This window comes from Acinetobacter sp. CS-2, assembly GCF_016599715.1.
Taxonomy (GTDB): domain Bacteria; phylum Pseudomonadota; class Gammaproteobacteria; order Pseudomonadales; family Moraxellaceae; genus Acinetobacter.
In genome coordinates this window covers 172720-230390 of sequence record NZ_CP067021.1, presented here as the reverse complement: position 1 = coordinate 230390, position 57671 = coordinate 172720, and the positions used below count along the sequence as shown (strand labels likewise).

Here is a 57671-nt window from a genome sequence, read left to right as displayed (position 1 = left end):
CGACAACACGGCCTGGAAGATTTTCAATTAAATTCATGGAATGCGGTAATACCGTGATGGTACTGACAACCGCTGGTGGCATTTCTGTTGGGGACTGTTCAGCATCTTTGGCTTGTGTACAGCCGATTAAAAGTACAGTTGTAATAAGTATTGAACCTATTAAATGATAATGTGTTGACATGCTTTTTCAGAGGGGGGGTTTTAGATACTACTATTTTGAAATAGCAGTGTTTATGAATTGCTGATGTTGTGTGGAGATTGTGTGGAGATTGTGTGGAGAGATTAAAAGATTTATTTTTTAATGACACGCTTAAGCAGCGTGGCTTGTAAATTAGTATAAATAATTTTGTTGTTCTACAATTTTGATCGTATCTTAGTTTTTTCTCATAGTTCATGAACTTTAAAATTCTAAACCAAGACTAATATTTATATAAGCAATTGAAAATACAATACATAGTTTCTTTATACACTTATGAAGTGAACTTTAGGTGAACATAAGTTAAATAGAAATTTTTAATTAGTTCAGCACAAACGTACAATCTTTAAGGCCTATAACTCGATACCGTTCTCTCTTTGATGTTTATTGCTATCTAATTGAGTGAACTCTGTGGAAATATTTCTTTATACATTAAGCGTTATGTATAGCCCAGGCCCTGTAAATTTTATGGGGCTAAATTCTGGCCTTACAGGTCAATTAAAAAAGACTATAGGATTTTACCTAGGCATTGGTTTCGCCATGTTGATCTTATTCGTATTGTTTGGCTATATAGGTGAAGCTGTTATTCCACATGGATTGATTCATTATATTGCTTTAGCGGGTGCAATTTATACATTCTACTTGGCTATAAAAATGATTAGGGCGAATGTAGAAACAACTCAACAGCAAGAAAGCCATCTAACATTCTTAAATGGCTTATTTATTCAGTTATTAAATCCAAAAGCCATTCTCGTCATTCTACCTGTTACGACAATTATGTACCCTGCAGCCAAAATCACAGGAATCATGATCTTGATAGTTTCTTTACTGATTTCACTTGGTGCTGTTGGCGCACCATTCACCTATGCTCTGGTTGGAAAAGTATTAGGCAACAAAATTGCTAATCCTATCTGGTTTAATCGGCTAAATAAGCTGATGGGTATACTCTTGATTTTATCAGGGCTTTTTATGTTCAAAGATTTTCTTAATGGAATAAATCTGCTGTAGGACAAATTAGCCGTTCAAATCGAACGGCTATCTTTTAATATTTATCATTTTCCATTGAGTGGGAGTTAAACCAAATGTTTTTATAAAATGTCTGGTCATATGACTCTGATCAAAAAAGCCTGCATTTAAAGCAGCATTAACAATAGACTCCCCTTGAGCAAGGTAGAACTTAACTGTTTCTAAGCGACGCATGATCATATAACGGTGTGGGCTAGTTCCAAATAATAATCGGAAATCACGAGAAAGGCTCCAGCGGTCACGATCAGCATGTTTCTCTAAATCTGACAAACTTAAGTTTTCATGTGGATACGCCAAAATACACTCACGCGCTCTCTCTGCTGCCTTGTAGTCAAATTTTTTGTTTTGGTTAGATGAAGTATCTGAAATTTCACACAGTGTAGTTGCCAAATCAAATAGAGCATCTTCCTCTTCTAGGGTATCCATATAATTATTTATATTATTTAGAAAGCTATCCATTGCCCTAAACAGGCGAATATCATTACTTAAGCCATGTCTGATAAAAGGCAAAGGTTTACCCTTTAAAATGGTTTGGATCATCGCTGGTTCGATGTAAATCATTCTATAGCGATAGCCATCTAATGTTCCTGATTCACCATCATGCTTTTCATCCGGGTGTAGAACCATAGTCATGCCTGGCAAGCTATGTTGCAATGTACCTTTGTAATGAAAGTTTTGAACTCCGGAAAGAGTCCTGCCAATAGCATAAGTATCATGTCGGTGAGGTTTATAAGCATAATTGGAAAGAAATGCTTCAATTCTTTCTAATTTATGATTTTGAGTGGGGGATCTCACAATCCAATTATTTCCACTGGAGAAATCAGGCATAATTGATGGCCAATTTTTCGTAGATTCTATTGTAGATTATTTTTCACTTTTCCTAAAATTAACATAATACACGTTATACGTAATGCTTGATATTTCTCTTTAAATATCATTATATTAAAGCAAGCCGTTCTGAAATATAGGGCACCAGCAGAGCGGCTTTTTATTGATTATTCATGTTCCACGCTTAAAATTCGAACAGTGTTTCATGATTTTTATAAGTTAAACTAAATTTAGTTGCTAATCCCAATAAGCTATTCACTAACTTGTAAATATCGGTATACCGCCTGACGACTAATCCCAAAAGCTTTCCCTAATGCCATTTTCGATGGATACTTCCCCTCCTTCCATGCTTGTCGTAAAGCTTCAGCTTGGTCAGGCTTTAGTTTATGCACCCGACCTTTGTACTTCCCCTGAGCAGAGGCGAGTTTTATTCCTTCCTTTTGCCGCTCTAAAATGATCTCACGTTCGAACTGTGCAAAAGCACCCATCATTTGAAGCATCAAATTATCCATCGGGGTGGATTCGGCTGTAAAAGTAATATTTTCTTTTACAAACTGGATGGCGATCCCTCGTTTGACCAGTTTATCTACTTCAGTGACCAAATCTTTTAGGCTTCGCGCAAAACGATCCATTGAATGTACAATCACCCTGTCCCCTTCCCGGACATAGTTCAACATTTCCTGAAATTTAGGTCGGTCAGTATTTTTACCTGAAGCACGGTCAACAAAAATCCGGTCGACCTCAATTCCTTCAAGTTGACGTCCAGTGTTTTGCTCGACAGAACTTACCCGGACATACCCTACTTTTTGGGGCACTGTTGCAAATAGGCTGACATGATAAGCTAAATATCTTATTTATTTCGAGATACAGCAGATGAATCCCTTCCATGGTCGGCACTTTCAAGGTGAAATCATTCTTTGGGCTGTTCGTTGGTATTGTAAATATGGCATCAGCTATCGTGAACTTCAAGAAATGCTCGCTGAACGGGGTGTGAATGTTGACCACACCACAATTTATCGTTGGGTTCAGCGTTATGCTCCAGAAATGGAAAAACGCTTACGCTGGTATTGGCGTAATCCTACAGATTTACATTCATGGCATATGGATGAGACTTATATCAAAGTGAAGGGGCGATGGACTTACCTGTATCGTGCAGTTGATCAACGTGGTCATACGATTGACTTTTACCTTTCCGCTAGACGGAACAGTAAATCAGCCTATTGTTTTTTAGGAAAAATCTTCAATACGGTGAAAAAATGGCAAATTCCACGGGTCATCAATACAGATAAAGCAGCGACCTATGGCCATGCTTTATCACGGTTAAAGCGAGAAGGAAAATGTCCAGTAGATATTGAGCACAGGCAGATTAAGTATAAAAATAATGTCATTGAATGTGATCATGGTAAGTTAAAGCGGATCATCAGGGCCACATTAGGATTCAAATCTATGAAGACGGCTTATGCCACAATTAAAGGTATTGAAGTCATGCGTGCACTACGTAAAGGACAAGCATCGTCATTTTATTATGGTCAGCCTCAAGGTGAAGTGTGTCTAATCAACAGGGTTTTCGGTCTCTAAGCACTTTTAAAAAGGAACTTCATCGACTCAAATCTCTATTTGCAACAGTGCCCTCAAATCTCTATTTGCAACAGTGCCCGCTATTCCACGATAAACGATTGCGAGCATCAGGATATTAATATTTCGTTTTCCCCATTTCCAATTGGTTCTATCTAAAGTCAGTTGCACTTGGTCGAATGAAAACATATTGAAAATCAACTGAGAAATTTGACGATAATCAAAATACTGACCTGCAAAGAAGCGCTGCATACGTCGATAAAATGATTGTGGTAAACACTTGATGGGCAAGGCTTTAGATGCAGAAGAAAGATTACATGTTTGCTTTAAAATAATCACAAGCATGATGAGCGCAAAGCACTTTAAATGTGACTTGTTCCATTTTAGAGATTTGTTTAAGATAAGATATAACTCATTGAGATGTGTCATAGTATTCGTCGTTAGAAAACAATTATTGTGACATTATTTCAATGAGTTATCTATTTTTGTCGTGTACAGAGATTATTATAGAAGCCCCCATGAATAAATCGCTCATCATTTTCGGCATCGTCAACATAACCTCGGACAGTTTCTCCGATGGAGGCCGGTATCTGGCGCCAGACGCAGCCATTGCGCAGGCGCGTAAGCTGATGGCCGAGGGGGCAGATGTGATCGACCTCGGTCCGGCATCCAGCAATCCCGACGCCGCGCCTGTTTCGTCCGACACAGAAATCGCGCGTATCGCGCCGGTGCTGGACGCGCTCAAGGCAGATGGCATTCCCGTCTCGCTCGACAGTTATCAACCCGCGACGCAAGCCTATGCCTTGTCGCGTGGTGTGGCCTATCTCAATGATATTCGCGGTTTTCCAGACGCTGCGTTCTATCCGCAATTGGCGAAATCATCTGCCAAACTCGTCGTTATGCATTCGGTGCAAGACGGGCAGGCAGATCGGCGCGAGGCACCCGCTGGCGACATCATGGATCACATTGCGGCGTTCTTTGACGCGCGCATCGCGGCGCTGACGGGTGCCGGTATCAAACGCAACCGCCTTGTCCTTGATCCCGGCATGGGGTTTTTTCTGGGGGCTGCTCCCGAAACCTCGCTCTCGGTGCTGGCGCGGTTCGATGAATTGCGGCTGCGCTTCGATTTGCCGGTGCTTCTGTCTGTTTCGCGCAAATCCTTTCTGCGCGCGCTCACAGGCCGTGGTCCGGGGGATGTCGGGGCCGCGACACTCGCTGCAGAGCTTGCCGCCGCCGCAGGTGGAGCTGACTTCATCCGCACACACGAGCCGCGCCCCTTGCGCGACGGGCTGGCGGTATTGGCGGCGCTGAAAGAAACCGCAAGAATTCGTTAACTGCACATTCGGGATATTTCTCTATATTCGCGGTTCAGCAGGCATGTCCCCTTTGAGGGCGACCCGACGACAGGATAATCGACCTTATGGTGCGCAAATATTTCGGCACAGACGGTATTCGTGGCAAAGCCAACGAAGGCGCGATGACGGCGGAAACCGCCTTGCGCGTCGGCATGGCGGCTGGCCGTGTCTTTCGTCGCGGTGACCACCGCCATCGTGTCGTGATCGGCAAGGATACGCGCCTGTCGGGCTATATGCTTGAACCCGCGCTCACAGCCGGTTTCACCTCGATGGGCATGGACGTATTCCTTTTTGGCCCGCTGCCGACAACGTATAGGAAGAATAAACGCCCTTTTCACCCAAGTCCAACAGCTTTGGACCGCAGTTGACTCTTTCGACACCCCTGCGATGCAACCCAATCCGGCTGACGGGGAGCCAGCAACGCTGAAAATTTACCCTCCTCTTTCCCACTAGCGGCTCCTTTTCCGACAACCAGCACGGCGGATCCCTGCCGCGGCGCTGTGAACGCAGCATTTTGATTGGTATCGTTGGCCTTCAGGCTCGTCAGTCAAACAGACCCAGGAGCAGCTCAGCCGGTGGCGCCCGGCTTTCGGGTAACGCCCTGGTCCCGCTGGTTTCGGCTTTGTGCTTCAGGTGATCAAGGATCTGCTTGATCACTATAGGGTCTTCAATGCAGGCGATGACTTTCATGGCGCCGCCGCAGCCGCTGCAGGTCTCGATGTCGATATTGAAAACACGCTTGAGCCGTTGCGCCCATGTCATCGACGCTCGCCGTTGTGCTGGTGTTGCCGGTTCATCAGCCACCCTGACCTTGTTGCCCCTGCCCCGTTTTGCCGGCGTGACCAACGCCCGGTGCCGACTGTTGGGTGCGAACACCCCGTGGAAGCGGGTTAGGTTGACTCTGGGCTTCGGTACCAGGGCGGCCAGCCTTGCAATGAAATCCAATGGTTCGAAAATGACGTGCGTGGTGCCGTCCCGGTACGGCGTCTTGAGCTGGTAGCGCACGTTGCCGCCTCGTGTTAACGACAGCCGCTTCTCGGATACCGCCGGGCGGCTGATGTACCGGCACAGCCGTTCGAGCTTCTTGCGTTCATCGGCCCTGGCCGCCACGCCGGCGTGCAGGCTGGACCCGGCTACCTTGCCAATCCCGTCACCGAACGGATCACCACTGGTCGGCAGAGTTTGCAAAGTGAACACCTTTCGCCCCGCCTGTGAACCGACAGCGATACGGTAAGTGATCGAGTGCCCCAGCAGGGGTGTCATCGGGTCGTCATCCACCGCATCCGAGGCCAGATAGCTGTTTTCGACATCCCGTTCCAGCAGGCCTTGCCGTTCCAGATAGCGACCCACCCGGTGGGCGATGGTGTGCGTCAGCGGCACTGTTGCAAATAACCACGAATGGTAAGCTGAAGACTGTTTTAGCTAAAGGTGCAGCATATGAATCCTTTCCATGGTCGGCATTTTCAGGGCGAAATCATTCTTTGGGCTGTGCGCTGGTATTGTAAATATGGCATTAGCTATCGTGAACTGCAGGAAATGCTGGCCGAACGGGGTGTGAATGTTGATCACACGACTATTTACCGTTGGGTTCAACGTTATGCTCCTGAAATAGAAAAACGTTTACGCTGGTATTGGCGTAATCCTACAGATCTGAGCTCGTGGCATATTGATGAAACCTATGTAAAAGTGAATGGACGATGGTCTTATCTGTATCGTGCAGTCGATCAACGTGGCGATACCATTGATTTTTATCTTTCTTCTAGACGTAATACCAAATCAGCATATTGTTTTCTTGGAAAAATTTTAAATAATGTGAAGAAGTGGCAAATTCCACAAGTGATCAACACGGATAAAGCACCCACATATGGACGTGCTTTATCACGGTTAAAACGGGAAGGTAAATGTCCACCAGACCTTGAGCACAGGCAGATTAAGTTTAAAAATAACGTGATTGAATGTGATCATGGCAAGCTAAAGCGGATCATCAGGGCCACATTAGGATTCAAATCTATGAAGACGGCTTATGCCACAATTAAAGGTATTGAAGTCATGCGTGCACTACGTAAAGGACAAGCATCGTCATTTTATTATGGTCAGCCTCAGGGTGAAGTGTGTCTAATCAACAGGGTTTTCGGTCTCTAAGTACTTTTTAAAGGGAACATCATCGACTCAAATCTCTATTTGCAACAGTGCCAATTATAACGCATTACGTATAAGGTGTATTATGTTAATTTTAGAAAATCTTTCTAATCAGAAATTTAGTTTTCTATTAAGTTCTATAGTGCGGATCTAAGCGTAATACTGTATTCACATCATATTCAGCATCAAAAAAATCACAAATTTTTGATACCTTACCTTTAATTAATAATTTCTTATCTAGATAGATGATCAATTTATTTTTATTTTTATCGAATATTACTCTTCCCCGAGGTACATCGTCATATTCAATTTCCCTTAGCTCAGAAAATTTATTTCGTAATTCATCCCAATAAGATACATGGTTGTAGGCACTATCAATTGATATACGCTGAATTATCAGGAGACTTTCCCTTGGGAGATTCTAGGCAGCCAACTTATAAAAGTCTTCGGCCATTTGATTTGGTGTCTTAAAACCCAAACCCTTTTGAATTCTTCGATGATTATAAAATAATTCAATGTATTTTATAATATCTGCTTTGGCTTCTTCTCTGGTTTGATAGTTGTAATGATGCACTAACTCATTTTTCAGTATTCCCCAAAAGCTTTCAATCGGTGCATTATCGTAACAGTCTCCGCGCTTGCTCATTGAACCTTGAAAACCATATTGCTCAAGTATATTTCGATATTCATGGCTGCAATATTGACTTCCTCTGTCTGAATGCACAATCAGTTCTTTGGTTGGTTTTTGATTGTGAATAGCCATATTTAGCGCATTACAAACAAGCTGTGCTGTCATGCGCACATTTAAGCTATAGCCAACCACTTGTTTCGTGTAAAGGTCTTTTACCGCTGCTAAGTACAGCCATCCTTCAACAGTCCATATGTACGTAATATCACTTGACCATGCTTGATTTGGTCTAGTCATTGAGAATTGTTGCTCCAGCAGGTTTTCATAGATCGCTCGATTATGGTCACTATTCGTAGTCCTTTTAAAACGCTTGTGTCGCTTACAATACAGGTGGTTCAGCGCTTTTATCTGACGTACAGCGTACATACTCATTTTTATGCCCTGAGCTTGTAAGTATTTGGTTAATCGAATATAACCATAGCTCTGCCTTGTCTCCTCATGGGCTATTTTCACCAATATCGTCTGTTGATTTCGTTGAATCGTTCTTTTGCTCACGCCTCTCTTGAGCCAATCATAAAAACATGAAACTGAAACATGAAGTAATCGAGCCATTAAGGTAATTGGAAAAGAATATCTTTTTTGTTTCATATAGGCGTACCTTACTGACTTTCTTTGGCAAAGTACGCTGCTGCCTTTTTTAAAAATTCACGTTCCATTTCAGCTATTTTGAGCTGTTGTTTGAGTTTTTTATTTTCTTCGAGTAGAGCGTTTAGATCAGGTGAATACTGTTTTGTACCTGCTAAAGTTCCAGCCTTTGCTTTGGTATTCCAATTTGAAAGAGTTTGCATTGAAATGCTAAGTTGTCTAGCTGTTTCCGAGACATTGCCTTGATTGGCTTCAATTAATTTGATGGCTTCAGCTTTAAATTCTGTGGTGTAAGTCTTGTGTTTCTTGCTCATGGTAAACTCCTGATGAGTGTGTTTAGTTTACCAAGTTAAAACCTCCTGTTTTTTCAGCACACATCAAATCATACCTAAAGAATCTGAGCTATTAATATCAAACTCATGAGAAATACCAAGAACTTGATTTTTATAAAACCAAAATATACCTATTTTCAATGTTATTCTCCTAAGTTTTCATATATAACTTAAAAAAAATTAAGCAAGTAAACATACTATGATTGAATACTCAGAAAATTTAAATAAATTAAAAAATAACCTTATTACACATAAGGATTATCACCCTCTTTTACAAAAAATCAGCTTACCTTTCATTCCAGATTTTTTAGATAGTTCTTTTGACCAATCCAAAAATAAAGTAGTAATTGTTGGCCAAGAAACTTCTGGATGGGGGAAATTGAAATTAGATAGCTTTATATTAGGAAATTTAAGTACAAATGAATTAATTTCTGAAAGTAAAATTAGATACCGTAATCTTTATGAAAAGCCACCTGTGAGATCACAATTCTTAAAATTCTTAGGTAAAGTCAAAGAAAAAAATAATAACGAGTATATACAATGGTTAAACTTCTACTTCTTTGATTATAATAAAAAATCTTTTAACTTATTGAATTCAAAAAATAAAAGTATAGATTTGTATGAGCATCTTAAAGATATATCAATAGAAAACTTAGTAAATCAACTTGATAGATTAGAACCTAAAAATATTTTTTTCTTAGGTGCATATCATGGAAATTGGGAACAGTTGAAACTCAATTATGTTAATGACGAAGATATTCTTAACTTCAAAGAATCTATAGAAGGATTTAGCGTAAGATTCTGGAATAAAAAGACTTTAGTAATTCGACTCCCTCATCCTGCTTCTCGTGTTCCAAATAAAGGAAAAATTCAACAACAAGCTTTAACTTACTTTGATATTTTTAATAATCAAGCGGAGCAAAATCCTGAAAAATTTAAAGAATTGATAAGAGATAAATTACTTAACTAAAATATATTTAACATAATGGGCGTTATACGAAATGCACAAATTGAAAAATATAAAAATCAAAAACTTATGATATAAATTATTTGCTCGATGATGTTCAAAAGCCGACTTGGAAACAAGTCGGCTTTTTTATGAGCAGTTTTGATAGTTCTTGCCAATAAATTTGACTAAAAATTACGCTTCTCAACTTGAGTTATACAATTTTGTGATACATTATTGTATATACAAATTTGAATGTTTTTTATGGAACAGTATTTTGAATGGGATGAGGCTAAGAATCGAAAGAATCAGAAAAAGCATGATATCTCTTTCGAAACTGCAAGCCTTGTTTTTGAAGATCCATTACGGATCTCAATCCAAGACAGACATACCGATGGTGAAGAACGTTGGCAAACCATTGGACGAGTTAAAGGCGTACTAATGTTATTGGTGGCTCACACCATTTTTGATGAAGATGACTGTGAAATCATACGAATCATTAGTGCAAGGCAAGTGACTAAAGCGGAGCGAAACAAATATGAGCATGGTTAGATACTCACGCAAAGAGCTGAATGAGAAATTTGGTGAGAAGCAAGATGCTGAAATTCAACGCTTGCTTGCTAAAGGCACGGTTCCTGATGATCAGCTAGATCTATCAGATATTCCTGAAATTACCGATTGGAGCAGTGCTGTACGCCAAAATCAATTTTACCGCCCAGTGAAGCAACAAACTTCAATTCGGTTAGATGCTGATGTACTTGCTTGGTTCAAAGCACAAGGCAAAGGTTATCAAACACGAATGAATGAAATTTTACGGGATGCTATGCTGAAAGAATTAAAAAATCATCAATAAAAATGGGAGCTTAAGCTCCCATTTTTGACTTCGCATAACGCCCATTATGTTAATTTTAGTTTTCCTTAATACGACAAAAATATCTACTTCATTTCACGAGAATTTCTTTTGCTAAAAGTTCTTCTTTCGTTACACCGAAATATCTTATTTCTAATTTAGGCCTGCCTAACATCTTTAAAAGATTGTTTTCATCATTTATATTTTTTATAGCTTTGCTTACACAATCAATTACGTCATTAGTTTTAGAAATAGCTTCTTTTTCAGATACTTGATCGCTTACTTTTCGAGATATTAAGTCATCAAAATATATCCTATATTCTTCACAAACTAGATAAAAATAAGGGTCTAATCTATCTAAATCATATTCAGATTCAAAGGGTTTACGATCTAATAAATCTTTTTCAGGATAAATAATCAATTGTCCTGCATCGAACCAAAACTCCACAGAAAAATTATCAAACTCAATTCCATTTAAATCATTACTAAAATTTTGAAAATACTGTAATAAAAGATTTTCTATATCCTCTAAAAACTCTTTATTCTTAATATCAAATATTAAAGATTCATTAGAAATAGCTTTGATACAATCTTCTTGAATATCTAACCCCTTTAAAGTCATTTTTACTCCATTTAAATTTTTAGGTTTTGGTGCATTAAGAATTTTGATTAACTTAACATAATGGCGGTTATACGAAATTCACCGTTTCGAGCCCCAAATATCAAGTTTATTTCTTGCATAAATGTATCCTATAGGATACATTCTACTTATGTACTCAATATATACCACTGAAGTCTTTGATGACTGGTTCACCAAGTTAAAAGACCAGCAGGCAAAAAGACGCATACAAGTCCGAATTGATCGGGTTGAAGATGGAAACTTTGGAGATACTGAGCCGGTCGGTGAAGGTGTTTCTGAATTACGTTTCTTCTTTGGGCCAGGCTATAGGATTTATTACTGCAAGCAAGGGCAAAGGGTTGTTATTCTCTTAGCAGGCGGAGATAAGTCTACGCAAAGTAAAGATATAAAACTTGCCCTGCAATTGGCACAAGATTTAGAGGAGGAGCTATAAATGGCTATTAAACTTCGCAAATGGGACAGTGCTGAGCATCTTAAAACAGAGGATGATATGCAGGCTTACTTACAAGCATGTATTGAAGAATCTAATGGCGATGCCGCATTCATTGCAAAGGCTTTAGGTAACATTGCAAAAGCTAAAGGAATGGCTCAATTATCACGAGATACAGGCTTAGGCCGAGAAAGTCTTTACAAAGCACTTTCTGGTGATGTTAACCCTAGTTTTGATACTGTGATTAAAGTTGTAAAAGCACTGAATTTACGCTTAGCAATTTAAAAAAAGTTATTAAAAAATGGAGCTTTAGGCTCCATTTTTTAATTTCGTATAAGGTGTATTATGTTAATTTTAGAAATTCTTAATTTCCATCTATCCAAACTTGCTTGATCCAATCTGCTAAATCTTCCCACTGCTCATCGCTATATCCATCTGCTGTCCAATATCTAATTTTATGATTAGGAGATAGGCAATAATAACTACCATTATCTTCACAAATAGGTAGCCAATCTTCTGGCAGACCTTGCTCCCTAGCATCATTTAATATCTGAGATAGCCCTCGATAGCATTCTTTCTCATCTGTAAGAGACGCTAATTCAATTGTTCCATAAAAGATATTGCTAATCTCTTTCAAAACTTTTTTATAATCTTTTGGAAAAATAAAACCTATTTTTCGTTCATAAGCAGATATGAAAATATCATCAGGTAGTTCTATGTTTAGACGACTATTCCCAGATAGTTCTTTTAATTCTTGAATAATGTTATCAAGCTTATTTTGCATATACATTCTGCTCTATCGCATTAAAGTTCTTACTACAATTTAACATAATGGCTGTTATGCGAAACGAGATGTTAGAACCCATTTAAAGTGTCTATATTCTCACCAATAAAAATGTCTAGTTTATGATGGCTTAAACATCATGGACTGGATATGAAATATAGATGCTGATCACTATGTCTGACAAAGAAATTCAACGTCTTGCTGTTCTGCAAGACGTTCGAGATCATCGTATTACACAAGTCCGTGCTGCTGAAATCCTTAATCTTTCAACCCGTCAAATTACCCGGTTATTACAGAAGCTCAATCAAGATGGTGTTTCAGGTATGGCGCATGCCAGTCGTGGTCAACCTGGCCATCGTCGCCATGATGATTTATTAAAATCAAAATGTCTTTCCATTATTTCTGAACATCTGCTGGGATTTGGACCTACCTTGGCCCATGAGAAGCTCAGCAGCATGTTTGACCTGAATATCCCGGTAGAAACGCTTCGGCGCTGGATGACTGCAAATGACCTCTGGATTCCACGATCCAAGCGCCTTAAACGTCCATATCAGCCACGTTATAACCGGGATTGCTTCGGTGAGCTAATCCAGATTGATGGCTCATATCATGACTGGTTCGAAGGACGCGCTGCTAAGTGCTGCTTGCTGGTTTATATCGATGATGCCACTGGAAAGCTGTTGCATCTGCGCTTCTGTGAGGCGGAAACGACCTTCGACTATATGCTTTCAACCCGAGCCTACATTGAACAATACGGTAAGCCTCTGGCCTTTTATAGCGATAAACATTCGGTCTTCCGAGTGAACCAGAAATCGAGCCAGGACAGCCAGATCACGCAATTTGGGCGGATTCTGAATGAGTTAAATATTGATATTATCTTCGCCAACTCACCCCAGGCCAAAGGCCGTGTGGAACGTGCCAATAGAACACTCCAGGATCGCCTGATCAAGGAAATGCGCCTAGAAGGTATCTGTTCAATTGCCGAGGCAAATGCCTGGCTGCCCTGCTTTATTGAGCATTTCAATCAGAAGTTTGCCAAGTGTGCGCGAAACTCAAAGAATTTACATCGGCCATTAACCGAATCTCATCTTGAACTGGATGATATTTTTACCTGGCAGGAACCGCGTAAGGTCACCAAGAATCTGACCCTGACCTATGACAAATGTATTTATCTGCTTGAACCGACAGAGCTGAATCATAAGCTTGTTGGGCAATATATTTCATTTCTGGAGTACCCAGATGGCACTGTGGCCCTCATGCACGAGGGACGAAAGCTCAACTACAGCATTTTCAATAAATTAGCTGGGCTACAGCAGAATGAGATCGTTGAGAATAAACGGTTAGGTACAGTTCTGGCACATATTCAGCAACAGCATGAAGAGTTGGAAAAACAGAATAAACGTTCCCGTCTCAAGAAAAGTATGCCGAGTCGTAAAGCTCAGAAAGCTGTTATTGAACAAAGAAAGTTAAATCCTGTGCTTGACTCTTGTGGTTAAAAACAGGACATTTTAAATGGTTTATCGCATAGACATTTTAATTGGTGAATAACAGAGATCTACCAGCTCTCGTTTTTTGTTATGGAAACTGCTAAAATTCAAATACGCCATTGACGTATAAAGAGTCCATGTTATTTATTGAAACCAGCATCTTTACCAAGCAAATTAAAGACCTTGTATCTGATGAGGAATATCGTCAACTTCAGCAAGATCTTTTGGTACAGCCTGATAGAGGTGATCTAATCAAGAATGGCGGTGGTATTCGCAAAGTACGTTGTGCTCAAGGTAACAAAGGGAAAAGTGGTGGGATACGGGTGATTTATTATTGGGTCACCGAGGATGATCAGATCTTTTTCTTAGTGGCTTATCCAAAATCAGTAAAAGATAATTTAACAGATAAGGAAACTGCCATTCTGCGCCAACTCGTGAAGGAGCAATTTCATGGATAACAACTTATTTGATGACTTGGTTGCTTCAATCAAAGAAGCTGGAGCTATCAAACGTAAAGAAGTTAAAGCAAGCCGAGTTACAGAACTCGAATTGCCTGATATTAAAGAAGTACGTGAAAAAACTGGCTTGAGCCAAAATGAATTTGCTGCACGTCTACATATTAGCCCCCGTACCCTGCAAAATTGGGAACAGGGACGACGCTATCCAACTGGACCAGCAGCTACATTGATTCGAATTTTAGATGCTCACCCAAGCCTTATTTGAAAAAATTACTTAAAAAATGGGAGCTTAAGGCTCCCATTTTTATATTCGTATAAGGTGTATTATGTTAATTTTAGAAAATCTTCACTACTATTATTTTAAAATAAGCCTTATATCCAAGCATAAAACAAGGTTGTCTAGACTTCTTTTAACAGTAAAGTTATCATAAAACTGAATTTTATTTTTTAGGTAAGTTTATGCATTCTATCCGCATTCGTTAAGACACAACTATTTGCATAGTGACACTATTTTATAATGGTGGGCTTTTGTTGTGTCTTTAAGAATATATGCGGATATATAAAGTAAAAGTATGCTTAATTTATAAGTATGCTTTTAGTGCATAGTTTCCAGTTATAACTTAATTGACTAGCTATTTGTCCACCCTGTGGATGAATAGCTTTTTTTTTGGGAGGACACTGTGATGCTAGCTTTTGTTTTCACCTAAATCCTGTTTGCTGCATAAAAAATTTCAAGAGCTAAACAGGAGTAAATAAAAATGAGTTTAATTATTAAAGCGAGAAACATACGCTTGGATTATGCTGGGCGTGATGTTTTGGATATTGATGAATTGGAAATTCACTCTTATGACCGTATTGGTCTTGTGGGTGATAACGGAGCAGGAAAGAGTAGTTTACTCAAAGTACTTAATGGCGAAATTGTTTTAGCCGAAGCGACATTACAGCGTTTTGGTGATTTTGCACATATCAGCCAACTGGGCGGAATCGAAATAGAAACGGTCGAAGACCGGGCAATGTTATCTCGCCTTGGTGTTTCCAATGTACAAAACGACACAATGAGTGGCGGAGAGGAAACTCGTGCAAAAATTGCTGCCGCATTTTCCCAACAAGTACATGGCATTCTAGCGGATGAACCAACTAGCCACCTTGATCTCAATGGAATAGATCTACTTATTGGTCAACTTAAAGCATTTGATGGAGCATTACTTGTTATCAGTCATGACCGATATTTTCTTGATATGGTTGTAGACAAGATATGGGAGTTAAAAGACGGTAAAATTACGGAATATTGGGGTGGTTACTCGGATTACTTGCGTCAAAAAGAAGAAGAGCGACAACACCAAGCCGTAGAATATGAGCTGATGATGAAGGAACGGGAGCGATTAGAATCTGCTGTGCAAGAAAAACGCCAGCAAGCTAATCGATTAGACAATAAGAAAAAAGGAGAAAAATCCAAAAACTCTACCGAAAGTGCTGGACGACTTGGGCATGCAAAAATGACTGGCACCAAGCAAAGAAAACTGTATCAGGCAGCTAAGAGTATGGAAAAGCGTTTGGCTGCATTAGAAGATATTCAAGCACCAGAGCATTTGCGTTCTATTCGTTTTCGTCAAAGTTCAGCCCTAGAACTGCACAATAAGTTCCCGATTACGGCAGATGGTCTGAGCTTAAAATTTGGTAGCCGTACTATCTTTGATGACGCTAACTTTATAATACCGCTTGGCGCTAAAGTCGCTATAACTGGATCGAATGGAACAGGGAAAACGTCCTTGTTAAAAATGATATCAGAACGTGCTGATGGATTAACCATATCTCCAAAAGCTGAAATTGGCTACTTTACACAAACAGGATATAAATTTAACACGCATAAATCTGTGCTCTCCTTTATGCAGGAAGAGTGCGAGTACACAGTTGCGGAAATTCGTGCAGTATTGGCTTCAATGGGGATCGGAGCGAATGATATTCAAAAAAACTTATCCGACTTATCGGGAGGTGAAATCATCAAACTGCTTTTATCCAAAATGCTTTTAGGAAAATATAATATTTTGCTTATGGATGAACCAGGAAACTATCTTGACCTAAAAAGTATTGCCGCATTAGAAACAATGATGAAGTCCTATGCAGGAACTATTATCTTCGTATCTCATGACAAGCAATTGGTCGATAATATTGCTGACATTATCTACGAGATCAAAGACCACAAAATCATCAAGACTTTTGAGAGAGATTGTTAATGATAGCCAATCTAATCCGAACATTAATTATTGAACTCTTTAAAGGAAATTAAAAATGACAATTCAAGATATTCAATCACTTGCTGAAGCACACGGCTTGTTGCTTACGGACAAAATGAATTTCAATGAAATGGGCATTGATTTTAAGGTCGTTTTTGCTCTTGATACAAAGGGGCAACAATGGTTGCTGCGTATTCCTCGTCGTGATGGCATGAGGGAACAAATCAAGAAAGAAAAACGCATTTTAGAATTGGTAAAAAAACATCTTTCTGTAGAGGTTCCTGATTGGAGAATTTCATCTACAGAATTAGTGGCTTATCCCATACTTAAAGATAATCCTGTTTTAAATTTGGATGCTGAAACCTATGAAATAATTTGGAATATGGACAAAGATAGCCCGAAATACATAACATCTTTGGCAAAAACCTTATTTGAAATCCATAGTATTCCTGAAAAAGAAGTTCGGGAAAATGATTTGAAAATTATGAAACCTTCAGATTTAAGACCTGAAATAGCAAACAATTTGCAGTTAGTAAAATCTGAAATTGGTATAAGTGAGCAATTGGAAACCCGCTACAGAAAATGGTTGGATAATGATGTTCTATGGGCAGATTTCACCCAATTTATACATGGCGATTTATATGCTGGGCATGTACTAGCTTCAAAGGATGGAGCTGTTTCAGGCGTTATTGATTGGTCAACAGCCCATATAGATGACCCAGCGATTGATTTTGCTGGGCATGTAACTTTGTTTGGAGAAGAAAGCCTCAAAACTCTAATCATCGAGTATGAAAAACTAGGGGGTAAAGTTTGGAATAAACTATATGAACAGACTTTAGAAAGAGCAGCGGCCTCTCCTTTGATGTATGGTTTATTTGCCTTAGAAACTCAAAATGAAAGCCTTATCGTTGGAGCAAAAGCTCAGTTGGGAGTTATATAATTTAAAAATATGATTGCTGAGAACTGCCTTGTTTTGAAACTTGGTTGGCTTTAATTAGTTTTTAGTATTCTTTATAGAAAATGCCTCGATCAAGGGGCATTTCTAACAATCATTTAACATAAAATTTCTGGCACTGTTGCAAATAGAGATTTGAGTCGATGATGTTCCCTTTAAAAAGTACTTAGAGACCGAAAACCCTGTTGATTAGACACACTTCACCCTGAGGCTGACCATAATAAAATGACGATGCTTGTCCTTTACGTAGTGCACGCATGACTTCAATACCTTTAATTGTGGCATAAGCCGTCTTCATAGATTTGAATCCTAATGTGGCCCTGATGATCCGCTTTAGCTTGCCATGATCACATTCAATCACGTTATTTTTAAACTTAATCTGCCTGTGCTCAAGGTCTGGTGGACATTTACCTTCCCGTTTTAACCGTGATAAAGCACGTCCATATGTGGGTGCTTTATCCGTGTTGATCACTTGTGGAATTTGCCACTTCTTCACATTATTTAAAATTTTTCCAAGAAAACAATATGCTGATTTGGTATTACGTCTAGAAGAAAGATAAAAATCAATGGTATCGCCACGTTGATCGACTGCACGATACAGATAAGACCATCGTCCATTCACTTTTACATAGGTTTCATCAATATGCCACGAGCTCAGATCTGTAGGATTACGCCAATACCAGCGTAAACGTTTTTCTATTTCAGGAGCATAACGTTGAACCCAACGGTAAATAGTCGTGTGATCAACATTCACACCCCGTTCGGCCAGCATTTCCTGCAGTTCACGATAGCTAATGCCATATTTACAATACCAGCGCACAGCCCAAAGAATGATTTCGCCCTGAAAATGCCGACCATGGAAAGGATTCATATGCTGCACCTTTAGCTAAAACAGTCTTCAGCTTACCATTCGTGGTTATTTGCAACAGTGCCGATAGCAGCGTGTCGCGCCCCACATCAAAGCGCCGGATCGACGGTGCGGGCCAACGCCCGGCAAGGCGCAGCACGATATGGTCATGGACCTGCGGGCCGGTGCCACCATAGCGAACAATGAAAGTCTCGCCGACCAGATCGGACCAAGTGATTGCGGACTGCCCGGCGAGGCGATGCCCATCCGATAGCACGGCCACCAGCGGTTCGGTCCAGATCGGTCGGGTATGGCAGTCGGGCATCTCGGGCTTGCCCGCGACGAACACCACGTCGAGCTGGTCAGCACGAAGCTGCATCACCGCATCGCGGGCTGTGCCTTCGGTGATCTCAACCTCAATGCCCGTATGTTCTTCCCGATAATGACGGATCAGCTCCGTGAGAAAGCTGCGTGGGATTAAGGCATGGATGCCGATGCGAAGCCGGCCGTATTCTCCTTGAGCTGTCATGCCTGCGGTCTTCACTGCGTGATCGAGTTGATCGACACCCGCCGTGACACGCTCCATGAAGTGCCTGCCTGCGTCTGTTAGCCGAACGCCCCGCGCATGGCGCTCAAATAGCAGGACACCAAGGTTATCCTCCAGCGCTTTCACACGCGCGCTGACGCTCGACTGGCTGATACCAAGTGCCTTGGCCGCATGCCGAAAATTCAGATGCTCGGCGACGGCGATGAACTGAACAAGGGAAATGAGCGGTATCCTGCCAGACAGGATACCGACATTCACGAGGTTTCGATGGTTAGTGCGCCGCATCGGAGCGGGCCTGCTACCAGTCGTCGGTTAGACGACTGGCGACTTCTCGGTGGCAGCCCCACGGAGCCGAAGGAGCACCAGCCCCAACGAAACCAGTACCGCCATCGCCGTGGCGTAACAGATCACGGGCCACGCTGTGTCACCGTTTAAAAGTGCCACCGCCAATGTCCCGACAATGCTGACTATCAGGCTTTGAACGCAGAAGTAGAACGCGACCGCTGATCCCGCGATGTCGTCGAACTCTGCCAAAGCGCCGTTCGCGGTAACGGACACCGTGAAGACAATACCGACCGCGACAACCCACATCGGTAGGATGAAGGTGAGGAATGACGGCGAGCCGTAAAGTTCGCCGATCCCCAACAGGACCGCTCCGCAAACAAGCAACGCCATCCCACGCGCCACGCATCCTGCGATGCCCCATCTGGCGACAAAGGACTTCGCGAAACGGGTTGTCACGATCATTACAAGCGCGACAGTGGCGAAGGCAAAGCTGAATCCGATCTCGGAATATTCCGCTTGGCCTATGAGCACACGGGGAGCCGTCGAGAAGAAGACGAAGAAGGTGCCCATACCGGCGCTAAAGCCGACAGTGTAAACCCAAAAAGCCGGACTCGCGAAGATCGGCAAGACAGATCGGCGCGTCTTGACTTGATCCAGAGGGCGGGTTTCGTGCCACCTGAAACCCGCATTTAGGAGTGCGAGCATCGCCAGTATAGCCAAAGTAATGAATATCGCCTGCCATCCCAAGAACTCGCCGATCAATGCTCCGGCGATAGGGCCGAGCGCAGGCACGAACGCCAGCATCGAACTGAAAAGGCCGTAGATGACGACACCCTCAGGACGGTTGGCATAAACGTCGCGAACCGTCGCGAACGTCGCCACCAGCATGGCCGACGCGCCCACTGCTTGAAGTAGACGGAAAGCGACAAAGGCCGGTGCAGTTGAAGACCAAGCTGCTCCCAGAGACGCAATGACGAAAGCCGTTGCGCCCGCAAGTAGAATTGGCCGTCGCCCGATTCTGTCTGAGAGCGGACCAAAAATCACCTGGCCCACGCCGAGCATCACCATATAGAGGCTCAACGTGAGTTGGATCATAGCGGGCGTCGTGTTCAGGATGCCGGGCATCGCTGGAACGACAGGGAGATAAATATCCATCGCCAGTGAAGCGAGGATGTCGAAAGGAGCCATCAGCAGCAGTGCTGCCGGCAGCGTATAGGCCCACGCGGGGCGTGTGGTGGTCATGACGAATCAACCCTCGATTAAGGAATACCGGGCGACGTCTGCTCGTCAGCAATCAGATGAGACTAGCCTTACAGAGCGCCGCAACAACAATACTGGTTGTTGCGGCTTACTTGTCTGCTGACTTGGAATTTCCCATCTGATTACTCCACGCTTACGAATATGAATTGCTACATTTTATCCGATTATCTTTTGCTTCGCAATGCGGCATGGGCGCACTCAGCGTTCCAGCCCCCTCTGCCGCCCTAACTGCCACGACACCGACCCGCCCTGCACGATGCCCATAACCTCGCGGCCGAGTTGGCGGTCGATGATCGGCCGCCACGGGACAAGGGTGAACTCATGGGATTTCTCGACCACGGCGAACTTGCCGCTCGATAGATGCACGGTTCCGGTAAACTTGCCGCTGACGCTCTCGCCGTCCGTGGCGGCGCGGAACGGCAGGCCCTTACTCAAAGCCATATCCGATCCGACGCCGGCTACCTCGCGCTCCCGCAGGATGGCGAGAAGGTTGCGCCGGTAGAAGACGCGGCTGTCCCGGCTGCGGGTGGCGTCGCCCTGTTCGATATGGTGCTCGCGGCGCTGGTCCATGGCTTCGCGGACTTGTTGCCCGAAGCCGGTTGGCGCAAGGTCGGCCGTCTCGCCGTGGATCAGCCGCCGGTCCAGCCAGGTCGCGCCGTCCGATCCGATCTGTTTGTTCAGATCGACCGGGGAAAGGACGCGAACGCTGGCCTGACTGTCTCGGCCGGCGTCATGGGCGGCGGCACGGCTGACCAGATCATCGGGGATGCGCCATTGGTCGGCGTCGATCCGCTCGACGATACCGGCCCGGCGTAGCGCCTCCAGCCGGCGCACATGGGCATCGACATAGCCCTCATAGTCGCCGCCTGGAACGCGGCCCTCGAACTTGGCCTGCTCCAGATGGCGGCTCGGCCGATAGATGCCGTCCTTTGCAATGGCGGTAATGGTGCGGTCGGACGGCCGGGCTGCCGCCTCGGCGGGGCCGAGCTGGACGACGCTGCCGATGCGGGCGTCCTCGAGCCGCTCGAGCGCGATGCCGGCGATGTGGTGCGTGCGGCCGTCGATGCCGTCCACCACAACGGTCAGGTTCTCCCCCAGTTCGTCGGACAGGTGCTTGTCCACGACGCGGCCGACGATGGGCGTCTCGGGCGCTCCGTCATGGATTTGGAAGCTCATGGGATCGCGTTCGCCGCCCTGCGGGCCGAGCGCCTTCTGCATGGTGCGGATAATGTCGCCCCGCTCTCCAAGCTCGCGCAGGGCCGGTTCCATGTCCTTGCTCAATTCCCAAACGCCGGGCGCGTGCTCGGTCGCCAGTCCCATCTTCTCCAGCTTGGTAAGACGATGCAGGCGTAGGGTGCGCTCGAACTGCCGCCTCGGCGCTGCCGGTTCATGGCGAAGGTCGAGGAAACGGGCATCGGCTTCCTCGGCCATGGCGCGGTCGATCCGGGTGAAACGATCTTGGTCTATTTCGGCCGACAGCTTGCGCGTCTGCTCGATCTCGGTCACGGGGCCGAGTTCGAGACTGGCAAGTTCGCTGGCACTGTTGCAAATAACCACGAATGGTAAGCTGAAGACTGTTTTAGCTAAAGGTGCAGCATATGAATCCTTTCCATGGTCGGCATTTTCAGGGCGAAATCATTCTTTGGGCTGTGCGCTGGTATTGTAAATATGGCATTAGCTATCGTGAACTGCAGGAAATGCTGGCCGAACGGGGTGTGAATGTTGATCACACGACTATTTACCGTTGGGTTCAACGTTATGCTCCTGAAATAGAAAAACGTTTACGCTGGTATTGGCGTAATCCTACAGATCTGAGCTCGTGGCATATTGATGAAACCTATGTAAAAGTGAATGGACGATGGTCTTATCTGTATCGTGCAGTCGATCAACGTGGCGATACCATTGATTTTTGGTGGTGTTTTAAAAAGTATGCTGACATTAAATGAAGCCATTATTGATGTAAAAGAAGGTTAAGTCGAAGGCTTTAAAATGGTTTTCAAGCTTTTTGGAGAAATTACAACTTCTTCTAAAACCACGCCTTATTCGATGCCTTATTTTGCAATTATTACCTTCAATTCCTACAGTAAAAAACTTACCAATACTTTGCTTGCAGTTTTTAAAAGCAGTGATGAAACTGTCCCAATGATCACTTGCAATTCGGGTGTAGTGAATACCTAATTGTTTAAGCTTTGTCTTCAACCTTTGGACTGTAGCTAAATCTCTCTTACCCCAAACATAAGCAACAATCTCACCTGTTTCTCGATGGTAAGCGTAAATAAGCCATTGTTTATTATTTTTATTTCCAACAAAAGTCCAGAATTCATCTACTTCGAGAGATTCATAATGACTTTGTTTAGGCTGAATTTGATAGGCCGATTCAGTTAAAGTCCGTAAGACTTTACCGATACTAATGCGCTCAACTTCAGCGATATCTCGTATACCGCTGCCTCTGACCATTAACTGTAATATTTTACGAGTAATGCCAGAATTACATCCTAGATAGCTCAGAGCATGGTCACCAATAAACTGACGTTTGCAGTCTTTGCATTGGTAGTTCTGTTTCCCATCTACTTTGATGCCATTTTTCTTTATATTGTCACTGAGGCAGGTTGGACATTTGATTTCTAGAGTTATTTGCATTTCTCTATTTTATCAAAACTCAACCTGCTTTTTTTTAGCATACTTTTTGATACACCACCTGATTTTTATCTTTCTTCTAGACGTAATACCAAATCAGCATATTGTTTTCTTGGAAAAATTTTAAATAATGTGAAGAAGTGGCAAATTCCACAAGTGATCAACACGGATAAAGCACCCACATATGGACGTGCTTTATCACGGTTAAAACGGGAAGGTAAATGTCCACCAGACCTTGAGCACAGGCAGATTAAGTTTAAAAATAACGTGATTGAATGTGATCATGGCAAGCTAAAGCGGATCATCAGGGCCACATTAGGATTCAAATCTATGAAGACGGCTTATGCCACAATTAAAGGTATTGAAGTCATGCGTGCACTACGTAAAGGACAAGCATCGTCATTTTATTATGGTCAGCCTCAGGGTGAAGTGTGTCTAATCAACAGGGTTTTCGGTCTCTAAGTACTTTTTAAAGGGAACATCATCGACTCAAATCTCTATTTGCAACAGTGCCGAACTTCTTAGGTTTCATACATGAGGATTTTGATAGGCTCACTGACTATTTTAAATTGTGTGCCTTAACTCTCTGTTCTAAAAGGCTATTCAGAATTTTTAGACTGTTTATTTTGAACATTCTTTTTACTCTGTGGTGGCGATGCCGTAATTGGACCTTGCAAGATGCATGGTCGTGTATGGGCGATGTCCAGAAAGAATTTGACTCAAAACTATTTTAGTTGGGAAGGAATGCTAAAAATTGGAGATTGATACATCTCATCGTTTGTTTAAATATTTTTTGATTAAATTTTCCCTTTAAAAATTCTATTTTTTTTAATGTCTTAACTTGTATTTAATATAGGAGATCCCCATAACAACAAAAGCACTACAGGAATACAACAATATGGCGAATCCACAAAAACACTATGCTAAGTTCCACACAAATATTCGATTAGGTCGTTATGACGAAGAAAGTACATTACGTGAAAAACGTGACCTTTTGATTAGCACCTTAAAAGATGAACTCAAAAAGGATCCAAATGGTCCTCAATTTGTTGAATACTTTAATCAAGGTAGTTATGCCTTGGGCACAGGGATTAAGCCTAAGAATGGAGATTATGATATTGATGTAGGAGTTTTATTAGATTGTGACAAAGAGGAATATGGCTCAGTAGAAATTAAAAAAATTGTTAGAGATGCTTTAACTCATTCAAATAGAACTGTAACGATCAAACGACCTTGCGTAACTGTCACTTATCTCAAAAATGGTAGTCCCGATTATCATGTAGATCTGCCCATCTACGCTGAAGACGACAAAGGCAATATGTATCTAGCTCGAGGTAAGGAATTCTCCTCTGAAGACCTTAAGACTTGGGATATTTCAAATCCTACTGAACTTACCGATACAATTTTGGGAAAATTTGAAGATGATTCAGATTTACGTCATCAGTTTAGACGATGTACTCGCTACTTGAAACAATGGCGAAATGAGAAAGGTCTAGATTTTTTTAAGAGTATTGCTATCACTACAGCTGTATATGAGCATATAACAGCTGAAGATTATGAGAATGATAATAAGGTATTACTTTCTATAGTAAATAATGTATTAGATCAATTCACTACCTTTAGCATTGATCCAGAAAATAACGAGTATTACTTCAGACTCGTAATTAATTTACCTGCACATCAAGGTGTAGACTTACTCGAAAAATTGACCCGAAAACAAATGGAGCACTTAAAATCAAAACTTGAAGATTTAAAATCATCTTTAGAAGCTGTAAATGAGGAAACTGATACAGTAGAAGCTTGCAAAATTTTAAATAAAACTTTTGGAAGACAATTCCCTATCCCTGAAATACAAGAAGTGTCCGAACCAGTAGTACAAACTTATTACACTCAAGAAGGAAAATCTGCTTAGGAAAACTCAATGTTTTTTGATAACCCAAAGTTAGACAATATTGAAAAGCTATTAAGTGAACATGGAGCTCAAAATATCCATGTCACTTCTATTACTAAGGATTGGGTTAATCTAAAATTTGATTTTCTCATTAATACACAACAGGTTTGCCTTGGTCTAATTTTTCAAAATAGAGCTAATTGGACGATACCTCCCATTTTTAGAATATTGACACGACCAATGTCTGCCTTAGATCATGTGAGTCAAAGTGGGGAAATTTGTACTACGGATCATCAAGGTGAAAACTTTGAAGGCTATAGACATAAAGAACTTATTACTGAATTCTTTGAAAGGGCTATAGATATACTCAAGCAATCTTTTATTAATTTTCAATTAAACAACCGAGTAAGCTTGTATAACGAACTAGAAGGATATTTAGGCAGCACTCAAAATATAAATGAGGATGTAATATTACATTGCGACCCTACTTCTACATTTAATTTATATGGTTGGTTAAGAAAATCATCAAAAGGGAATCATCAAATATTAGAGCATATTGATGATGGCGATAGTTCTTACATAAACCACAACCAGCTCACAAAAGTAAAAATTCATAAGATATTATTAGAAGATGCTTCTGTTTTCCCCATACCAGATATAGGAGATTATTTTAATGAGGACTATTTTCTAAAAATTGTTAATACCCTCTCTAATGAGAACAAACGATCTTTGTTAAAACAAGGCAATCATTATGCCCTAGTGGGAATTCCAAATGAACATGGATTTGCTTATGTGATTTTTTATTATGCCATTTGGTATTCTTTCAAAGAAAAAGTATCCTTCAAAGGCTTTAAAGTCTCTTTAACACAAAGAGCGTGGATAGATTATTTATTAAATAGAACGGGGCAAGAGAAAAAAACAAGACATATAGCGATTATCGGATGTGGGGCTTTAGGCTCAAAGATTGCAGAGATATTAGCTCAAACAGGCGTAAATAAATTTTCTTTCATAGATCCAGAGCTTTTAAAAACAGATAATATTTATCGTCATTCTTTAGGTTTGCAGTATGTTAATACCTATAAATCTACTTCTTTAGCTAATAAGTTTTTAATAGAAAGGCCCGGATTAACTATTTTTCCATTCGTAAGCCATGGTGAAAGCTGGATAAAATCAAAAATTACTGAAGATATTGATACTATCATCATAGCAATTGGCCATACTCCTACTGAGATTTCTCTCGTAAAAACTATTTATGAAATAAGTGCAAACATTCAAGTAATAATAGGCTGGTTAGAACCTTATGATTTAGGTGGACATTTTATTTCTTTCAATAATAAACATGTAGGATGTTTAAACTGCTTATATTTTGATGAAAAATCAAATAAAAGTCTTACCCCTATGTATAAATATGTACAATCTGGACAGCTAATTGCTAAAAATATTACAGGGTGTGCTGGTGCATTTACCCCCTTCTCTTCTTTAAATTGCATGAAGCTAGCAAGCTATATTTCTGAATATGTCCTGAATCAACAATTAGGATTTGTTTCTATTTCTGGCGACAATCAGAATGCAAATAAAAATGGAATAATTACTACCCCTTTTTATAATTCAGTAAATAATTCAAATGGAATTAATATATTGAATTTAAAAGAAATTTATAAAGAAGTATGCCCATGTTGCAATACATAACTCAAGGGAGGATTAAATGTGACACACCTACAGGCCAAGTCTTTATTATTCAAGCAAATGTTTTAAAGAGTTTAAAGCAATTTATACAATTAGAATCAGATTCTCCAGAATCGGGTGGCATTCTAATTGGAAGAACAGACATAGAAACTAAAGCTAAAATCATTGAAAGCTTTACCTCTCCTATGGAAGGAGACTGTCAAACACGTATGTCTTTCTTTAGGTCAAAGTCCCACCAATATGCTTTAATACAAGCTTGGAACGAATCTAAAAAATTCTATAATTTTCAAGGCCTATGGCATACACATCCTGAAGATGTACCAACACCCTCTCCAACCGATTTAAGGGATATAGATACTGTTCTAAATGGCATTACCAATCTTAATGACCCAGTTTTATATTTAATAATCGGAAGAGTAAAAACTGGAATCTGGATTGGTAGAAAAAATTTTAAAATCAAACTGTTAGGTTATATTGAGTTAAATTGAAAATGCAACTAGACCCATCCCTAAGTTTACAGACTTCTTTATCAGCAATAGATGATTTATCAAATGCAAATAAATATATAGAAGAAATTTTAAAGCATATTTGTATAGATTCATTAGGTGTATTAGTTGATGAAGAACGTAAAAATATAATTTTTGTCTTATTGAAAAATAAAAGCCCTGAAAGTTTTTTCCGTATAATTCTCAATTATGATGATACTTTAACTTTTGTCCGAAGATTGCTTGCCAAAAAAATTTCCATTTATGCACGCTTTCTTCAAGGTCACATAATTGATGCCCACACTCTACATGATTTTGAAAAGTTAAAAGAAACATGGAATTTAACCTCCTCTCAAGAGAGCGAAGTTAAAGATGTAGATTTTGTTCCTAGAAAGATTCCTAAACAAAAACCAAACCCTGTAAACCAATTAGAATATTTCATAAAAAGAATTTTTGATTTTGAGCATCTTACAGGTAGGGGTAACGATTTATCTGAAAAAGATAAAAACCAGATTTATCTCTCAAGTCATGGCCGATGTATGTTTAAAGGATGTGGTGCAAAATTAAACATAGATGAAATAACTGGATTTGAAGGTACATATGGCGTTTTAGCTCATAATGTTGCAGCATCAGAAAATTCTACTCGCGGTATCCCCTTCTTCTCATATCAACTATCAGATGATCCAACGAATATTTTATTATTATGTGAAAAACATCATAGGTTAATTGATAAAGTTGCTGGCGCAGAATATACAGCTTCAAGACTCTCGCAAATGAGAAGTAATTTCACAGCACAATGCGAAGATTTATTAGATTCTTTAAGCTTTACTCCTATGCCAGTGTATTTATTTTTCTGGCCCGTGAATCGCAATATTCCTCAGTCTCCTTCACGACGTGATATTGCAAGCTGCCTTCTCCCATTAAAATCTATTTTGCATAAAGATAAGACACTAATTCATGAACCATTACCAGCTCATTTAAGAGCTTCAGCTGATGAGTTCTATAAAAAGTATTTTTTAGAAGAATTTGAAGTTCAAACAGAACAATTACTTAGGGAAACTAAATTTGATGATAAGAGAGTAGCTATTTTTGGCTTCGGCCCTATGCCATGCCTAATAGCATTAGGAAGTAAATTAGGAAATAAAGGGAAATTTATACCTATGCTTATGTATAGGGATGGAAGTTGTTGGATGTGGCCTGATCTTATATGTACAACCAAAGCGTATGAAATTAATAATTTCAGTGAAATAGAAGATTGTACTGAAATTACTATTAGATTGAATCTCACTGCTGATCCAGAAACCTCTAAAAATAAGGCTGTTGAATTAGGACATCCGGTAATTAATATTACTGCTAAACCAGAATATATGGGGAATGGAGCAATAAGAAATCCTGAACGAGGACTAAGTTTCATGCAAGATATTCATGCGTTATTTCATAGTCTAACAGATAAAGGAATTACCAAAATTCATGTCTTACCATGTGCATCCAATGCTGCTTGTATATGGTTTGGACAAGCATTTGATCTGCATCATCCTGAAATGGTTATTTATGATTACTTAAATAATTCAATGGTTCCAAGACTTCAAATTCGAAATAATGGAAGCAAGAATGAAATCGCTGTAATTTAAACAGTATATTTGATAGTACTTTCATACCATTAGATTTAAATATGACATTAGTAAATGGAGTTTAGCTCTAATGGGGCTTTGTTGCATAAATATCTAAGACTATGATTTTGTTTAATTTATTTTTGGATTAAAATTTAAACAAATCCTTAAAAATCAGTATCTTGAAGAATGTTTATACAACAAAGCCGTTTTAAACTAAAAAATGTTTGTAATACTATTTTATTTAAATCACTCTGCGATCTAGGTATTAAATTTAAGACTTTCCATGGTTTTAAATAATCTTGCAGATTTTTTTGTGGTTCGAGAATATTTAAATCTTTATTAATATCAAAATTTGAGGGAATTCCATTTGTATTTTTTGCTAATAATTCCTTAACTAAATTTGTTGGAATAGCTCCATTTAAATGAACGTGTAAATCACCCTTAGGAAGATTCACTATCATATCTTCATTAATTTTTTGTAGTGCAGACATAAGTGTAGAAATTAATATAGCTGATTGAATTTTATCATAAAATCTATTTCCAAGTTATTTATTTTTAAATTTTTCTATTTCAATTCTGAATGGCTTTGTTGCACAAACCTATCTGTAAAGGGTTTTTCAGCGATATAATTTTCAAATGAAGAAGCCTACACACAAAATCTACCGCACAACCAATTGGCCCGCATATAACCGAGCACTCATGAGTCGAGGAAATATTGCCATTTGGTTTGATCCTGCTACGCAATGATATGCTCCATCAAAAGGCAAACAAGGGCGAAATCAAATCTACTCCGACGCAGCCATCCAATGCTGCTTAATGATTAAATCCTTATTCCGTCTGTCTTTACGTATGGTCACTGGCTTTGTGCAAAGTCTGATTAAACTTTGCGGATTAAATTGGATAGCTCCAGATTACACCACGCTTTGTAGAAGACAAAAGCATATTGATATTGTAATCAGCTACCAAAAAAGTAGCGATGGGCTGCATCTACTCATGGACTCTACAGGCATGAAGTTTCTAGGTGAGGGCGAATGGAAACGCAAGAAACATGGACCTGAATATCGTCGCCAATGGCGTAAACTTCATATTGGTATAGATGCTAAAACCCTACAAATACGAGCAGTTCAGCTTACAACCAATAATGTCAGTGATTCACAGGTGCTTGGTGATTTACTTAATCAGATTCCACAAGATGAGCGGATTGACTCTGTTTATACCGATGGGGCTTATGACACCAAGCAATGCCGTCAGGTCATTGCAGATCGGCAAGCGCATGCGGTGATTCCACCTAGAAAAAATGGAAAGATACAAAGAGTAGCTCGCTAGAGCGAAATGAATTACTTCGAACAATTAAACGTTTAGGCAGGACACTATGGAAAAAATGGTCAGGCTATCATCGGCGAAGTTTGGTTGAAACTAAGATGCATTGCATCAAATTATTAGGAGATAAACTCAGTGCAAGGAGTTTTGATAGCCAAGTGAATGAGATCCATGCACGTGTAGCAGTCCTTAACAGATTTACGGAATTAGGTCGACCACTTACCCAAGTTACGCCTTAAATTTGGCTCAATTAGGGGCGCTTTGCATTTCAAATCTTTGTGCAACAAAGCCACTTCAAAGTAGAAATGTCTGGTCTGGATTGTTGCCACTCTAATTTGAGTTTAAAAAAGCTAGCAAATCTGCTAGCTTTTTAAGATGATTATTCTATTTTTTAGAATTTAATAAACCAAAGAAGTTCTCTCCATCGTTCTCTAAGTCTTCAAAAAACTTATAAAACGATTGGGCAATAGCCTTATTTTTGACAATAATACCCACAGGCACTGTTGTTAAAATATTTGTGGATGAATCACTAACGTGAATAATCAAAACACAAAAAGAGTCTTTCATAACCAAAAGCTCAAAATTACCGTCAAAAACTACACTACTTTCCTTAAACGTTAGAAAGTGCTTGGCTCCTGCCTCAGCTGTGATTAGTTTTTTATAACTTGCGATTGATTGTTTATCATTTCTGTATGCCACTGGTAAGAAGCATTTAAAGTTTTTGGTAATTGTGGTTGTCGATAAACGATCAATAAAATCACTAAATCTATCTGACTTACCCCAAAATTCATCTGATGGAGCTAACCAATACAGCTGTTTATCATCATTATTCTGGTCTTGATATTGTTTGATTGTTTTGAAAAACAGGTCTGAATTTTCCTTAGAATATATTGGCCCGATAAAGTATTCATTGGATTTGTGTTCTAGCTTAAATAAGCGATCTAAATTAAGCTTATTCTCGCTAAAAATAGATTCAACTGAAAAAGTATCCTCCATATCTAATTCATGGAGTACCTTTAGAATATCCTCAATATTTTGTGGCTTCTTAGCTGATCTAAGAGCAGCGTAAAGAGAATCTTCGATTTTGTTAAGATTTTCCATGTGATTAAAATCACTAATCTCTGTAGGTGTATAATTCTCATCAAGCGTCAATGGTAATGTAAAACGACGAGAATGGTCTCGCAATTTTTCCACTTGGCTCATTTTATACAGTTGCAGCTTCTTTTCATCCACTGATGGATTCAACTTAACTAATCCTTGGCTGAAATAAAATCGAAAATTTTTCTGAAACTCCTTACTAACCAAAGACTCACCATTTGAAAGGTATTGGTTAGAAGCATCTAATTTAATTGAATTTGCCCCATTGTCAGATGCGTTGGGATTAACTGGCTCAGGATTCAAGCCAATCATCTCAAAACTCATCTTTTGAATATTGTCCTCAATCTTATTTACATAAGGAATTGCACAAACATCCGAGAATGCTTTCTCAAGTCGCTGAGTCAGAGCAAATCGATCATCTTCAAGATGTTTTATCTGCATTTGTTTTAATAATTTAGTTAATAGCACATCTGTTTCATGATTAGATAACCCTAAGAACCGCGCTATTTTTTCAGCAGAAAGTGGTGCAATTACCAATAGGCGCAATACCATAGAATCAATAAAATCTAAGGTATCTGTTGTGGTATAGCTAAATGCCACATTGAATAGTTGTGATGGCAATGTAACATCTACGTCATGATAGCTTCTTAGTGAATTTTCCATGAGTTATACCCCTGCCTTTCTATATTTTTTTGATCTATTTTTATTAATGTGCGGATTGTTTTGTACTATTTTGACAATGGCGCGTTTTGAAATATATCGATATTCTAAAGTCTGATTCTCACGGCACTTGATGTAATTTAATACGCGTCCTAAAGGTAAGTTACTGTTGACTCCTTGCCACATTTCTGACGCACCAAAGATTACAAGACGATCCATTGCGCGAGATAAAGCCACGTTCACACGATTTGGTGACTTCAAAAATGCAGGAAACTTAGTTGGATCATTTCGCGTAACTGAGAGAATGATGATCTTATTCTGTTTACCTTGATAACTATCCACCGTATCAATACGCACAATTGATCTCAATGCATCTGACACTTCACACAAAGAGAAGGCTTTTCTTAACCGGTTTTTTTGCTCAGCATAGGTACAAATTACACCAATAGCAGGCTCTTTAAGGGAATCAGGCTCTGGCACTAATTTATTTAACAAGAGTTTGTCTTGGTCAATCCGCTGAAGAAAATCGATAATTTCATTAATTTCATGTGGGTTATAAATACTACTACCTTTCTCCATTTTGAAATGCTCAGCATTCCCAGTATCCACCCAAGTAACTGTTGAATTCAATTCTATTGCGATGTCGGATGCATAGTTATCAGGCACAATCCGCTTTAACTTAATTTCTTTCAGCTCTTCATCACTTAAACCACGAGAATCGACAACTTCAGTTTCAAGTTTTCCTTCATAAAAACAGTCTGAAACTAATTCGCCGATGCTCGGACTCATTCGGTACTGTGACAAGAGTTCTGAACTAGCCTTTAGTCCATAATGTGAATTAAAGATACGGCCAAAGTCGCTTTGTAATTTATCTTCCAAATCATCATCTGATATCTTAAGTTGCTTAGCTAAAGCCTTTTTATGATCGCTCGAATATAGTGGAGGAAGTTGGTCTTGATCCCCAACTAATAAAATACGTGCACCTGACTGCATTGCAATTGCCAATTCTGAAGCGATTGAACGTGCTGCTTCATCAATAATCACCCAATCAAATACGTGATTGGCGATTCCAATACTTTGTTGGCCAACACCAACGCATGTGCCACAGACTAATTGCCTTGTTTTGACCAGGAAACTTTCATAATTAGCATTTTGGCTTTCAATTAATGGTTCATAATCTAGGGCAATATTGATCAAGGCTTTCGCTTTAAGTCCTTCCTCATTAGATACCCCGTAGTATTGATTAAGTGCTGCGAACGTAATCATGTCGATCTTATTTAACTGGTTTAATACTGTTATCTCTTTATCATTGATACAGTCTTCCAGTTGATCCCAAAAGTCTTGATTTCCGTCAAACATGCTCTTCAGCTTATGCATTGCTGATTTGAAAGCCTGGGTATACTCTTCTAATGAGAAGCTAAACTTTTGATCAAGATCATCTTGGTCGATTGACTGATACGCAGATTTAAGACTATTTAAAATAGTGACTCTGATTTCATAAAGATCGCTCAAGTATTCAGCTTCAAGTGATAAATCTTTTGCAAGCTCAAGCACTCTTTCTTTAATATTAGACTTAAACAGCTCTATCTGGCTCGTAATAATTGAGCCTGTATAGACATCTTTTAATTCAGGAGACACAGCACTCTCTTTATTGCTTATTCGAGCAATACTTAATGGTGTGTCATACTCTGTGCATAGCTGACGTATACGCTCAACACTTGTATTTACAGCTTCGTGCGACTGACTAACAATTAAGATGTTAGATACATTTTGTTTATCATAGAGATAGTGAGCCAGTATAGAGATAAATTCAGTTTTGCCGGTTCCTGGTGGTCCCTTTAATAGTGATACAGGTCCATACTTAAGCACATTACGGAACGCTTTACGTTGTAATGGATTGAGGGCTTTAACCAATTCCCCATTTTTGTATTTGTTATAGTGATCTAGATCTTCATCAGGCACTTCAATCTCATAATCTTTTGCTTCAATCACTAATGATGGTTCAAAGTAATCTACGAGATTTTCAATGACAGCCTTATTACTCAGAATATTTGTCAGAGCATCTGCACGTTTCCGATTAGATGACTTATCTGCCTTGCTTTGTAGAAACAGTGTTGCTTCTTCAGGAACTTCATTTGTTTTTTTACAAAAATCGATCCACAATTCTCCGACTTTTGATTGCGCAATATTCACCGTACCTATGCAGAAAGTGTAATCACCTCCCGCCCCAGTTTCTTTAGTGCACATTACATCGACTTTATCGGTCTTTGAAAATTTAGCTGAAACATCTTCTGCAGAGTCATAGTATGCAATAGCACTCTTTGAATCTTTAAAATGTTTGCTCGAAACTATCTTTAACGGCTCAGACAGAGTGATTGTAGGATGTGCATGACGCTCAGTCGCCATGACTTTTTTCCACAACTCTTTCGTTTCAATATCAATTAAGTGGCTATGTGTAGGCAGATGACTCATTGGCTGTGCCATAAGCTCATCAGTAGCTATAACATCGCCTATCTCTTCTTGTAATGCTTTTTGTTCACGCAGAGCCCGTAATGTTTCCTCTTTCTCTTGAGTCCTTTTGAGCTGTGCTTGCTTAAACTGTTCAATAGCATCCTTAAAGTTTTGATCTTTTGCTAAGAAGTCATTTAACTCTACAATGTTGTCACGCTTACTCATCCCAGATATCGGGTGGACTTCAATGCTAACATCAATAGTCAGATCTGCATCCCTACTAGCCTTCCACCACAGGTCTTGTTTTTTGACAAAATCAAGGAAACTTAATTGATTTTCATGGGGCTTATAAAACCCTTTTAACATGCCATTGATTCCGCTAAGTGTAAATCGAAAATCCCCCTCACTTGCTGCCTCAAGTTGGATATAAACTTTGCCGTTTTCGGGATAAATCGTAAAGGGCGTCTCAACCTTACTTGTATAAATACTAATCTGAGGAGCTTCTTTTACAATAGCACCCTTACATTCAAATGCCTCTATAAAGCGAGAATTATCAATATAGCGTACACTTGGATCTTCCATTCCTTCTATGCTCAAGGCTGTATTTAGCCAGGATAAAGTAGGATCCATTGAAGCCACATCATCCACAGCCAAGTCTATATCGTATAGATCTGCGATTAATTTCAATGCAGTAAAGTTGTCACACTGAATGACTGTTGGATCTTCAATATCAGATGGGAAATAAGCATTAGAAGAATCAGGTTGTGGTACTTCAGGATGGAAGCAATCATTAAAACTAACTTTCAAGTTTGTTTTATCTACTAGAATCTTTTCATCATCCAAGTTTCCATGTTGAAAGCCATGCTCATGAAATTTTTTCAGAGAATGCAATAACTGAAGTGAAAGTTCATTTTTTTCATCCTCAGTTAAGCCCTCAATAACCGTTGACCAAGCTTCACCCTTTACCATTTCAGTTACTAGATACACACATGCTGTGCTAGTTGATAAACCAAAATCAATAATCTTAGGAAGGTATGGCAAATTGAGAGCCTGCGTCATTTTAAGTTCTTCAAAGAATCGCTTAAAACAACTCTTTTGATAAGTTGTCATTGCAGATGCAACTTTACCCATCCATGTTTTGACTAACATGTTGCCTGATGCATAGAGTGTAAAATTTTGGTTAGCATCAATAGGCGCGCCAAATATCGGGTAACTGATATAGGTATTTGTCTGATTTAAATATGGATTCAGTACATCTGCATCAAGTTCATAACTAACTTGTTCAGCAGGTTTTTGAGCTAAGAAATCTTGGAATACTGCACATGCATTATCATATTTCCCTGTCAAAGCTCGTGTTAAAATACGCTCTAACCAGTGGTTCTGATCTCGCTCCTCAAGACTAAATTTTTTCAATGAACGTGGGCTCAGTCGAGCATTCTTCCAAATATGAAGGATTAACTGCCCTAACCAATACACATCCTTTTGTGCAGCTGTCAGCGCAAGATTCGGAAGATGAGCTGTTGTATTCAAAAATGGGAGTTCGTTAGCCAGTTCAGGGTCAATTTTCGAGGGCTGTGTTTGATCATTTGCTGCCGAAAAATTGGATAGCAATATCTCCTTTTTATAAGAGATCCACACACTATGATCACCCACATCACCATGAGTAATTCCCATTTGATGTAGGTGATTAAATTTACCAAGCAAAATCTGGAATAAATCCAATTTCTCAGATTCAGACATTTTCTCAGCATAAGCGCCGATGAATTCGTTGACTCGATAGCTGTTCTCAGGCAACTCATACAACTCATTATATTTTGATGTCATGTCATCAAGACTTGGGTTTGTAATCGGGTGCAAACAACTTTGATAAAGATCAGGCTTTTCTGTTTTAATTTTTTGGAAAACCCGGCGCTCATTGCAGATCAAGTTGAATCGATGTTGAGGCTGACTCATTCTTGAGTTACTCAACTTGAATTCATTAAAATCCCAACAACGCATTAAAGATTTTTCACCAACGATGGTCAATGAATGCGCTTTATACTCGCTATAAATCTTTTTAGGATGCGGTAAGATCAAGTCACCTCGTTCATGATTATTAATAATCAAAGAGCGTGGTTGAATTTGGTCAGGCGCAAAAATTTCATCAATAATGGCGTGATATTCTTTTTTAATATCATATATGCGACCATCACGTTCCAGATGCTTGCGGAACATATTATTAAAATTCTTCTGTTGAGCTAATTGTATAAACTCATCTATCGAAAGAATGTGCTCTAAATCTTCTGGAGGCAGGCGCGAATAATCTGCTTTACCACACATGACAACAAAGTGAGAAACACTTTGGTAATGAAATGTAATGCCCTTAGCTTTCTTTTCTGAAACTTTATCCTTTAGTTTATTAACTATAATTTGCATTTTTTTTACATTTTTAGCTACAGGGCATGAATCTTGCTCTTTATTACCTACGTACCATTTTCCTGCAACTTTTGTAATTTCCTTACCGTTCCAGTCCTTGAATTCAATGACCAAAATGTTTGCATGAGTAATAATTAGGAGATCATATTCAAATTTCTCAGAACTACCTTTCGCTACTGCTTTTTTTCCATTTTTATGCATAAATTCAAAACCAGCATATGCTCGCCAGTTTTTAGTTTTTTCGCCACGATCAAAGACCTTTTTAATCTTATCAATTGCTTTGAGTTCGTGCTCGTATATACCTGTCTCTGGATATGTAACTTTCATATTAAAAGATTCTTTATTTAAAATGTCTTGCTTTTGCACATACAACAAATAAGCGTCAAAAATGATGCTAAATTTTTATTAACATAAAGTAATGCTATATGTACGGTGTCTTTTAGAAAAAATACTTAGCGTAAGAATTTAGTTTTTTCAGGTTGATGGTTAGTTTGGCCAAATAAGCCCTCCGAAGGTTTTTTATATTCAGTTTAGGATTGTATTTAAAATAAAGTCTGCCAAATATTTTGGTGTAAAACCTGAGTCTTCTAGCACGATCATCATTTAGATGATCTAACTCAATCATTCGTTTAAGCAAAACGTATTTCACTTAACGGTTCATAATGTGACTTATATTACATTTAATTTTTGAGTATTCAAAATTATTTTATTGAATTATAAGAAAAAAACTTAAGGAATTCCTTAAAATTTGATGACAATGGTCATATCTCTAATCACTAAAAAGACCAAAAATAGATATCTACCCATATCTCTCGGACAAATTAACTCTATTTTATAAAAGTATCAATAAATTCATTAGGTTCATGAACCAAAAATTTATAATTATTTTTTTATTTATATAAGTTATTGAAAATAATAAATAAAATTATTAAAAGTTTTATTAACTAGACTTCAGGTGAACATAAGTTAAAGTTCGAATTAAAATGAATAGGGTAGTCGCAATTTCCAAAAAATGACAGCTCATGTGTCGTTTAGATACTAACAATTTGTTTATTATAACAAATCTTAAGCATGTTAGCTGTCGTCATTCTTTGATACGGTCTACGTACTACCGTACAATCATCAGCTATATTCATGGTGTTACTTTGCATAATTTACATTTTCTGCATTCAAACCAATCAATCCAAAATTACGTGCACGTTCGAGACACATAAGCTGTCATTGACGACACATGTAATGTCACTGGTTGCGTTCGTGCGTCTATTTCCGTTGAACTATGCTATACCTTGAATAGCCAGCTACTCGGTTCACTGAAATACTGACCGACACGTTAGATTTCAGTTTTAAATCAAAATAGCGATCAATCGTCACAATTAGATGTTTTACATAATCAAAAACTACATATGTTAAATCCTTTAAATCATTGTTCTGGTGTGCAACTTCAATAAATTCTGAAAACAACGCTACACCTGTTTCGTTGGCCAGATTCGCTAACTGATTATCCAATCCGGCAATTGCCGTTAATTCTGATGCAATCACCACTTTATGCATTGCTGTTTCCGCTTCAATGCCTTTGTACTCAATCCCCTTGTATATATAGACATCGTTTTCTCGTTTGCCTTGGTTCCAAGGGTTATCCGTACCATCCAGTCTAGGCATGCTGTACGGTCGTTTTAGTTTTGCTGGAGGTGTTTGTTTAGCGGTGACTTCATAAAGGTTAAATACGCAATCTGTGTAGCGTTTAAGGCTATGGTATGTCAAAGCTTGCTGTTTGGCGGTCAACTCCCGTGGTGATACATGATTCACCAAGGTTTTGAACATTTCTAATGATTCTGGTGTGAACGATCCATCTTTTTTTGCATTGTCCATCAGGTCTTTTTTAGCCCATTTATGCTTTAGTTTTTCCGCTTCAGCATCAGATATTTTCTCTCCCCGATACACGTATCCACGCGCTGCGTTTGAATACTCAAAATCTGCTCGTTTTACTGCCTTGTAGACCATTGTTTTTGTCATTTGTTTTGCACCAGTTTTTCCCATAGTTGTGGCGACCGCTTGAGGGCTTAACACGTACCCATTCTTTTTCGCTTCGGTCGTAACACCAAAACTCGTACCCTAAACAACAACGTTTATTCACGACATAGCGGTAGGTGTTGCAGATCGTAAGCATATTCTCAGTGGCGTTAACTTCCCAAGGTTTAAACGCAATAAGCTCTGTTATTGCTTCCCTGTAAAGTCGTGTTGCTTTGGGATTATTGAATAAGATCCGTTCTTTTTTTGAGGTCTTAGTGATTGCATTCATTTCGTCCACGACCTCACTAATGCTTTTAGCCAATCATCCATCAAATCAACTAAAATTGCCCGTTCTCTGCCTGTTGGATATGCGCTTAACTTCATATTCCAACTATTTGCCGACTCTTCTGTGCCGTGCACCAAAAACCCATTTTGTTGATCATTTTCAGCCAGCTTATCCGTCACCCAACATTCAAACAGTCTGGCAAAGATTTCTGTTGGCTGTGACCAATACATTGACCGTGATTGATCTAGGTGCATGGCGTTATTCATAAAGCCCGTACCGCCTTGTCTTTCTTCGTAATCAAGGTATTTGGTTGACTTAAAAGTAAGATAATTAACCAGCTTGATAAACTTATCTGCAGTCTGGCCATCTTTAAGATGTTTGTATGCTGACTCTTGATGATTCTGTACTGAGTAACGCCCTTTACTGGTGTAAAGAAAGTATTCGCTAAAAAAGTTATTATTGAGTCCGTTTCGTTTTGCCAAAACACAATCAAATCCGTGCGCGAACTCATGGGCTAGTGCTCCAACACCTTGCGTCTTGGTCAAATGAATAAGCATATTACCTGGTTCAAAGTGAGCTGCTGCGCTATCAACGCCTGTGCCACGCGAACCGAATGCTATTCCTAGCTTACCGCCTAAAGATGCGAACGTAACGGGTAGACCTAGAAGTTCGACAAGATCCATTAGTGAGTCATACGTGCAATTCAGAAACCATGCACGTTCCTTTTGATTTACCCAATTGCCGAACTCGACTCCAGAAAATTTGAAATAGTCCATAAGCAACTGGCTATCGATGTTTTCACCCTTTCGATGGTCCTTACCCTCGCGCACTTCAACTCTGTCGTAGCGCGGTCTTTTGGGTGGTTTTGCGCGTCCTTTTTTGGGTTCTATGACTCGTTCATCTAAAATTGGCTGAAAAAATGTTTTTACTTTTTCTAGTGCTGCATTGAATGTGTCGTATTCCGTCCAATCATCTAGTGTTTGAAACCGCTTTGCTGAAATGGATTTAACGGCATACCACTTATGTTGACCAGTCTCAGTGTTTAATAATTTTTTGGCACCATAATTATCCGTATCAAGTACACGATCGTCTGGCCATCCTAAAGGGATTAAGTTTTTTAAGCGTAAACGTGTGTCTGAACTAAATGATAGTGGGTGTTTAACTCTGCGATTGGTATGTCGTCCAGCTGAGTAGCGTTCTAAAATATCTTTTTCACTTCGTCCAGCACCAAACTTAACGGTCATGTACGCATTAAAGTCGTCTGTCAGTTGTTCTAAACGTTCGTAGTGTGAGCTTTCATATTTGTTTTTTAAGAAGTGTAGCGTAGCAATGTAGGCATCATCCCATTGCTTTTGACCTATGCTAAACCAACCGCCCCCTAAAGGCTTGTTGGTTAAGTTTGCATAGACCAAAGAAAATAATAGTGCATGTTTTACAGGTTTATGGCCAGATTGGGCATCAGCTCTAAAATCAGGCTTTTGCCAATATTCCTTTTTAGTCACTAGGCTGTCAGACTTAATTCCATTCATGTTGCCTGAGAAGTCTGGTGATGGGTTGTCTTTACGTGCACCAGCAAACTTTTTACCTACATCCGTAATAGGACCATCTTTTTTTTCATTACTATTTATTTCTTCAGTCATAGCTAAACCACATAATTGTTAGTTGCGTATATCGTCCAAGATTTCTGACAGATCAAACAGATTAATATCTTTGAGTTTTGCTTCAGCATTGATGCACTCAAGTAAATTCATAAAACCAACAAAAATAATGTGTGGTATTGGTCTATTGTTGATATGCACGGGTGTTGACCAAGTGCGTACACGCGTTTCGCATATTTCAAGCCCTTGTTCTTCAAAAAGCTTGATCAATGTCGGGATGTCTTTGTCTAGTTGAGTAAGGGCTAATAACGACCGAAATACATCATTTAAGCTAATAGAGTGGTGACGATGGTTCGGATTGTGCTGTTTTCTATTGTCGCCCTGTTGTTGATTAAAGTAATGATGTTTTTCGCGATCTTGAGATGTTCTGTTTAAATATTTCATTTGGTATTAAGCTCCAAAGAGATAGCTGTAAATCAGGTACAAAATAAAAGTTATTGTTAATCCCGACACCAATAGAGAATTGATCGGGTAATTTTCTAAGTTAAAAGGTTTTCTGTGATAGCTCACTCCCCAATCTGAAACAGATCCTCGCTCTACGGCACTATAAAAGTTAGTTTGTGAGGCGTTTAAACGGTTGTTGTCTACTGATATGAATTCCAGTTTGCACAGCAATTCGTCACTCAGGTAGTTAAAGAAAGTCGTTGGTGTACCATTTGATAGGATGTGTATATAACCGACCTGTTTTTGGGTATAACCCATTCGCTCATACGCTTTTTGAAATTCGTGCGTTAAAGTCGCACTAAACTTATCCCCCTTATTTTTGGCAATCAGTTCAATTGGTGGCTCAGCTCCAGCCTGAATAAGCTTGGTGAATTTAGGACTACCACAACCCCAATTTTGAGAGATCCAAACACCGCGTTTTGTGTCGTGAATCAAACCATCAACAATGACCACGGCTGCATCACCGATGTCGCCGTTTTCTTTTTCTGTAAATTCGGTGTTATCAACGTCTTTTCTGAATTCTTCAGGCATTGGCCTTAAAACTTCTAAAAGATTGGTACTGTCACTTTGTACATGACCAGTAGCCAAAATCATCGACTCAATTTTTTTTAGGGCATGTTCAGGTACTATCAATACTGAATGTACACGCTGGTCATACGCATCAGATTGAATGTCTTGAGCTTCGGTATTCTTTTCAATAGTGCTTAATTCCATATTATTTCTCTGCCTGGGCTTTCTGGTATTCAACTGCAGTCTTCATTGAATATTCGGTATCATCTTCGTGCTCTGTACCAACCATGCTTTGCTGACCTTGGTATATACCTTTAACAGCATTGACGAATGCGTTATGCGCCGTAGCGTTGTAATACGTTAAGTTTCCAGCACTGGTCGAATCATTGAATGTCAAAGTATTAGGAACATGCCAAACTGCTGAATAAGCCTTGCCATCGATAACAACAATAGGTTCAAACTCGACCGCTTCACGGTGCTTGGTTTCATTCCATGGTGTATAGAAAACAGTATTGTTTTTGAGGTTGTAGACCTTGAATACGATCTGGCCAAGATTCCGTATTTTGGCCTCTTTGTTGTATGCCTCTAAAACCTTGTCTTTTTGGAAGTCTGTAATTTCAAGCTCAGGGTTCTTCGTAATCACCAGTGTTTCATCAGTCGTTTTAATCTCAGATGGAACGTAGATTTTTGAACCTTTAGGGAAACGTCCTGATTTCTCCAATGCGGATCTAAACTTGTTATTTGCATCCAAGAAGTTGCCAAACTCACTACTGAAGTAGCTGTAAAAATTTGATGCACTGGTGAACATGCCAAACTGATTCACCCGAACAATTTGCTCAGATACAGTGGATGCTAAACTTGCATATGGTTTGCCCGACACATCAATTTCGCGCCATTTGTAGTTACGTACACCTACTTCTTTGTCGCATGCATCATTAAACATAGATGTAGAAACAATATCGCCGTCCAAGCGCTTCACATAAGCAACCGGGTAACTGCGGATAGGTGCCATACGAACAGCTTTGTTTGAATTGGTGTAAAAGCCAGATGACGAAATGATATTTCGTTCAGATGATTTAATTTGATAACTTCGTAATGTATTTAACTGTCGATCAAAGCTATCAATTTCAGATTCATATAAAACATCACCCTCAACAGATGTCGCGATTGAATAAGGGGCATACATCACATCGCCCTGAACTTTATCCATGATCTGCTCAGCTTCAATACGATATAACGGCTGTGAGAACATGCCATTTGATGCCAAAGCTGGTAGATCTCCCCCTACACCAAAATTACACGCTACTTTGTGGCTGGTGGTAGAAAGGCTTGATTGAGGTAATTTGTAGTTAGATGGATTGTAAGTGGTAACACGTTCATCATATTTGCGAACTTGTTCCTCAACTTTCTTTTCAATGGGATCTATTTGTTCTTCTTGAGATGCAGTATCAGTATTTGAAGGCTTTAACTTATCACAACCAAATAGCAAAACTGACAATATCGCTATGGTAAGGGTTTTCTTATTCACTAATTAATGACCTAACTTAAAACTACTAATACCCCACATTATAATTAAAAATAAGTATTAATGAAGTGGTATTTAATAGTTTAAGGACTTTTAAGCGAAAAACCCAATATCATTAATTAGTTTTAACGAACATTCTTTTAATGCAACTTCATAACCGCCGTTATTATTAAATGTAAAAGCAAATGGTAGCATTTTATCAATCGCAAATATCTTCTCTAATAAGTCGTTGTTTTCTGCAGATGGCTTATCCTTTAAGGCATATTGCATGGAAAACTTAGCATTTATACCCGTGCTTTTATATAAAGCATTTATTTGTTCTTTAAGGCTTTTTTCCACTTCTTGCACAGTATTGAAAATAAAATTCTGATTAACAGTGAATTTATCAGTTTTCAAAGATCCAAAGGTCCACGCCAGACTCTCCGAAACCACATACCCTAGAACAGTCTGCAATTCTTCATCTTCAAATTTGTGATAATGAACGTATGATTTAGTTTTACCGTTAAAATATAAAATAGAAATGGAGAACAACACCTCTTTGTGAGCATATTTAAAAGGTACTTTAACAAGACTATAAAAGTTTAAGAGCTCAACGTTGGAGGCTTTAGACATATTTTTTAAAAAAATTTTAAAGACATTAAAGTGATTATACTAAAAATATCAAAGAAATGTTAAAGGGTTTTAAAATGGATACAGTTGTTCTAAAAAATAGTTTAATTGCTAGTTTAGTTTTTGTATGTGTGTTCCTGGTGTTCCAAAACATCGACCATAGAGTTTCTGAACGTATACAGCTTGAGTCAACCAGTGCAGCATTCGAGTCGCTTGATAAAGACTTTTCTGCGATCAAAAGAAATGTGGATACTGAATTCAATAAGCTCCCGAAGTACGTGAAGCCAAGCAAAGAGCAATCGATCAATGATGCATTGGAATTCATTAAATTCTCGAAACAGACCTTTACTGACACAATGGCCCAAAATGAAGAACTTTTAGCAGAAGTTAAGGGTTTTGAGAAAAAGGCAAATGATGTTTTAGAAAAATAATAGTTATTTTAAAAAGAAAAATGGGAAGCTATAAGCCTCCCATTCTTTTAATGTCGTAAGAAACATTTAAATTTTGTTCTTAAAAGTATTATAGTAAAACTAATAATTTATGCAAATACTTTTAACAGAAATATCTAAAAGGTCTTTAACACTCAACGAATCCGAATAACTTAGACAGTGTGAATAAATTGTTAAAGTAGTCGAGTGTATATGTAAAACATTGGTATACCCATTAGAGATATGCGAATTATTATATATGTAAAACCTAACATACTTTTTAGTCGTATCTTGCGTAAAACTTACCAGATAATCTTTTGTGTTTTCATTTATGTTATCTTCGTATTGCTCTGTTATGCTCAGGATCTCTTTGCTGTTCAGCCAATAACTGCCTGTTTTATCTTGTTTAATCTGTTCCAAAATCAAATTATTTAATGACTGGTACTCTTTCGTTATTGCTTTGGCATATCGTTTTGATGACTGATGTTCTTTCCAGTCAATTTTTGCTTTCTTAAACAGTTTGAAAGCTGTAACCGCGCACAATATAGCTGAGATGGTACATAATATTATTCTACTACTATCACCTATAATGCCAATCATTCCTAAATGCACATCTTTTGAGAATAAACCGTTCAAAGATAGGTATACGCCAAAGATACAAAAACTTAACGCAAAAACCACAACTAAAATTAAAGTTGCTCTAATTAAAAGCTCATTAAAAGTAATTTTTCTTAAACTTTTGGTATAAAGCTTAATCTTATCTTTTTCAGATTTTAACATTTTAGCCAAGAACTTATGTTCTCTTTTTCCTCTGCTAAAAGGTGGTGTTACAGCATCTTTAAAAGTCATGTATAATCAAAAGTATTTTAACGTTCCATTAAATATACACTACACCTGGGCCTATTTAAAATGAAACATTATAGAATTATCGCTATTTTAATACCTTTAATATTTTCAGGTTGTGCAGCAAGCCACTCAGACAAAGAGCTTGTTGACTCTTATTACAATGACCAACAAAAAACAATAGAAAGCGATGTAGATCAACTCGTTAATTCCTACTCCGCTAAAGTCGTTACTCAGTACTACCCTGAACCATACTTCAATCCAACCAAGCCAATACCGCATTATTACGCTTTAAAGCTTGATGAAATGGGTATCCCTTACCCAAAAGAGCTTGTATACGACAATGCCGACTATAATTTTTATAAAGAGCAGGCTAAGTTTAATGCAAACAATAATGACGTAATTGATACAGATCACCACGATCACTAAAACTTTTTTATCGTAGGTGTTTTGTTGAGGGGCGTTTCTTGCCGAAACCTTTCTTAACCCCTTAGTGTATGAGGGTAAAAGATTCATACTATATTTTAGAAAATACACTTGATGGAGATAAAGACCAAAAAATCAAAGTGTTGAGAGTAAGCCAGTATGATACTTTTTATTACCCTCATACATTATCTTCTGAACTATCTTCACTCCTTTTTTGATTGGCTTCTTTGATAACATTTTCAATAAAACAGATAACTAAATTTAAAGCGATTAAAAATAATACGATATAGCCAATAGTTTTTAGAGTTAGTACAAAGTTATTGAATACATAAGTTGATGCTTTTCCTATTCCTATATAAACCACATAACATGCAAATATAACCAATGCTATTGCACTAATTGAAATTATTGCAAGTCCAGTATTTTTTAAAAATGAGCGCAATAAGTATTTATCGAATTTAGAATTATTCATAGCCATATACTATCCTTCATAAAAATTTCATTTTCTAACATTGAACGAAGCGCAACTATTGCTGCACCACCGCCAACAATAATTATGATAAAGCCGAATAAAAAATTGAGATTCATGTTTGCAGCTATGTTTAATTATTTAGATTTAAGCAACTTAATTAGTAGCATTACAATAGTTATTGTACGAGAGTACTTTACTCTAGAGGTGGTCCCACTTGTTTGAACAACTAAAAGCGTATTTATAAGTGATATTCCGCTCTAGTTAAGCCACCTTGTTTTGTTGGGGTAGCTGATCATAGTAAAACTCATTTGGTGTCATTTTGTCTAGACTCGAATGAGGTCGTTTCAAATTATAAAACTCAAAATATGCACTTAATTGCTTTTTCGCATCTGTGACACTGCTATAAGCTTTGAGATACACCTCTTCATATTTAACGCTCCGCCATAATCGTTCAACCATCACATTATCTACCCATCGACCTTTACCATCCATACTGATTTGAATGCCATTTGATTTCAATACATCAATAAATGCATCACTGGTAAACTGGCTGCCTTGGTCTGTATTAAATATTTCAGGTCGACCATATTTTTCAATCGCTTCATTTAAAGCCGAAATACAAAAATCCACCTCCATACTAATCGATACCCTATGCGCAAGTACCTTGCGGCTATGCCAATCAATCACAGCACATAAATAAACAAAGCCTTTTGCCATAGGGATATACGTTATATCCGTAGACCACACTTGATTACTGCGCTGAATAGCCAACCCTTTGAGCAGATATGGATATTTACGGTGAGCTTGATTAGCCTGGCTTAAATTTGGTTTGCAATATAACGCCTGAATACCCATTTTCTTCATTAAAGTACGTGTATGACGTCGTCCTATATGATGTCCTTGACGATTCAACAAATCACGCATCATACGACTGCCTGCAAAAGGATATTGCATATGTAATTCATCAATACATCGCATCAGCTTCAGATCTGATGCACTCACAGGTTTTGGGCGATAGTAATAACAACCACGGGAGACTTTCAGCAGCTTAGCTTGCTTAGATACTGAAATCTGAAGTGAGTCGTCGATTAACTTTTGTGGTTGAAGCGGCCCAGTTTCTTCAACACACCTTCTAAAAAATCAATTTCTAATGCCTGCTCACCGATTTTTGCATGTAGTTTTTTTAGATCGATGGGTGGTTCTGTTGGAGCTTTTGATTGATCGAAAGCTTGCGAGGAAGCTGAGATCAATTGATTTTTCCAGTCAATAATTTGGTTTTGATGAACATCAAACTCAGCACTCAATTCAGCAAGTGTTTTTTCTGCTTTAATCGCAGCAAGTGCTACCTTAGCTTTAAAATCATTTGAATGATTTCTTCTTGGTCTACGTGCCATAAAATACTCCATATATTGATGTGGCTCTAGACTAGCAGATTTACACTTAATTTTACCTAATGAGGTTCCACAGCTCAGTTGCTAACTCATTAGGTTCCCTCATCCAACGCCATTCAGTTTCTTTAAGATGATAATCAAAGTACTCTTTTGATATGCCGTTAAACTTTGCTAGCCTTCTTTTACAAAAGCTCCAAAATGATTCTATTCCATTTATATGACATTCTCCTCTAGCAAACTCATTTGCTCCGTGATTTACCCTAAAATGCTTTGAATAACCCACATCAACAAGACCATTATAGCCACGCCATCCATCACTATAAATCACACTCTCAAGTGAAACTTTACCAATGATAACCTCTTGTAAAGTCTTCATTTTACAGTCAGGTACGATTTCAGTATAGACGCGCCCATTACGTTCGAATATTCCAAATACTGGCTGTTTTAGAGTCCCACGACCACACTTTAACTTTCCATGAAACCCACGTTGCCTTTTCGCTCCAAAATAGCTTTCATCTACTTCTATTGAACCAACAAACTTAGCTCTTAAATCTGTTTGATGATCATAGATAGTTTCTCTAAAAAGCATGTACCAATAGTTAATCGTATTACGATTTAAATTGAGTAATAAGGCTGTTTTGGAAGCAGGAATATCAACACAAAAGCATTGAATAATTTTTTTAATCTTGTAGTGACTTAATTTACTGTTTTCTATCATGATTCTAGACTAACATAATCATTTTGCTAGTCTAGAGCCTTGATGTTTATAACATCATTTGAGGAGCAGAATATCACTTATAGGAGTTGTTCAAATTTACGGATCCATCTCTCTCTCGTACACTTAGAAGATAAGCATCTGGATTCGTTTTTAATTCTTTATCTAACATTATTAGCTTATTCAACATATCTTGGTTTGTCGTCTTGGGAATGATCCAACCGCCAAAACTAATATTGTTTAATTTGATGTTAGGTAGTGGATCTTGTCTATTTTGTTCCAGTAACCAAAGATAGTTTTCACTACAAACAAATAAGACTTTTAATTCCTGATCAATGCGCCGTAAATCACAATATCTGAATAGGTTTACGTTACCTGGTGCTTCAGCATTGATAATTGGTTTTTTTCTTGTTTTTTCACCATGTAACTTAAAGTATTTAACACAACTTTCAATGTCACTTTTTAAATTGATTGGTGCAGTTTCTATTGGTGCCTCTGATAATTGTTCTTCAGCATATTCAAAATAGATCCAACATACATCTTGGTCTTTTAGCTTTTCAAAAAGCCAATCTGGAACGTCATGCAATTTTTGTTTTAGTACAAATGGTTTTCCTACATTCGTAATCTTGACGCTTCTTTTCTTGTACGTGTCCAGCTCCCCTATCTTCTTCACGCCACTTTTATATAAATAACGGTTTTTGAGAACTACTTTACTCTTTTTTACCTCTTTTTCAGGTTTAGGATCAGTACTGGATTTTTCAGGCTCAACATTCAAACAAAAGTAATCTATTCCTTTGGTAAACAATTGAAACTTCCCCTCCTTTTCAATTAAGGCAAAATTCCCTCTGATTTCAGCACCTACTATATCTTTAGATATTAGAAATCGATCATCAACGGTTTGTTCATTTAAGAGCAGTAAAGCCGATTTAAAATCTACTTTGTGTTCTGGTATTACAACATAACCGTGGTCAAACAACTTTTTGCTCACTCGGATAACTGTGTAAATATCCATAACCAGCTCCTTATATTATTTCCTGTAATTTTGGTTGATGTATTCTTGGATCGCTACAATTCTTTTTTCTGAAGTAGGATGCGTTGATAAGAAATCAATTTTAGTGCCCTGTTTTTCTTGGGCTACTACTTTATTCCAAAAGCTGACTGCGCCCTGTGGGTTGTAACCAGCACGAACCATAATATCAACACCTAGAAGATCCGCTTCACTTTCAAGTTTGCGCGAACCAGGTAAGTTAACCCCATAATCGCCTAGTAAACTTGTGCCAGATACAACCATGTCACCAAGACCAGCCGAACTAGCTGCAAGCACACCTAAACCAGTTAAAAGCTTTTTACTTACCTTTTCACGCCCATGATCACGTAAAGCATGTGCAATTTCGTGGCCGATCAGTGCAGCCAATTCATCATCAGTTGCATTAATTTTTGTGATAGAACCAGTCAACACACCGATCTTGCCTCCAGATAGACAAAACGCGTTGATTTCATTATCTCGGATTGTATTAACTTCCCAATTCCAATTTGCTGCGTCAGCTCGATAATGTGGAACTTGTGCGATAAGACGTTTTGCTACTCTATTTACTTGAGCGTTATTCACAATCAATCCACGCTGTTTAGCAGTCGTGATGATGTTGTTGTAAGACTGAGTACTTTGCTGAAGATATTCTTTTTCAGAATACAACATGATTTGTTTGCGTTTAGAACCCATTCCATCAATAGTACTAGATACGCAACCAGTTAAAAGAGATCCGGCAACAGCCAAAACACACAAAGATTTCATCTTAAAATCAAACATTTTGTTTTCCTTTATGTTTAAAAACATTTAACAAGTTAAAACTGCGCTTATTAAGCTTGTTTTTATCTTCCAAATCAGTAATACATTTAAACTCTTTTAAGATGTTTTTGTAATGCTCTTTTTGTTCATTTTCTGACTTATTAAAACCTTTCAAAGCTAACTGTTCAATAGTTTTAGGGCTGAATAATTTCAGAAGAACTATATTTAATATTAAAGTACCAGCCAGTAAGCCCAACGCATAAAGCTGAACAACTGAAGTACTGTATTTAGGTTCCATCGGACCAAGTGAACCAAAGCATATAAAGCTAAATACAGATAAAGTAACTGCAGCTATAAAACTAGATACCGTAACTCTAATCTTGAACTTATATCGTGCAATTAAAGCGACAATTAAAAAACCAAAAAGTATGGTACCAATTGCCGTAGCCATTATGACTAAAAAGAGCCCAGGGTTTGTGTTTGATGGATCTAACATTTCCATAGAATATCCTTAAATAAAACCCTTGCTTTCTAATAGGGTGAAACGATCTTTAAACAGTACAAAGAATGTTTTTTTAACGCTTTCGTACTGGTGTTTGATAATGTCTAAAGCACTATCATATGCACCTAGTTTCACGTAATTAACAAAATTGGCATGATCAAAACCTTTAAGTTTGTGACGTTTAATAAAGCCCTTAAAGTCTTGCTCTTTTTCTTTAAATTGATTCTCAAATTCAAAGAAAAGTTTGCCTAATTTCATGCTGTATAGTTTTAAATTGACAATAAATTCGACTAAAGGTGTTTCATTTCCTCTAATCGTAACCAGCATGTCTTTATCTTTTGTGATTTCGAGCGATGGTAAAAAATTAGAAAAATTAACCAGTAGATCACTTAATAAAACTTGTTTATTAAAGTATGTGACCAAAACAGGTGCGCTATCTGGCACATACGCTTTGATACGTTCAAATTTACTTAAAGCTTCTGGAGAAGCATGACCACTAAGGGCTAATTTCACTAACATATAATTCACTCGACATCTAATTCATTTTTTAAAACCAATTTGTATTTTGGATGAACCCCAAGTCTAAGTTGAAGTAATGTCCACGCTTGCTTTGTTATTAACTTTTCGCCACTTTCAAACTTTGACCACTGTATATTGTTGTACAATCCTGTGTGACTAGACATTTTGGTTTTACTTAAACCACTCCAGACTCTTAGTTGTTTTCCTAAGACTGGTATTGGAACCAGCATTAAACCATTGTCCTCTTGTTCCTTTAAAATCTTTAAAGCTGCCTTTTTACCTACTAATTGACCGCCATCTTCACAAATATAAGTAATACGAGCTGTATATTGTTCAGAGTTTAAGCACTCTTCTAACAATGCTAGAACTTCATCCTGAGGATTCGTTAAACCCCCTCCAACCGTATCGCCTGTATCAGTTTTAATCACGAGTTATACCTTTTAAGATAGATATTCTTATAGTATATACGAAAAACATTTAAAAGATTTTTTTAAAAAAACAAAATGTTCATTTTTTGTATTTTAGCTAAAACCACTTATAATATGATTATTGGTATTAACCAAAGTTTAAAACATATTGAAAGGTGTTTAAAATGACTAACTCTAAAACTAACGCTAAAACCAAAGAGAACCGCTTAAACCAAAATGGCAGTTTAAGCAAAACCGACCAACGCAAGCTTAAACCTATTTCTTTTTGCTTATTAGATACAGAACAAGTGACAATGCTGGAGAAAATTGAAAAGTTTCAATATGGCAATTTCTTTAAAAACATTATAGCTTCTATGACTGATGAAGAAGTTGAACAGATCGCGAATAGCAACAAGAAAAGCGATCCAATCATTCCTCAAAAATTACTAGATCTAAACATCACAAAAGGTTTCTTATCTTGTCGTTCAATTGCAAAGGTGCTTTTTAAACACAATAAAGTTGAATCTATGCTGCATGAGCTACGTAACTTTATCTCTGACGAATTCATTTTAAAGTTAGCTGAAGACCGCAACTTAACACTATCTATAAGCGACTCAGAAGTCGATTCTAATACCTCTTCAGGTATGTTTGATGATCGCTATGCGATGGCTGATACTGGCTATAAGAGCCGTACAACACCTGTTTTCAATCAGCAAAATATTGAATCTATAAAATCCATTGTTCGTGAACATGAGAAGCTTCCAAAACATGTCGAATTAGACAATGATTTCATTGAACAGTTTATGAATGACAATCCTGAAGTATTCGCAAAATTATAAAAACACAAACAAAAAAAACCATCTAATTTTTAGATGGTTTTTTTATGTCTTAATTATTTCTAGAATCAGCTATAAAGCTTCGCTGGCTCGTCTGCAACTGGTATCACTGGCTGTACTTCTTGCATAAGAATTTTAGTCACTTCATCCAGTGGTGCAATGTTGGAAGGTAAAAAATCTATTGCTTCAGGAAATTGTGATTTAAGGTAAGCATCTATGGCTTTGTGAATAGCTCGGTACCATTCTCGCGATTCGCTCTCTAAATTAAACATGCTTGAAATTGAAGCTTCTAGATCCGCAATATATTTACTTGGTAGTAAAGCTTTACGCTCCATATAAGCTTGATGTGCCATAGCAAGCCAGATAAAGCGATTTAATTCCTTACTACTTCCCTCTACGCTATTATCTTTAAAGTTCAACGTTCTAAATTTGCAAATGTGAAAATGTTGCTCACTAAAATATTTAAAGAAATCTTCATACTCAATTACAGAAATGGATTTTTGTAGCACCAATGGTATATCTAATGCGAGATCCACTTCGACTTTACGTGTACCAATGCCATTTTTAATAACAAATTTCATATTCACCTCAAAATAAATTAAATTGTTTAAAGGTGTCTTTATCATTAAAAGTAACCAGGTGATGCGATTCAATTAACGATTTAAGGTCCTTAGCCTGAGCAACTGGCTGTATTTCAATGCTGGCGATTTGTGCAGCTTCATGAATTAACCCTATGATTTGAGCACGGCTTTCTAAATATGCAGATAGATCGCGAGTTTCTTTGAATGAAGAAATGACAAAGTTAATATTCTTTTCTAAATTCTCACTCAAACTGCTTAGTGTTTGGTTAATTGGTGCATACTTTTCTATATGCTCTAAGACTGTTGCATGATCTAGAAAAAAACTAACTTCCAGCAATAATGAATTGTAAAAATCAATAAAGTTCGTTTCTTTTTCAAAGATGAAAATTTCTTGGCCATCTTCGTCATTAGGTATCTCAATTGAACCTTTTGAGATCTCAAAACTTTCATCCCCCAACAATGTATGCAGAATTCGGCCTAAGTGTTCTGCATGTGGTTTGCTGTTAGTAAAGTTGATTTTCAAGTTTTCATTTGAATCAGCAATACGGACTAAAATATAGTTTGTTGTGTGAAATAATTCATCTGCATTGTCAGTAAAATTTAACATTGAAATCTGATTATCTGTTCCAGCATCAGAATCAAGTTGCTTATCCAAAAATTCATGGTTATCAATAAAAAGCTTAGCTACACCGTTTGTAATAATGCTTTCGTATTCACCAAAGTTTTGTGCAAGGTATTCGCTCATTAAATTTGGCAGAACTTCTAATAAACTTTTTTTAAGATCCGATAATTCAATAGCAGAATTGAATAACGAATCTGGCACAAGGTTCTCTACCTCTTCATCAAGTGCTTCATCGTTTGGTGACAACCCTTTTTGCTGTGCAATTGCATTACGGAAGGAAGCCATAATTGAGATTGTCAAAATTGAAAGTGTTACCGTTTTAACCCATTCACTTTTCACATCGTTAGGCACGTAAAAAGCGCAATTACTAACCCACTGGTGGTTATGATTAAGAATCCGCTTTAAAGGGGTTTTAGTGGCTGGAAAAATTTCAAAGACAGTATTTAAGATTGGGTTTTTACCCAATTTGATGCTTTTATTATTACCGTAAAAATAGATGCTGCGAATATCAGACATAATATACTTTCTTAAACTTAACGTTGGTTACATATTATCACTGATTTAGTTTTAAAAAATATTTTTTAAAACTATTAATTTTATTTTTTTGTGTTTTAATTCTGCCCTTGTTCACTGCTTTTAAAACCCAAAAAAACAGGTAACTTTTGCTTAGGCTACGGTGGGAACTTGGTATTACAGTGTTATTTGGTAGCTAAAAAATTAAACATTGATAAACTATTGATAGTAAAAGAGATAAGGAATAGATAGATTTCTTTGCGTGTAGGGATATACTTTTCATCAAACATTTTGTTTATCGCATACAGAAGTGAAGAAAAACATAAAATGAATATGATGATTTGCAATATATATGATGGAGTATTGAGGGTTTCTGGTAGATATTTAATCTTGTATATCGTTGTATTTAAAAACATTTCAAACACAAAGAATACAACTACAAAGATGTAGCAAATATTGAAAATGGCAACTAAGTTGTATGCCGATTTGAGTACCAGGCCTGTCATCGATTGTTCACTTGAATCAATCTCACCCGTTTTTGGAATTTTAAAAAGCACAACGCATTCCAGTTTTAAGAGTGTATCTATTATACTTTTAGAATACCTTTTATCAACTATAAAACTTTGTTATTAAAATAAAAAAATGGCCTTTTAAGACCATTTTAAAACACCCTACCCTCCTTTTAAGACTAGCCGTTGTGCTTATCTTTAGAATCACGGTAAGTAGAGATATGGTAGAAGAAAAAGCACGATAAAAGTGAGAAAAGCACCACCCCGAACGTGTTCCAAAATCTGCTATTTGATAGTTCAGAAATACGTTTATTGATTTCTGAGATAACACATGGATTCGCTTTTGCAACTTCAACATTTACATTGCAGACTTCAGCATATTGGAATAGGAATGTTTTATGGCCAATATCATACATTTCTTGGATCTGGTTAATATTGGTCGTATTCAGAAGAACCATAACAAGAGAGATCAGTGCTACAAATATAGAGATAACAAGAAAGCACTTCACAATGATTTCACGAGCCACATCATCAACACCACTTAAATATCTTTCGAGCAATATATTTAGCTTAGTTCGACCATCAAGGATAATGTTATAGTCATGTTTTACTTCATTATTTCCTGTATGGTTTTGATTTGTTGGTTCAACAGGAATGTCAGATAATTCGGCTGGTAAAGTGACTGCAATTACATCTTTTTGTTCTTCAGGTGCTAAACTTTTATTGCTGCTGTTTGATACAAAATCTTTTAATAAGGGTACTGGCTCACTTTTAAGGTGTTCTGTTTTTACAACCTCGTGAGCCGACTCATTTGCATCGAATAAGATCTTGTCTGTTCTTTCTGGATGCTTGAGATGTATATATTGATAAATAAAATAATTGATCTTTTGCTGTAAGACCGGGCTTTTATCAACTTCACTTTCCACATCTGCACCAAAAGTCTCAGTTATAGATGATTTTAATTCTTGTACTTCGGATTGATTCAGCAATTGATATAGTTCATATATTGTTTTAGAACTGATCATGATAAAACCCACATTAATATTCATTAAACTGTTAGTAGTATATAGAATGTGGTTTTAAAATAAATAGGTATGTTTTAAGAATAAAAAAAACCGCCTTTTAAGGACGGTTTTAAAAGGGGGTTTAATTAGTATAAACAGTTGCCGTTTGCACCAATAGAGCGTCCATTCTGGCTTAAATACCGTTGTACGGTGTTAGCAACATCTCTTGGGAGTTGATTATTCACTTTTTGTATAACATCGACTTTGTATTTATTCTGACAACTCACAATACCAGCCAACATGTTATTGATCAGTGATGTATTGTCTTTACCATCCAATTTACGTGTTTCTTCGTTTATCACTATGAATTGAACAATATTTAGATAGTTATTCGTGAGGTTGTCACCACTTTTTGATGACTTGTTTAGATTCTCAATGGTCGAATTCAAGTTATTCATTCGTGCTTCAAGGCCAGAATCACCAGTGACATTTGCATTATTGTTTTGGTAACGCGTAGCTGTGGTGTTCCGATTAGAATTATATTGTCTTTGCTGTATCGGCTGTTGCTGAACCTGAACTGGTGCTTGCTGTTGAATTTGACCAGGTGCTTGCTGTTGTTGAGCTGGCACTTGCTGAGTTGAATCTTCATTTGAAGTTGCTTTTTTATACCAATCACTAAAATCGGCATTTGCACTACTACTCAATATAGTAGCCGTAAAAATTGCACATAAATAAAGTTTATTATTCATTGTCTGAACTCTCTTTACCGTTGTAGTTCGCTGGACTAATAGCTTTTAAACTGAACTCATTTGCAAGTTTCCACAACCGCATAAATGTCTTTTGCTTTTCTTGTACCCAATAGTCCTTATCTTTTTTTAGAAGATTCTTTAATACATCTGAGTTCAAGTGGAAATTATCATCAAAAAAATGTTCAAACAGGAGTTCTGTTAAATAGTTTTGAGTTAACGTTTTTTTATTTTCATTACCCGTACCAAAGAATATTTGGCAAAGCTTTGTGCTTTCACACACGAGATCTATGTATTTTTTCTCGTCTGCATTTCGCTGGTGGCGCAAATGAGGATGTGTAATAAAAATAGAATTACGTATGAAAGCATAATCAATAATTACAGTAGCTTCCGTTTTCTTTGAAATGTACTCAGCGTTTGTAAGAATTTCACAAGTGGTAACATCAACTTTGTCGCGAATATTAATGAATTCGCTTGAGAAAGTAGATGCACTTTTGTTTTCGATCTCAACTTTCTTATCACGATTTCTCAGATAAAGTAAATTATCTGCTTGCTTCATATCGTTTAGGAATCTTTCAAAGAAGTGATTACTTTTATATAGATCTTCTAGAGCTCGCGTAACATAAGACGCAACCAAATTAAGATTTTTAGCTAAATATGATGGTCCATTCTTAGTTGTATAAGCAGCTAAACGATCCTTAACAAGTTCTATTACTTTTTCAGGTTCACCATTATTCAATCGAATTGCTGAAGTGAAGAGCGCATTACTGATTTTAAGCTCATTGCCCTGTTCATCCTGAACCTTTGCACACATTTCATTTAATGTATTAAGCGCTTTACGATAGTTGGACTTCAACTGAATCTGAAAACGATAATTGCAAAAATTGTCACGATCTGGTGTACGCTTATTGCATGGTTCATACTTAACAGAAATAAATAATTCAATAGATGGATTGTTATTCAGTCTTTCTAATGAAACAAGAAGTCGTTTACGGTAAAAATCACTTGCTTTGTATTTAAATTCTACTGAAAACTCGGTTAATGCTTTGAAGTCAATGTAAGGAATAACCACTTCGCCACGAAACTCATTGATCTTCATCAAGTTATACATATAAAGATCAAAACGGTCCTTAAATCCAAGAACCGTTAAAGTGTCGAGAACTGTGTAGCGCCCCTTTTTATCAAAATCTAATTCAGATAGATTGGCAATCAACGTTTCTTCAAGCTGATAGCAAATAAACGCATTGTTATCTAATTCAAAATAGCCCGTACTGGCAAACATTCTTTTATGAGTTACGCTGTCTACGTCATTTCTTGAAAATGGTTCGCTGTCCATTTGGCGTAAAGAGCTCATTGGTAGCATCACTTTACCAACACTATTTAGCGTATTCCATGCCAAAGATTTGATACGGCCATTGCTAAGGTAATTAGCTTTATTTTTGAATAAAAGAATTTGACGGATGTATTCAAAATTCAGAACAAAGTTGTTCGCTAGTTGTAATGCTTCAATTTGGGATAATTCAGGTTTTTCAGCGATAACGCGCTGCAGCTGATGTGCATACTTATTTTTGGCATTCACCAACATTAAGTAAAAAATGAATTGATCAACAACTGGAATATCTAGAT

General features: G+C 38.2%; 54 protein-coding genes and 7 pseudogenes (2 of these 61 only partly in view). 25 read left to right on the top strand and 36 right to left on the bottom strand.

Annotated elements, in window-relative coordinates; all coding sequences use genetic code 11:
• Positions 1-181: the 5' portion of an efflux RND transporter periplasmic adaptor subunit gene (locus JFY49_RS17215; RefSeq protein ID WP_032073150.1), read on the bottom strand. Its footprint begins 983 nt before the window's first position; the window shows 181 of its 1164 coding nt (coding positions 1-181); the start codon lies at positions 179-181; its stop codon lies off the left edge, out of view.
• A gap of 426 nt (positions 182-607) precedes the next feature.
• Between JFY49_RS17215 and JFY49_RS17210 the strand changes: the two genes are divergently transcribed.
• A complete protein-coding gene (locus JFY49_RS17210) occupies positions 608-1204 on the top strand; it encodes a LysE family translocator (protein ID WP_074163998.1) in 597 nt (198 codons plus the stop codon).
• A gap of 27 nt (positions 1205-1231) precedes the next feature.
• On the opposite strand, the gene JFY49_RS17205 is transcribed toward JFY49_RS17210, so the two are convergent.
• Positions 1232-2050, bottom strand: coding sequence for an AraC family transcriptional regulator (locus tag JFY49_RS17205; RefSeq protein WP_032073151.1), 819 nt, complete (start codon positions 2048-2050; stop codon positions 1232-1234).
• A gap of 251 nt (positions 2051-2301) precedes the next feature.
• Positions 2302-2865 (bottom strand): recombinase family protein, encoded by a 564-nt coding sequence (locus tag JFY49_RS17200; protein ID WP_032073152.1) that lies wholly within the window; start codon positions 2863-2865, stop codon positions 2302-2304.
• Between the two features lie 58 nt (positions 2866-2923).
• On the opposite strand from JFY49_RS17200, the gene JFY49_RS17195 reads away from it, so the two are divergent.
• Positions 2924-3628 (top strand): IS6-like element IS1008 family transposase, encoded by a 705-nt coding sequence (locus tag JFY49_RS17195; protein ID WP_001067790.1) that lies wholly within the window; start codon positions 2924-2926, stop codon positions 3626-3628.
• A gap of 78 nt (positions 3629-3706) precedes the next feature.
• Here the strand turns inward: JFY49_RS17195 and JFY49_RS17190 are convergent.
• Positions 3707-4054 (bottom strand): annotated as a pseudogene (locus JFY49_RS17190) (IS4 family transposase); the annotation flags it as partial.
• A gap of 89 nt (positions 4055-4143) precedes the next feature.
• Here JFY49_RS17190 and sul2 point away from each other — a divergent pair.
• Together sul2 and glmM are read left to right on the top strand one after the other, a co-directional pair.
• Positions 4144-4959: a sulfonamide-resistant dihydropteroate synthase Sul2 gene (gene sul2, locus JFY49_RS17185; protein ID WP_001043260.1), complete on the top strand. Its 816-nt coding sequence runs from the start codon at positions 4144-4146 to the stop codon at positions 4957-4959.
• Between the two features lie 86 nt (positions 4960-5045).
• Positions 5046-5288 (top strand): annotated as a pseudogene (gene glmM / locus JFY49_RS17180) (phosphoglucosamine mutase); the annotation flags it as partial.
• 235 nt (positions 5289-5523) lie between these two features.
• Here the strand turns inward: glmM and JFY49_RS17175 are convergent.
• Positions 5524-6354, bottom strand: a pseudogene (locus tag JFY49_RS17175) (IS91-like element ISVsa3 family transposase); the annotation flags it as partial.
• A 63-nt stretch (positions 6355-6417) separates the two neighbouring features.
• Between JFY49_RS17175 and JFY49_RS17170 the strand changes: the two are divergent.
• Positions 6418-7122 (top strand): IS6-like element IS1006 family transposase, encoded by a 705-nt coding sequence (locus JFY49_RS17170; protein WP_004897650.1) that lies wholly within the window; start codon positions 6418-6420, stop codon positions 7120-7122.
• Between the two features lie 418 nt (positions 7123-7540).
• Here JFY49_RS17170 and JFY49_RS17165 read toward each other — a convergent pair.
• Positions 7541-8706 (bottom strand): IS3-like element ISAba22 family transposase gene (locus tag JFY49_RS17165; RefSeq protein ID WP_148334530.1). Its coding sequence is split into 2 segments (ribosomal slippage): positions 7541-8448 and positions 8448-8706, totalling 1167 coding nucleotides; the frame shifts between segments, so codons are not numbered across the junction.
• A 217-nt stretch (positions 8707-8923) separates the two neighbouring features.
• Between JFY49_RS17165 and JFY49_RS17160 the strand changes: the two genes are divergently transcribed.
• The 3 genes from JFY49_RS17160 (at position 8924) to JFY49_RS17150 (ending at position 10523) form a co-directional block, all read left to right on the top strand.
• On the top strand, positions 8924-9694 hold the full coding sequence (locus JFY49_RS17160; protein WP_032073134.1) for a hypothetical protein: 771 nt from the start codon (positions 8924-8926) through the stop codon (positions 9692-9694).
• Between the two features lie 240 nt (positions 9695-9934).
• Positions 9935-10222: a BrnT family toxin gene (locus JFY49_RS17155; RefSeq protein ID WP_000438825.1), complete on the top strand. Its 288-nt coding sequence runs from the start codon at positions 9935-9937 to the stop codon at positions 10220-10222.
• Positions 10209-10523, top strand: a complete 315-nt coding sequence (locus JFY49_RS17150) for a BrnA antitoxin family protein (RefSeq protein ID WP_004728120.1) — start codon at positions 10209-10211, stop codon at positions 10521-10523. The genes JFY49_RS17155 and JFY49_RS17150 overlap by 14 nt, the downstream gene beginning before the upstream one ends.
• Positions 10524-10611: 88 nt before the next feature.
• On the opposite strand, the gene JFY49_RS17145 is transcribed toward JFY49_RS17150, so the two are convergent.
• On the bottom strand, positions 10612-11142 hold the full coding sequence (locus tag JFY49_RS17145; RefSeq protein ID WP_000172759.1) for a hypothetical protein: 531 nt from the start codon (positions 11140-11142) through the stop codon (positions 10612-10614).
• Positions 11143-11290: 148 nt separating this feature from the next.
• On the opposite strand from JFY49_RS17145, the gene JFY49_RS17140 reads away from it, so the two are divergent.
• Both JFY49_RS17140 and JFY49_RS17135 read left to right on the top strand, forming a co-directional pair.
• Positions 11291-11593 carry a type II toxin-antitoxin system RelE/ParE family toxin gene (locus JFY49_RS17140; RefSeq protein WP_000286964.1) on the top strand — a complete coding sequence of 101 codons (303 nt, stop codon included), beginning with the start codon at positions 11291-11293 and terminating at the stop codon, positions 11591-11593.
• A complete protein-coding gene (locus tag JFY49_RS17135; RefSeq protein WP_000985609.1) occupies positions 11594-11875 on the top strand; it encodes an addiction module antidote protein in 282 nt (93 codons plus the stop codon).
• A 79-nt stretch (positions 11876-11954) separates the two neighbouring features.
• Here the strand turns inward: JFY49_RS17135 and JFY49_RS17130 are convergent, their stop codons facing one another.
• Complete coding sequence (locus JFY49_RS17130) at positions 11955-12374, bottom strand: SMI1/KNR4 family protein (RefSeq protein ID WP_001180106.1); 420 nt, start codon at positions 12372-12374, stop codon at positions 11955-11957.
• 161 nt (positions 12375-12535) lie between these two features.
• Between JFY49_RS17130 and JFY49_RS17125 the strand changes: the two genes are divergently transcribed.
• The 5 genes from JFY49_RS17125 to JFY49_RS17105 all read left to right on the top strand — a co-directional run bounded on the left by JFY49_RS17125 (position 12536) and on the right by JFY49_RS17105 (position 17493).
• On the top strand, positions 12536-13870 hold the full coding sequence (locus JFY49_RS17125) for an ISNCY-like element ISAba32 family transposase (protein ID WP_108091255.1): 1335 nt from the start codon (positions 12536-12538) through the stop codon (positions 13868-13870).
• Between the two features lie 128 nt (positions 13871-13998).
• Complete coding sequence (locus JFY49_RS17120; RefSeq protein WP_039253786.1) at positions 13999-14319, top strand: type II toxin-antitoxin system RelE/ParE family toxin; 321 nt, start codon at positions 13999-14001, stop codon at positions 14317-14319.
• Positions 14312-14584: a NadS family protein gene (nadS, locus tag JFY49_RS17115; RefSeq protein WP_000369781.1), complete on the top strand. Its 273-nt coding sequence runs from the start codon at positions 14312-14314 to the stop codon at positions 14582-14584. Before JFY49_RS17120 ends, nadS begins: the two co-directional genes overlap by 8 nt.
• 493 nt (positions 14585-15077) lie before the next feature.
• Positions 15078-16553, top strand: a complete 1476-nt coding sequence (msr(E), locus tag JFY49_RS17110; protein WP_000052512.1) for an ABC-F type ribosomal protection protein Msr(E) — start codon at positions 15078-15080, stop codon at positions 16551-16553.
• 55 nt (positions 16554-16608) lie between these two features.
• Positions 16609-17493, top strand: a complete 885-nt coding sequence (locus JFY49_RS17105; protein ID WP_000155092.1) for an Mph(E) family macrolide 2'-phosphotransferase — start codon at positions 16609-16611, stop codon at positions 17491-17493.
• 181 nt (positions 17494-17674) lie between these two features.
• Here the strand turns inward: JFY49_RS17105 and JFY49_RS17100 are convergent, their stop codons facing one another.
• The 4 genes and pseudogenes from JFY49_RS17100 to JFY49_RS17085 form a co-directional block, all read right to left on the bottom strand.
• On the bottom strand, positions 17675-18379 hold the full coding sequence (locus JFY49_RS17100; RefSeq protein ID WP_004897650.1) for an IS6-like element IS1006 family transposase: 705 nt from the start codon (positions 18377-18379) through the stop codon (positions 17675-17677).
• Positions 18312-19187, bottom strand: coding sequence for a LysR family transcriptional regulator (locus tag JFY49_RS17095; protein WP_114190151.1), 876 nt, complete (start codon positions 19185-19187; stop codon positions 18312-18314). The genes JFY49_RS17100 and JFY49_RS17095 overlap by 68 nt, the downstream gene beginning before the upstream one ends.
• Before the next feature lie 27 nt (positions 19188-19214).
• Positions 19215-20429, bottom strand: a complete 1215-nt coding sequence (gene floR / locus JFY49_RS17090; protein ID WP_000214119.1) for a chloramphenicol/florfenicol efflux MFS transporter FloR — start codon at positions 20427-20429, stop codon at positions 19215-19217.
• Positions 20430-20645: 216 nt separating this feature from the next.
• Positions 20646-21986 (bottom strand): annotated as a pseudogene (locus tag JFY49_RS17085) (DUF3363 domain-containing protein); the annotation flags it as partial.
• A gap of 59 nt (positions 21987-22045) precedes the next feature.
• Between JFY49_RS17085 and JFY49_RS17080 the strand changes: the two are divergent.
• A pseudogene (locus JFY49_RS17080) lies at positions 22046-22360 on the top strand (IS6-like element IS1006 family transposase); the annotation flags it as partial.
• A 25-nt stretch (positions 22361-22385) separates the two neighbouring features.
• Here JFY49_RS17080 and JFY49_RS17075 read toward each other — a convergent pair.
• On the bottom strand, positions 22386-23087 hold the full coding sequence (locus JFY49_RS17075; protein WP_004693132.1) for an IS1 family transposase: 702 nt from the start codon (positions 23085-23087) through the stop codon (positions 22386-22388).
• 60 nt (positions 23088-23147) lie between these two features.
• Between JFY49_RS17075 and JFY49_RS17070 the strand changes: the two are divergent.
• The 5 genes and pseudogenes from JFY49_RS17070 to JFY49_RS17050 all read left to right on the top strand — a co-directional run.
• Positions 23148-23546, top strand: a pseudogene (locus tag JFY49_RS17070) (IS6-like element IS1006 family transposase); the annotation flags it as partial.
• A 436-nt stretch (positions 23547-23982) separates the two neighbouring features.
• A complete protein-coding gene (locus JFY49_RS17065; RefSeq protein WP_005006358.1) occupies positions 23983-24996 on the top strand; it encodes a nucleotidyltransferase in 1014 nt (337 codons plus the stop codon).
• A 9-nt stretch (positions 24997-25005) separates the two neighbouring features.
• On the top strand, positions 25006-26664 hold the full coding sequence (locus JFY49_RS17060; protein ID WP_005006360.1) for a ThiF family adenylyltransferase: 1659 nt from the start codon (positions 25006-25008) through the stop codon (positions 26662-26664).
• The gene (locus JFY49_RS17055; protein ID WP_005006362.1) at positions 26649-27149 is read left to right on the top strand and encodes a Mov34/MPN/PAD-1 family protein; all 501 of its coding nucleotides are present in this window, start codon (positions 26649-26651) and stop codon (positions 27147-27149) included. The genes JFY49_RS17060 and JFY49_RS17055 overlap by 16 nt, the downstream gene beginning before the upstream one ends.
• Before the next feature lie 2 nt (positions 27150-27151).
• Positions 27152-28777 (top strand): SAVED domain-containing protein, encoded by a 1626-nt coding sequence (locus JFY49_RS17050; protein ID WP_005006366.1) that lies wholly within the window; start codon positions 27152-27154, stop codon positions 28775-28777.
• Between the two features lie 146 nt (positions 28778-28923).
• On the opposite strand, the gene JFY49_RS17045 is transcribed toward JFY49_RS17050, so the two are convergent.
• On the bottom strand, positions 28924-29250 hold the full coding sequence (locus JFY49_RS17045) for a hypothetical protein (protein ID WP_005028412.1): 327 nt from the start codon (positions 29248-29250) through the stop codon (positions 28924-28926).
• 145 nt (positions 29251-29395) lie between these two features.
• Here JFY49_RS17045 and JFY49_RS17040 point away from each other — a divergent pair.
• Positions 29396-30318, top strand: a pseudogene (locus JFY49_RS17040) (IS5 family transposase).
• Positions 30319-30463: 145 nt separating this feature from the next.
• Here the strand turns inward: JFY49_RS17040 and JFY49_RS17035 are convergent.
• The 8 genes from JFY49_RS17035 to JFY49_RS17000 form a co-directional block, all read right to left on the bottom strand.
• Complete coding sequence (locus tag JFY49_RS17035) at positions 30464-31840, bottom strand: hypothetical protein (RefSeq protein WP_005005738.1); 1377 nt, start codon at positions 31838-31840, stop codon at positions 30464-30466.
• A gap of 3 nt (positions 31841-31843) precedes the next feature.
• Complete coding sequence (locus tag JFY49_RS17030) at positions 31844-37069, bottom strand: AAA domain-containing protein (RefSeq protein ID WP_077169794.1); 5226 nt, start codon at positions 37067-37069, stop codon at positions 31844-31846.
• 894 nt (positions 37070-37963) lie between these two features.
• On the bottom strand, positions 37964-38770 hold the full coding sequence (locus tag JFY49_RS17025; RefSeq protein WP_010591556.1) for a hypothetical protein: 807 nt from the start codon (positions 38768-38770) through the stop codon (positions 37964-37966).
• A 228-nt stretch (positions 38771-38998) separates the two neighbouring features.
• Positions 38999-40639: an LPD1 domain-containing protein gene (locus JFY49_RS17020; protein WP_005005743.1), complete on the bottom strand. Its 1641-nt coding sequence runs from the start codon at positions 40637-40639 to the stop codon at positions 38999-39001.
• Positions 40640-40657: 18 nt separating this feature from the next.
• Positions 40658-41041 carry a hypothetical protein gene (locus tag JFY49_RS17015; RefSeq protein ID WP_005005744.1) on the bottom strand — a complete coding sequence of 128 codons (384 nt, stop codon included), beginning with the start codon at positions 41039-41041 and terminating at the stop codon, positions 40658-40660.
• 6 nt (positions 41042-41047) lie between these two features.
• Positions 41048-41815, bottom strand: coding sequence for a hypothetical protein (locus JFY49_RS17010; RefSeq protein WP_005005745.1), 768 nt, complete (start codon positions 41813-41815; stop codon positions 41048-41050).
• A gap of 1 nt (position 41816) precedes the next feature.
• Complete coding sequence (locus tag JFY49_RS17005) at positions 41817-43139, bottom strand: hypothetical protein (protein ID WP_200224915.1); 1323 nt, start codon at positions 43137-43139, stop codon at positions 41817-41819.
• 90 nt (positions 43140-43229) lie between these two features.
• Positions 43230-43748 carry a hypothetical protein gene (locus JFY49_RS17000; RefSeq protein WP_005005747.1) on the bottom strand — a complete coding sequence of 173 codons (519 nt, stop codon included), beginning with the start codon at positions 43746-43748 and terminating at the stop codon, positions 43230-43232.
• A 74-nt stretch (positions 43749-43822) separates the two neighbouring features.
• On the opposite strand from JFY49_RS17000, the gene JFY49_RS16995 reads away from it, so the two are divergent.
• Complete coding sequence (locus tag JFY49_RS16995) at positions 43823-44176, top strand: hypothetical protein (RefSeq protein ID WP_005005748.1); 354 nt, start codon at positions 43823-43825, stop codon at positions 44174-44176.
• Between the two features lie 99 nt (positions 44177-44275).
• Here JFY49_RS16995 and JFY49_RS16990 read toward each other — a convergent pair whose 3' ends face one another.
• Complete coding sequence (locus JFY49_RS16990) at positions 44276-45022, bottom strand: hypothetical protein (RefSeq protein WP_005005749.1); 747 nt, start codon at positions 45020-45022, stop codon at positions 44276-44278.
• Between the two features lie 60 nt (positions 45023-45082).
• Here JFY49_RS16990 and JFY49_RS16985 point away from each other — a divergent pair, with 60 nt between their 5' ends.
• Positions 45083-45445, top strand: coding sequence for a hypothetical protein (locus JFY49_RS16985; protein ID WP_005005750.1), 363 nt, complete (start codon positions 45083-45085; stop codon positions 45443-45445).
• 175 nt (positions 45446-45620) lie between these two features.
• Here JFY49_RS16985 and JFY49_RS16980 read toward each other — a convergent pair whose 3' ends face one another.
• The 8 genes from JFY49_RS16980 to JFY49_RS16945 all read right to left on the bottom strand — a co-directional run bounded on the left by JFY49_RS16980 (position 45621) and on the right by JFY49_RS16945 (position 51255).
• Positions 45621-45920 carry a hypothetical protein gene (locus JFY49_RS16980; RefSeq protein ID WP_005005752.1) on the bottom strand — a complete coding sequence of 100 codons (300 nt, stop codon included), beginning with the start codon at positions 45918-45920 and terminating at the stop codon, positions 45621-45623.
• A gap of 255 nt (positions 45921-46175) precedes the next feature.
• Positions 46176-47308 (bottom strand): IS3-like element ISAba14 family transposase gene (locus JFY49_RS16975; protein WP_223155595.1). Its coding sequence is split into 2 segments (ribosomal slippage): positions 46176-47056 and positions 47056-47308, totalling 1134 coding nucleotides; the frame shifts between segments, so codons are not numbered across the junction.
• 52 nt (positions 47309-47360) lie between these two features.
• Positions 47361-48023 carry an IS1595-like element ISAcra1 family transposase gene (locus JFY49_RS16970; RefSeq protein ID WP_087527698.1) on the bottom strand — a complete coding sequence of 221 codons (663 nt, stop codon included), beginning with the start codon at positions 48021-48023 and terminating at the stop codon, positions 47361-47363.
• Positions 48024-48096: 73 nt separating this feature from the next.
• Positions 48097-49032, bottom strand: coding sequence for a hypothetical protein (locus JFY49_RS16965; protein WP_005028393.1), 936 nt, complete (start codon positions 49030-49032; stop codon positions 48097-48099).
• A 15-nt stretch (positions 49033-49047) separates the two neighbouring features.
• Positions 49048-49827 (bottom strand): M48 family metallopeptidase, encoded by a 780-nt coding sequence (locus JFY49_RS16960; RefSeq protein WP_005005756.1) that lies wholly within the window; start codon positions 49825-49827, stop codon positions 49048-49050.
• Positions 49820-50308 carry a hypothetical protein gene (locus JFY49_RS16955; protein WP_005005757.1) on the bottom strand — a complete coding sequence of 163 codons (489 nt, stop codon included), beginning with the start codon at positions 50306-50308 and terminating at the stop codon, positions 49820-49822. Before JFY49_RS16955 ends, JFY49_RS16960 begins: the two co-directional genes overlap by 8 nt.
• Positions 50309-50317: 9 nt before the next feature.
• On the bottom strand, positions 50318-50827 hold the full coding sequence (locus tag JFY49_RS16950; RefSeq protein ID WP_005005759.1) for a hypothetical protein: 510 nt from the start codon (positions 50825-50827) through the stop codon (positions 50318-50320).
• 5 nt (positions 50828-50832) lie between these two features.
• The gene (locus tag JFY49_RS16945) at positions 50833-51255 is read right to left on the bottom strand and encodes a hypothetical protein (protein ID WP_005005760.1); all 423 of its coding nucleotides are present in this window, start codon (positions 51253-51255) and stop codon (positions 50833-50835) included.
• A 164-nt stretch (positions 51256-51419) separates the two neighbouring features.
• On the opposite strand from JFY49_RS16945, the gene JFY49_RS16940 reads away from it, so the two are divergent.
• Entirely contained in the window at positions 51420-52073 is a 654-nt protein-coding gene (locus JFY49_RS16940) for a hypothetical protein (protein WP_005005764.1), read from the top strand.
• Between the two features lie 65 nt (positions 52074-52138).
• Here the strand turns inward: JFY49_RS16940 and JFY49_RS16935 are convergent, their stop codons facing one another.
• The 5 genes from JFY49_RS16935 to JFY49_RS16915 all read right to left on the bottom strand — a co-directional run.
• The gene (locus JFY49_RS16935) at positions 52139-52651 is read right to left on the bottom strand and encodes a hypothetical protein (RefSeq protein ID WP_077170163.1); all 513 of its coding nucleotides are present in this window, start codon (positions 52649-52651) and stop codon (positions 52139-52141) included.
• A 7-nt stretch (positions 52652-52658) separates the two neighbouring features.
• Positions 52659-53789 (bottom strand): hypothetical protein, encoded by a 1131-nt coding sequence (locus JFY49_RS16930; RefSeq protein WP_005005771.1) that lies wholly within the window; start codon positions 53787-53789, stop codon positions 52659-52661.
• A gap of 685 nt (positions 53790-54474) precedes the next feature.
• Positions 54475-55320 carry a hypothetical protein gene (locus JFY49_RS16925; protein WP_024160863.1) on the bottom strand — a complete coding sequence of 282 codons (846 nt, stop codon included), beginning with the start codon at positions 55318-55320 and terminating at the stop codon, positions 54475-54477.
• A gap of 125 nt (positions 55321-55445) precedes the next feature.
• On the bottom strand, positions 55446-56003 hold the full coding sequence (locus JFY49_RS16920; protein ID WP_227609667.1) for a transporter: 558 nt from the start codon (positions 56001-56003) through the stop codon (positions 55446-55448).
• Between the two features lie 37 nt (positions 56004-56040).
• Positions 56041-57671, bottom strand: the 3' portion of a protein-coding gene (locus JFY49_RS16915) for a hypothetical protein (RefSeq protein ID WP_005005779.1). It continues 160 nt past the right edge of the window; the window shows 1631 of its 1791 coding nt (coding positions 161-1791); its start codon lies beyond the right edge, outside the window; the stop codon is at positions 56041-56043.

What these genes read in the sequence shown, in the direction of transcription:
- JFY49_RS17205 (WP_032073151.1), bottom strand. Translation starts at nt 2,050, where the DNA reads ATGCCTGATTTCTCCAGTGGAAATAATTGGATTGTGAGATCCCCCACT.
- JFY49_RS17195 (WP_001067790.1), top strand. Translation starts at nt 2,924, where the DNA reads ATGAATCCCTTCCATGGTCGGCACTTTCAAGGTGAAATCATTCTTTGG.
- sul2 (WP_001043260.1), top strand. Translation starts at nt 4,144, where the DNA reads ATGAATAAATCGCTCATCATTTTCGGCATCGTCAACATAACCTCGGAC.
- JFY49_RS17170 (WP_004897650.1), top strand. Translation starts at nt 6,418, where the DNA reads ATGAATCCTTTCCATGGTCGGCATTTTCAGGGCGAAATCATTCTTTGG.
- JFY49_RS17160 (WP_032073134.1), top strand. Translation starts at nt 8,924, where the DNA reads ATGATTGAATACTCAGAAAATTTAAATAAATTAAAAAATAACCTTATT.
- JFY49_RS17155 (WP_000438825.1), top strand. Translation starts at nt 9,935, where the DNA reads ATGGAACAGTATTTTGAATGGGATGAGGCTAAGAATCGAAAGAATCAG.
- JFY49_RS17150 (WP_004728120.1), top strand. Translation starts at nt 10,209, where the DNA reads ATGAGCATGGTTAGATACTCACGCAAAGAGCTGAATGAGAAATTTGGT.
- JFY49_RS17145 (WP_000172759.1), bottom strand. Translation starts at nt 11,142, where the DNA reads ATGACTTTAAAGGGGTTAGATATTCAAGAAGATTGTATCAAAGCTATT.
- JFY49_RS17140 (WP_000286964.1), top strand. Translation starts at nt 11,291, where the DNA reads ATGTACTCAATATATACCACTGAAGTCTTTGATGACTGGTTCACCAAG.
- JFY49_RS17135 (WP_000985609.1), top strand. Translation starts at nt 11,594, where the DNA reads ATGGCTATTAAACTTCGCAAATGGGACAGTGCTGAGCATCTTAAAACA.
- JFY49_RS17130 (WP_001180106.1), bottom strand. Translation starts at nt 12,374, where the DNA reads ATGCAAAATAAGCTTGATAACATTATTCAAGAATTAAAAGAACTATCT.
- JFY49_RS17125 (WP_108091255.1), top strand. Translation starts at nt 12,536, where the DNA reads ATGCTGATCACTATGTCTGACAAAGAAATTCAACGTCTTGCTGTTCTG.
- JFY49_RS17120 (WP_039253786.1), top strand. Translation starts at nt 13,999, where the DNA reads ATGTTATTTATTGAAACCAGCATCTTTACCAAGCAAATTAAAGACCTT.
- nadS (WP_000369781.1), top strand. Translation starts at nt 14,312, where the DNA reads ATGGATAACAACTTATTTGATGACTTGGTTGCTTCAATCAAAGAAGCT.
- JFY49_RS17105 (WP_000155092.1), top strand. Translation starts at nt 16,609, where the DNA reads ATGACAATTCAAGATATTCAATCACTTGCTGAAGCACACGGCTTGTTG.
- JFY49_RS17100 (WP_004897650.1), bottom strand. Translation starts at nt 18,379, where the DNA reads ATGAATCCTTTCCATGGTCGGCATTTTCAGGGCGAAATCATTCTTTGG.
- JFY49_RS17095 (WP_114190151.1), bottom strand. Translation starts at nt 19,187, where the DNA reads ATGCGGCGCACTAACCATCGAAACCTCGTGAATGTCGGTATCCTGTCT.
- floR (WP_000214119.1), bottom strand. Translation starts at nt 20,429, where the DNA reads ATGACCACCACACGCCCCGCGTGGGCCTATACGCTGCCGGCAGCACTG.
- JFY49_RS17075 (WP_004693132.1), bottom strand. Translation starts at nt 23,087, where the DNA reads ATGCAAATAACTCTAGAAATCAAATGTCCAACCTGCCTCAGTGACAAT.
- JFY49_RS17065 (WP_005006358.1), top strand. Translation starts at nt 23,983, where the DNA reads ATGGCGAATCCACAAAAACACTATGCTAAGTTCCACACAAATATTCGA.
- JFY49_RS17060 (WP_005006360.1), top strand. Translation starts at nt 25,006, where the DNA reads ATGTTTTTTGATAACCCAAAGTTAGACAATATTGAAAAGCTATTAAGT.
- JFY49_RS17055 (WP_005006362.1), top strand. Translation starts at nt 26,649, where the DNA reads ATGTTGCAATACATAACTCAAGGGAGGATTAAATGTGACACACCTACA.
- JFY49_RS17050 (WP_005006366.1), top strand. Translation starts at nt 27,152, where the DNA reads ATGCAACTAGACCCATCCCTAAGTTTACAGACTTCTTTATCAGCAATA.
- JFY49_RS17045 (WP_005028412.1), bottom strand. Translation starts at nt 29,250, where the DNA reads ATGTCTGCACTACAAAAAATTAATGAAGATATGATAGTGAATCTTCCT.
- JFY49_RS17035 (WP_005005738.1), bottom strand. Translation starts at nt 31,840, where the DNA reads ATGGAAAATTCACTAAGAAGCTATCATGACGTAGATGTTACATTGCCA.
- JFY49_RS17020 (WP_005005743.1), bottom strand. Translation starts at nt 40,639, where the DNA reads ATGACTGAAGAAATAAATAGTAATGAAAAAAAAGATGGTCCTATTACG.
- JFY49_RS17015 (WP_005005744.1), bottom strand. Translation starts at nt 41,041, where the DNA reads ATGAAATATTTAAACAGAACATCTCAAGATCGCGAAAAACATCATTAC.
- JFY49_RS17010 (WP_005005745.1), bottom strand. Translation starts at nt 41,815, where the DNA reads ATGGAATTAAGCACTATTGAAAAGAATACCGAAGCTCAAGACATTCAA.
- JFY49_RS17000 (WP_005005747.1), bottom strand. Translation starts at nt 43,748, where the DNA reads ATGTCTAAAGCCTCCAACGTTGAGCTCTTAAACTTTTATAGTCTTGTT.
- JFY49_RS16995 (WP_005005748.1), top strand. Translation starts at nt 43,823, where the DNA reads ATGGATACAGTTGTTCTAAAAAATAGTTTAATTGCTAGTTTAGTTTTT.
- JFY49_RS16990 (WP_005005749.1), bottom strand. Translation starts at nt 45,022, where the DNA reads ATGACTTTTAAAGATGCTGTAACACCACCTTTTAGCAGAGGAAAAAGA.
- JFY49_RS16985 (WP_005005750.1), top strand. Translation starts at nt 45,083, where the DNA reads ATGAAACATTATAGAATTATCGCTATTTTAATACCTTTAATATTTTCA.
- JFY49_RS16980 (WP_005005752.1), bottom strand. Translation starts at nt 45,920, where the DNA reads ATGGCTATGAATAATTCTAAATTCGATAAATACTTATTGCGCTCATTT.
- JFY49_RS16970 (WP_087527698.1), bottom strand. Translation starts at nt 48,023, where the DNA reads ATGATAGAAAACAGTAAATTAAGTCACTACAAGATTAAAAAAATTATT.
- JFY49_RS16965 (WP_005028393.1), bottom strand. Translation starts at nt 49,032, where the DNA reads ATGGATATTTACACAGTTATCCGAGTGAGCAAAAAGTTGTTTGACCAC.
- JFY49_RS16960 (WP_005005756.1), bottom strand. Translation starts at nt 49,827, where the DNA reads ATGTTTGATTTTAAGATGAAATCTTTGTGTGTTTTGGCTGTTGCCGGA.
- JFY49_RS16955 (WP_005005757.1), bottom strand. Translation starts at nt 50,308, where the DNA reads ATGGAAATGTTAGATCCATCAAACACAAACCCTGGGCTCTTTTTAGTC.
- JFY49_RS16950 (WP_005005759.1), bottom strand. Translation starts at nt 50,827, where the DNA reads ATGTTAGTGAAATTAGCCCTTAGTGGTCATGCTTCTCCAGAAGCTTTA.
- JFY49_RS16940 (WP_005005764.1), top strand. Translation starts at nt 51,420, where the DNA reads ATGACTAACTCTAAAACTAACGCTAAAACCAAAGAGAACCGCTTAAAC.
- JFY49_RS16935 (WP_077170163.1), bottom strand. Translation starts at nt 52,651, where the DNA reads ATGAAATTTGTTATTAAAAATGGCATTGGTACACGTAAAGTCGAAGTG.
- JFY49_RS16930 (WP_005005771.1), bottom strand. Translation starts at nt 53,789, where the DNA reads ATGTCTGATATTCGCAGCATCTATTTTTACGGTAATAATAAAAGCATC.
- JFY49_RS16925 (WP_024160863.1), bottom strand. Translation starts at nt 55,320, where the DNA reads ATGATCAGTTCTAAAACAATATATGAACTATATCAATTGCTGAATCAA.